52 protein-coding genes (1 of these 52 running past the window's edge) are annotated in these 57,671 nt (G+C 44.2%); 22 read left to right on the forward strand and 30 right to left on the reverse strand.

What is annotated here, in order from left to right:
• Positions 1-133: 133 nt before the first annotated feature.
• Positions 134-3,496, reverse strand: coding sequence for a helix-turn-helix domain-containing protein (locus AB6D58_RS16155; RefSeq protein WP_372157785.1), 3,363 nt, complete (start codon positions 3,494-3,496; stop codon positions 134-136).
• A 269-nt stretch (positions 3,497-3,765) separates the two neighbouring features.
• Positions 3,766-4,656: a zinc ABC transporter substrate-binding protein ZnuA gene (gene znuA, locus AB6D58_RS16160; RefSeq protein ID WP_065583830.1), complete on the reverse strand. Its 891-nt coding sequence runs from the start codon at positions 4,654-4,656 to the stop codon at positions 3,766-3,768.
• A gap of 83 nt (positions 4,657-4,739) precedes the next feature.
• Here znuA and znuC point away from each other — a divergent pair, with 83 nt between their 5' ends.
• Positions 4,740-5,519, forward strand: a complete 780-nt coding sequence (gene znuC / locus AB6D58_RS16165; RefSeq protein ID WP_017061943.1) for a zinc ABC transporter ATP-binding protein ZnuC — start codon at positions 4,740-4,742, stop codon at positions 5,517-5,519.
• Entirely contained in the window at positions 5,519-6,304 is a 786-nt protein-coding gene (znuB, locus tag AB6D58_RS16170) for a zinc ABC transporter permease subunit ZnuB (RefSeq protein ID WP_017061944.1), read from the forward strand. The genes znuC and znuB overlap by 1 nt, the downstream gene beginning before the upstream one ends.
• A 114-nt stretch (positions 6,305-6,418) precedes the next feature.
• Here znuB and sucD read toward each other — a convergent pair whose 3' ends face one another.
• From sucD to sdhC, 8 genes are all read right to left on the reverse strand, one after another.
• Positions 6,419-7,291, reverse strand: a complete 873-nt coding sequence (gene sucD / locus AB6D58_RS16175; RefSeq protein WP_017061945.1) for a succinate--CoA ligase subunit alpha — start codon at positions 7,289-7,291, stop codon at positions 6,419-6,421.
• Positions 7,291-8,457 (reverse strand): ADP-forming succinate--CoA ligase subunit beta, encoded by a 1,167-nt coding sequence (gene sucC, locus AB6D58_RS16180; protein WP_010436793.1) that lies wholly within the window; start codon positions 8,455-8,457, stop codon positions 7,291-7,293. Before sucC ends, sucD begins: the two co-directional genes overlap by 1 nt.
• A 206-nt stretch (positions 8,458-8,663) precedes the next feature.
• The gene (gene odhB / locus AB6D58_RS16185; RefSeq protein ID WP_009847318.1) at positions 8,664-9,872 is read right to left on the reverse strand and encodes a 2-oxoglutarate dehydrogenase complex dihydrolipoyllysine-residue succinyltransferase; all 1,209 of its coding nucleotides are present in this window, start codon (positions 9,870-9,872) and stop codon (positions 8,664-8,666) included.
• Between the two features lie 21 nt (positions 9,873-9,893).
• Positions 9,894-12,710 (reverse strand): 2-oxoglutarate dehydrogenase E1 component, encoded by a 2,817-nt coding sequence (sucA, locus tag AB6D58_RS16190; RefSeq protein ID WP_017061946.1) that lies wholly within the window; start codon positions 12,708-12,710, stop codon positions 9,894-9,896.
• Between the two features lie 97 nt (positions 12,711-12,807).
• Positions 12,808-13,521 (reverse strand): succinate dehydrogenase iron-sulfur subunit, encoded by a 714-nt coding sequence (locus AB6D58_RS16195; RefSeq protein ID WP_010436773.1) that lies wholly within the window; start codon positions 13,519-13,521, stop codon positions 12,808-12,810.
• A 12-nt stretch (positions 13,522-13,533) separates the two neighbouring features.
• Positions 13,534-15,300 carry a succinate dehydrogenase flavoprotein subunit gene (gene sdhA, locus AB6D58_RS16200; RefSeq protein WP_048606450.1) on the reverse strand — a complete coding sequence of 589 codons (1,767 nt, stop codon included), beginning with the start codon at positions 15,298-15,300 and terminating at the stop codon, positions 13,534-13,536.
• Positions 15,301-15,648 carry a succinate dehydrogenase, hydrophobic membrane anchor protein gene (sdhD, locus tag AB6D58_RS16205; protein ID WP_010436768.1) on the reverse strand — a complete coding sequence of 116 codons (348 nt, stop codon included), beginning with the start codon at positions 15,646-15,648 and terminating at the stop codon, positions 15,301-15,303.
• Positions 15,642-16,034, reverse strand: a complete 393-nt coding sequence (gene sdhC, locus AB6D58_RS16210; protein ID WP_017061948.1) for a succinate dehydrogenase cytochrome b556 subunit — start codon at positions 16,032-16,034, stop codon at positions 15,642-15,644. Before sdhC ends, sdhD begins: the two co-directional genes overlap by 7 nt.
• A gap of 417 nt (positions 16,035-16,451) precedes the next feature.
• Here sdhC and AB6D58_RS16215 point away from each other — a divergent pair, with 417 nt between their 5' ends.
• Positions 16,452-17,741, forward strand: coding sequence for a citrate synthase (locus AB6D58_RS16215; RefSeq protein WP_017061949.1), 1,290 nt, complete (start codon positions 16,452-16,454; stop codon positions 17,739-17,741).
• A gap of 248 nt (positions 17,742-17,989) precedes the next feature.
• On the opposite strand, the gene AB6D58_RS16220 is transcribed toward AB6D58_RS16215, so the two are convergent.
• Positions 17,990-18,748, reverse strand: a complete 759-nt coding sequence (locus tag AB6D58_RS16220) for a Nif3-like dinuclear metal center hexameric protein (RefSeq protein WP_017067382.1) — start codon at positions 18,746-18,748, stop codon at positions 17,990-17,992.
• 90 nt (positions 18,749-18,838) lie between these two features.
• Between AB6D58_RS16220 and AB6D58_RS16225 the strand changes: the two genes are divergently transcribed.
• A complete protein-coding gene (locus AB6D58_RS16225) occupies positions 18,839-19,597 on the forward strand; it encodes a DUF1853 family protein (protein WP_017061951.1) in 759 nt (252 codons plus the stop codon).
• A gap of 122 nt (positions 19,598-19,719) precedes the next feature.
• Here AB6D58_RS16225 and pgm read toward each other — a convergent pair whose 3' ends face one another.
• Both pgm and seqA read right to left on the reverse strand, forming a co-directional pair.
• Complete coding sequence (gene pgm / locus AB6D58_RS16230) at positions 19,720-21,366, reverse strand: phosphoglucomutase (alpha-D-glucose-1,6-bisphosphate-dependent) (protein WP_372157776.1); 1,647 nt, start codon at positions 21,364-21,366, stop codon at positions 19,720-19,722.
• A 92-nt stretch (positions 21,367-21,458) separates the two neighbouring features.
• Positions 21,459-21,998, reverse strand: a complete 540-nt coding sequence (gene seqA / locus AB6D58_RS16235) for a replication initiation negative regulator SeqA (RefSeq protein ID WP_017061953.1) — start codon at positions 21,996-21,998, stop codon at positions 21,459-21,461.
• Positions 21,999-22,091: 93 nt separating this feature from the next.
• Here seqA and AB6D58_RS16240 point away from each other — a divergent pair, with 93 nt between their 5' ends.
• The 3 genes from AB6D58_RS16240 (at position 22,092) to fldA (ending at position 23,772) form a co-directional block, all read left to right on the forward strand.
• Positions 22,092-22,853, forward strand: a complete 762-nt coding sequence (locus AB6D58_RS16240; protein ID WP_372157788.1) for an alpha/beta fold hydrolase — start codon at positions 22,092-22,094, stop codon at positions 22,851-22,853.
• A 108-nt stretch (positions 22,854-22,961) separates the two neighbouring features.
• A complete protein-coding gene (locus AB6D58_RS16245) occupies positions 22,962-23,180 on the forward strand; it encodes a DUF2788 domain-containing protein (RefSeq protein WP_004737900.1) in 219 nt (72 codons plus the stop codon).
• Between the two features lie 58 nt (positions 23,181-23,238).
• Positions 23,239-23,772 (forward strand): flavodoxin FldA, encoded by a 534-nt coding sequence (gene fldA, locus AB6D58_RS16250; protein ID WP_010436745.1) that lies wholly within the window; start codon positions 23,239-23,241, stop codon positions 23,770-23,772.
• A 96-nt stretch (positions 23,773-23,868) separates the two neighbouring features.
• On the opposite strand, the gene AB6D58_RS16255 is transcribed toward fldA, so the two are convergent.
• A complete protein-coding gene (locus AB6D58_RS16255) occupies positions 23,869-24,375 on the reverse strand; it encodes a DUF4442 domain-containing protein (protein WP_136978857.1) in 507 nt (168 codons plus the stop codon).
• 207 nt (positions 24,376-24,582) lie between these two features.
• Here AB6D58_RS16255 and fcrX point away from each other — a divergent pair, with 207 nt between their 5' ends.
• Complete coding sequence (gene fcrX, locus AB6D58_RS16260) at positions 24,583-25,029, forward strand: ferric iron uptake transcriptional regulator FcrX (RefSeq protein ID WP_017061956.1); 447 nt, start codon at positions 24,583-24,585, stop codon at positions 25,027-25,029.
• A 161-nt stretch (positions 25,030-25,190) separates the two neighbouring features.
• Here the strand turns inward: fcrX and glnS are convergent, their stop codons facing one another.
• Positions 25,191-26,858, reverse strand: coding sequence for a glutamine--tRNA ligase (gene glnS, locus AB6D58_RS16265; protein WP_017063407.1), 1,668 nt, complete (start codon positions 26,856-26,858; stop codon positions 25,191-25,193).
• Between the two features lie 299 nt (positions 26,859-27,157).
• The gene (nagE, locus tag AB6D58_RS16270; protein WP_032545860.1) at positions 27,158-28,708 is read right to left on the reverse strand and encodes an N-acetylglucosamine-specific PTS transporter subunit IIBC; all 1,551 of its coding nucleotides are present in this window, start codon (positions 28,706-28,708) and stop codon (positions 27,158-27,160) included.
• A 475-nt stretch (positions 28,709-29,183) separates the two neighbouring features.
• Here nagE and nagA point away from each other — a divergent pair, with 475 nt between their 5' ends.
• The 4 genes from nagA to asnB all read left to right on the forward strand — a co-directional run bounded on the left by nagA (position 29,184) and on the right by asnB (position 35,113).
• A complete protein-coding gene (gene nagA, locus AB6D58_RS16275; protein ID WP_017062193.1) occupies positions 29,184-30,320 on the forward strand; it encodes an N-acetylglucosamine-6-phosphate deacetylase in 1,137 nt (378 codons plus the stop codon).
• A gap of 2 nt (positions 30,321-30,322) precedes the next feature.
• The gene (locus AB6D58_RS16280; RefSeq protein WP_017062194.1) at positions 30,323-31,537 is read left to right on the forward strand and encodes an ROK family protein; all 1,215 of its coding nucleotides are present in this window, start codon (positions 30,323-30,325) and stop codon (positions 31,535-31,537) included.
• 83 nt (positions 31,538-31,620) lie between these two features.
• Positions 31,621-33,207 carry a cation:proton antiporter family protein gene (locus AB6D58_RS16285; protein WP_017062195.1) on the forward strand — a complete coding sequence of 529 codons (1,587 nt, stop codon included), beginning with the start codon at positions 31,621-31,623 and terminating at the stop codon, positions 33,205-33,207.
• A gap of 235 nt (positions 33,208-33,442) precedes the next feature.
• Positions 33,443-35,113: an asparagine synthase B gene (gene asnB, locus AB6D58_RS16290; protein WP_017062196.1), complete on the forward strand. Its 1,671-nt coding sequence runs from the start codon at positions 33,443-33,445 to the stop codon at positions 35,111-35,113.
• Between the two features lie 78 nt (positions 35,114-35,191).
• On the opposite strand, the gene rfaH is transcribed toward asnB, so the two are convergent.
• Complete coding sequence (gene rfaH / locus AB6D58_RS16295) at positions 35,192-35,698, reverse strand: transcription/translation regulatory transformer protein RfaH (protein WP_372083396.1); 507 nt, start codon at positions 35,696-35,698, stop codon at positions 35,192-35,194.
• Between the two features lie 501 nt (positions 35,699-36,199).
• Between rfaH and AB6D58_RS16300 the strand changes: the two genes are divergently transcribed.
• A complete protein-coding gene (locus AB6D58_RS16300) occupies positions 36,200-37,585 on the forward strand; it encodes a peptide MFS transporter (RefSeq protein ID WP_102393253.1) in 1,386 nt (461 codons plus the stop codon).
• A 90-nt stretch (positions 37,586-37,675) separates the two neighbouring features.
• Here the strand turns inward: AB6D58_RS16300 and hemH are convergent, their stop codons facing one another.
• The 3 genes from hemH to htpG form a co-directional block, all read right to left on the reverse strand.
• Complete coding sequence (hemH, locus tag AB6D58_RS16305) at positions 37,676-38,638, reverse strand: ferrochelatase (protein ID WP_137001204.1); 963 nt, start codon at positions 38,636-38,638, stop codon at positions 37,676-37,678.
• Between the two features lie 279 nt (positions 38,639-38,917).
• Positions 38,918-39,562 carry an adenylate kinase gene (gene adk / locus AB6D58_RS16310; RefSeq protein WP_048660860.1) on the reverse strand — a complete coding sequence of 215 codons (645 nt, stop codon included), beginning with the start codon at positions 39,560-39,562 and terminating at the stop codon, positions 38,918-38,920.
• A 389-nt stretch (positions 39,563-39,951) separates the two neighbouring features.
• On the reverse strand, positions 39,952-41,856 hold the full coding sequence (gene htpG / locus AB6D58_RS16315; RefSeq protein WP_017062201.1) for a molecular chaperone HtpG: 1,905 nt from the start codon (positions 41,854-41,856) through the stop codon (positions 39,952-39,954).
• A gap of 271 nt (positions 41,857-42,127) precedes the next feature.
• Between htpG and AB6D58_RS16320 the strand changes: the two genes are divergently transcribed.
• The 3 genes from AB6D58_RS16320 to AB6D58_RS16330 all read left to right on the forward strand — a co-directional run bounded on the left by AB6D58_RS16320 (position 42,128) and on the right by AB6D58_RS16330 (position 44,012).
• Positions 42,128-43,039, forward strand: coding sequence for a transcriptional regulator (locus AB6D58_RS16320; RefSeq protein ID WP_372136438.1), 912 nt, complete (start codon positions 42,128-42,130; stop codon positions 43,037-43,039).
• 1 nt (position 43,040) lies between these two features.
• A complete protein-coding gene (locus AB6D58_RS16325) occupies positions 43,041-43,556 on the forward strand; it encodes a regulatory protein ToxS (protein WP_102393250.1) in 516 nt (171 codons plus the stop codon).
• A gap of 135 nt (positions 43,557-43,691) precedes the next feature.
• On the forward strand, positions 43,692-44,012 hold the full coding sequence (locus AB6D58_RS16330) for a SelT/SelW/SelH family protein (RefSeq protein ID WP_017062204.1): 321 nt from the start codon (positions 43,692-43,694) through the stop codon (positions 44,010-44,012).
• A gap of 24 nt (positions 44,013-44,036) precedes the next feature.
• Here AB6D58_RS16330 and yfcE read toward each other — a convergent pair whose 3' ends face one another.
• From yfcE to AB6D58_RS16355, 5 genes are read right to left on the reverse strand one after another with little or no spacing between them, the layout of a single operon-like run.
• Positions 44,037-44,582 (reverse strand): phosphodiesterase, encoded by a 546-nt coding sequence (gene yfcE, locus AB6D58_RS16335; protein ID WP_017068995.1) that lies wholly within the window; start codon positions 44,580-44,582, stop codon positions 44,037-44,039.
• A 47-nt stretch (positions 44,583-44,629) separates the two neighbouring features.
• Positions 44,630-45,037: a CBS domain-containing protein gene (locus AB6D58_RS16340; protein WP_017062206.1), complete on the reverse strand. Its 408-nt coding sequence runs from the start codon at positions 45,035-45,037 to the stop codon at positions 44,630-44,632.
• Positions 45,034-45,384, reverse strand: coding sequence for a P-II family nitrogen regulator (locus AB6D58_RS16345; protein WP_229647134.1), 351 nt, complete (start codon positions 45,382-45,384; stop codon positions 45,034-45,036). The genes AB6D58_RS16340 and AB6D58_RS16345 overlap by 4 nt, the downstream gene beginning before the upstream one ends.
• A complete protein-coding gene (locus tag AB6D58_RS16350; protein WP_372136436.1) occupies positions 45,374-46,168 on the reverse strand; it encodes a DUF1538 domain-containing protein in 795 nt (264 codons plus the stop codon). The genes AB6D58_RS16345 and AB6D58_RS16350 overlap by 11 nt, the downstream gene beginning before the upstream one ends.
• Positions 46,165-46,899 (reverse strand): DUF1538 domain-containing protein, encoded by a 735-nt coding sequence (locus AB6D58_RS16355; protein WP_081230915.1) that lies wholly within the window; start codon positions 46,897-46,899, stop codon positions 46,165-46,167. Before AB6D58_RS16355 ends, AB6D58_RS16350 begins: the two co-directional genes overlap by 4 nt.
• 289 nt (positions 46,900-47,188) lie before the next feature.
• On the opposite strand from AB6D58_RS16355, the gene AB6D58_RS16360 reads away from it, so the two are divergent.
• The 6 genes from AB6D58_RS16360 to AB6D58_RS16385 all read left to right on the forward strand — a co-directional run bounded on the left by AB6D58_RS16360 (position 47,189) and on the right by AB6D58_RS16385 (position 52,304).
• The gene (locus tag AB6D58_RS16360) at positions 47,189-48,103 is read left to right on the forward strand and encodes a TIGR01777 family oxidoreductase (RefSeq protein WP_372157781.1); all 915 of its coding nucleotides are present in this window, start codon (positions 47,189-47,191) and stop codon (positions 48,101-48,103) included.
• A 43-nt stretch (positions 48,104-48,146) separates the two neighbouring features.
• A complete protein-coding gene (locus AB6D58_RS16365; protein WP_017061923.1) occupies positions 48,147-48,974 on the forward strand; it encodes an SDR family oxidoreductase in 828 nt (275 codons plus the stop codon).
• A 396-nt stretch (positions 48,975-49,370) separates the two neighbouring features.
• Positions 49,371-50,225 carry a co-chaperone YbbN gene (locus tag AB6D58_RS16370; protein ID WP_372136434.1) on the forward strand — a complete coding sequence of 285 codons (855 nt, stop codon included), beginning with the start codon at positions 49,371-49,373 and terminating at the stop codon, positions 50,223-50,225.
• 197 nt (positions 50,226-50,422) lie between these two features.
• Positions 50,423-51,352, forward strand: a complete 930-nt coding sequence (locus tag AB6D58_RS16375) for an SPFH domain-containing protein (RefSeq protein ID WP_017063395.1) — start codon at positions 50,423-50,425, stop codon at positions 51,350-51,352.
• A 3-nt stretch (positions 51,353-51,355) separates the two neighbouring features.
• Complete coding sequence (locus tag AB6D58_RS16380) at positions 51,356-51,805, forward strand: NfeD family protein (RefSeq protein ID WP_048660872.1); 450 nt, start codon at positions 51,356-51,358, stop codon at positions 51,803-51,805.
• Between the two features lie 319 nt (positions 51,806-52,124).
• Positions 52,125-52,304: a hypothetical protein gene (locus AB6D58_RS16385; RefSeq protein ID WP_017061927.1), complete on the forward strand. Its 180-nt coding sequence runs from the start codon at positions 52,125-52,127 to the stop codon at positions 52,302-52,304.
• 64 nt (positions 52,305-52,368) lie between these two features.
• Here AB6D58_RS16385 and cueR read toward each other — a convergent pair whose 3' ends face one another.
• The 5 genes from cueR to zipA all read right to left on the reverse strand — a co-directional run.
• Positions 52,369-52,761, reverse strand: coding sequence for a Cu(I)-responsive transcriptional regulator (cueR, locus tag AB6D58_RS16390; RefSeq protein WP_048660873.1), 393 nt, complete (start codon positions 52,759-52,761; stop codon positions 52,369-52,371).
• Between the two features lie 93 nt (positions 52,762-52,854).
• A complete protein-coding gene (locus AB6D58_RS16395; RefSeq protein WP_372136433.1) occupies positions 52,855-53,661 on the reverse strand; it encodes a DUF2057 domain-containing protein in 807 nt (268 codons plus the stop codon).
• Between the two features lie 98 nt (positions 53,662-53,759).
• Positions 53,760-54,899, reverse strand: a complete 1,140-nt coding sequence (locus tag AB6D58_RS16400) for a porin (protein ID WP_048660875.1) — start codon at positions 54,897-54,899, stop codon at positions 53,760-53,762.
• 525 nt (positions 54,900-55,424) lie between these two features.
• On the reverse strand, positions 55,425-57,437 hold the full coding sequence (ligA, locus tag AB6D58_RS16405; RefSeq protein WP_372100960.1) for an NAD-dependent DNA ligase LigA: 2,013 nt from the start codon (positions 57,435-57,437) through the stop codon (positions 55,425-55,427).
• 92 nt (positions 57,438-57,529) lie between these two features.
• Positions 57,530-57,671, reverse strand: the end of a protein-coding gene (zipA, locus tag AB6D58_RS16410; protein WP_372129877.1) for a cell division protein ZipA. Its footprint extends 902 nt past the window's final position; the window shows 142 of its 1,044 coding nt (coding positions 903-1,044); its start codon lies beyond the right edge, outside the window — the gene reads right to left on this strand; the stop codon is at positions 57,530-57,532.

Here is a 57,671-nt window from a genome sequence, read left to right on the forward strand (position 1 = left end):
CTCGTATCTCGTATCTCGTATCTCGTATCTCGTATCTCGTATCTCGTATCTCGTAGAAGCATAAGAAAGCCCCAACACGAATGTCGAGGCTAAAGTATCTTTATTTATGTTCTAGCTGAGTATCCGCTGCGTGCTACTCTTCGTTGTTTTCAGCAAACTTAGATGGTGACATGCCAAAGTGGTGCTTAAACCTTTGACTGAAATAGGAAGGGTCATTGAACCCCGAATCAAACGCCACATCAGAGATCTTCTCTCCAGCGAGTAAGCGCTCACACGCATGCTCTAGACGTACTTCATTCAAGTGCTCTTTGAAGGTCTTGTTGTAAGCCGATTTAAAGCGTCTCTGTAAGCTTCTCTCAGACATAAACAAATACTTAGCGGCAGTTGCAGTACTGAACTCGGCATCAGCGTAGTTTTCACTCACAAGCTGCGACACTCTGTTCTTCCACTCTTGTTCCGCTGTCAGTTTTTGTTGCTCTGGTGTTGAGGCGGCAAGCTTAATGGTTTCAATCTGTTCAATTGTGCTGGCTTCAAGATTGTCGAGTACTTGATACTCAATTGGCCACGAAAGCTGAACCTTATTTTGAGACTCCGAAACCAAGGCATTAAGCTCACCACCGCTCTGATTCATCAATAGCGGCAGCTTTTCGATGTTAAGGTCGGTCGACTTTCCGGTATTGTCACCCATGCTTGATGCCAGTTTAGGGAAAGGCATCCCATGATCTCGAATGGTCACAACAAGATGCTCCTTAACCTCTTCAACCAGAACCACCATACTCTGCGACTTAAAGTTTCTCTTGATGATGCTCGCAACCAAGCTATTGAAGATAATATCGAGATTAAAATACAGCAACGAGACATATCGTTGTTTTGTTTCGACTTTAATATCCAATTCAATACCGGCTTTGGTTAAGTCATCCTGCCAAGCTTTGAGTACCGCCTCTAAGATTAAAATTATATCGTAACAAACTTGCCCTTTCCCTTGGGGGGTATTGCTCAATTGCGCTAAGCCATTTTTCAAGGTTAGAATCGGCGACTTCCCGAGCTCGTCATTCCAATTCGGGAGCATCGCAGCAATATGATTCACTTCAGAAGAGAGTTCATTGGCAGTGTGAGACACAAGCGCATTCTTCACGGATAGCTGCTTTTTAAGCTGTTGATTAGTCGCGAGTAATATCCGGCTTTGGTGTCTCAATTGGTCTGTCTTCAGTGCAACTTGCGCTTTTAAGTGCCGGTTGGCAAAAGTGACATAACGCGAACGCCAAAAGACTAAGATAGTCACAACGCCAATCAGTAATATAAGAGAGCTTGCTGCAGCCCAATTGGTCAGATACCAAGGTTCTGCAATCGAAAAGCTTTGATTGGTTGACACAAAGCGATAATGGGAGTCCTTAACCGGCTTCACTTCAAGTGTGTAATCCCCAGGAAGAAGATGATCGAGCGTTAACAAGCCCCCTTCAAACTCACTCCATGGTTCATCGTCGCTCAGTCGGTATTCCATCGCAGGTGCGAACGTTGCTGGTAAGATGCCTAGCTTAAACCCCATCGATGAGCCATAAGGAATCTCATCCAGTTCGGCCGTTTTCCCGCCAAGTGACACCGTTTGTTGGTCGACACTTATCTTACTCAACAAGGCACGGCTATGAGGTGTAGTTGATACCAGTAACTCGTTAGATAACGCGCTGACTACACCATACTTTGAGCCGAAAACAAGCCTCGAAGGTTGGCTATCTTGACTGTAAAAAAGAGCACACGCTCCTGCCGCCAGTTCATTGGTGATCAAACCAAATGGCGAACCTATGTGTTTATGCAGTTGCCCATCCAATCCGTAATAACTGATGCCTTTCGAAGAGCCTAACCAAACACCATTGTCATCGCTTATCAGGCAGTTGGGGCTAATATTGTCTTCAACAAGAGTGATTTCTTGAATAATAGAGCTGTCATCCGGGATTCGATACACGCCATAACTGCTCGCAAACCACTGCGCTCCATCCTTCGCTTTTTCAATATCGACGACTTTGCCAAACCGTTCGCTGGAACGACTAAAGCTAATTCGTTTATCAATGAACGAGTAGAAGCCATGATCCGTTCCTATATAGATGCGACCTAGCAAGCCTACATTGAGAGCGGTGATCTTCGCAGGCAAGAACTTGTCGACTAACCAGTCAGTGCCATAACTCGTCAGTTTCATGGTTTCGATAGATAACGAATAGAGGTTTTGCCCAGAGGTCATCCAAAGAACGTTATCGGCTTGAAGCGCAAGGTTTTCAACACGCACTCCCTCAATTGGCCTTGGTAAATCAAGGGCTTCGGGTTGTAGTGTTTCCGTATTTAGACTGATGATACCTTGTTCGGTCGCCAACCAAATGGAAGAGCCAAAGATCTCAAAATCATTAACAGGGTTAGAGTAAACACGAATTGGGTTCTCTTCACTTTCAGAATCAACCAAGTAGAGCCCCATTGAAGACGCGACCCAAGATAACTGGTCACTGACAGGCAGTACTTTATTGATCACCACACTACTCGAATGCATGCCCATTCCAGTTAGGGGTGTTCTCGAGAAGGTTTTGCTGAACAGTGAGAAGTATCGGATACCGTTGTTTGTCGCAACCCACATACCACCAGCATGATCGTTTATCAACGAATATATTTTCTCACCCGGTAACGAGAAGTCTTGACTAGCGGCTTGTTCGAATCGAGTAATTTGTCCCGTAATAAAGTTGTAGCTAATAAGGCCGTGCTCTGTACCAATCCAATACTGGTCCGAAGTTTCGGCCAACGAGAGAACATGCGACCCTTTAACGATGGTCTCTTTGTCTGGGTTCGCGAGATCAACAATCACAGCACCATTTAAAGTACCGATCACTAACTCACGTCGAGCATTCGAAAAATAAACCGTCTCAATATGGTTTTTGTCTGATGCGGTGACATGGGTAAACTCTTGATTCTCTGAAAGGTAAACGCCAGAACTGGTCGCTAGCACCCACTTTGATAGTACCCACTCAGCGTCGTTAATCGCAATGTCACTGCTGTTATTGTATCGGTACAGTTTAAGTAGAGAGTAGGTGTTGAATTCTAAAGATTGAGTGTTGTAGGTATAGAAATTACTGCCGTCAGTAACCCAAATATAATCGCCTGATGCACCGATATTCGCTATTTCAGCGCCGGGACTTAGGCTAAACGCCAATTCGTTGCCAATTCCAGGGTTATGTCGATAGACCTCATTGTCGAAAAATGTCCAAAACTCATCGTTCAGAAAGGCGACTCTTTCCGAAGAAAATTGCAGTAAGCTTCCCTTGCGAGGGAATAGAGTTCGACCATCGTAAAAGAGTACTTTTCCATGCACATCATGAACCCAGAGCCCACCTCCGGCACCTAAATACAAGTTTTTAGCCGCAAGGAAATTCCCTTGCGCTTGAGCGGGCAAAGGATAGAAAACGGAGGGCGAGGTATTTACCGCTAGAACGCTAAATGAAATGCTCATTAACATGAACATTTTGAAGATAATTCGATACAACTCTTAATCCTGAACAGCAACAACACATGAAATTTTGGGTACCACAACGTCTTATCGTTGCTAAACCAAAAACTGAGTTTTTTTGTGCTTATTATTATCTTTCCATTTTAGCGGAAATTAGAAAAGGAGAAAGGAGGTTTGTTATTTGTTAGGAGGTTTTATCTTAGCGGTCACGAAAATGCCGCAAAAAGCGGCATGATTCATGAATTAACGAGAGCAAAGTAGAGTAAAGAATACTCGTTTATGACTTACTTCTCGTCTAAGCAACTTGTATAGCTATCTGTAAGTTGCTGAAGAAAATCGAAATAGCTTCCACTCTTCACTTCAACTGTTGAACCGATAGGGTCAAGCTGACCTTGTTTTGCGTTACTTCCGCGCGTCACTGATTCAATCACAGCAGGAGTGAATTGAGGCTCAGAAAACACACATTGAACGTTTTCACGTACTATCGTTTTCTTAATAGCGATCAGGCTTTTTGCACCCGGCTTACGCTCTGGGCTCACCGTAAAGTGACCTAAGTTATTTAGCTCAAACTCTTGCTCAAAGTAACCATACGCGTCATGAAAAACGTAGTAACCTTTGTCTTTCACGGGTGCAAGTTGATCTCGAATAGACTGTTGCTTCTCTTTCAATGCAATCAGGAATGAATCGAGATTCTCTTGGTACGCCATTGCGTTGTCTGGATCAGATTCAATCAACTTAGCTGAGATGTATTTTGCAGCTACTTCAACTTGCTCGATACCTAACCAAAAATGCGGGTCATGGCTACCGTGGTGGTGCCCTTCATGTGCATCGTGGTCATGCTCTTCGTGTCCAAACTCTCGCAAGTTGATTCCGGGAATATCACTGATCTTGATAACATTTTCTTTTGAACCAATCACCTTAGTCAGAAAGGCTTCTAGGTCAGGGCCGAACCAGATGACCATATCGGCACTATGAACTTTTTTGACATCCGATGGCTTAAGCGCATAATCATGCGGCGAAGCATTGCTGTTCATCAACACATCCGGCTCACTAACGCCTTGCGTTAATTCTGTCACAATCATTTGAATTGGTTTAAAGCTTGTTAGAATAGTATTGGCACTTGCGACACTTGGCGCTAAAAGCAAAGTAGCAAGTATAAAAGATGAACGTGACATAATCCCTCGATAATAGAAAAGTAGCTTAGGCTTGAGGTAAATGTTACATTATAACATTAGCGAATTGCAAATGAGTTCTATTCATGGATAACTTAATCCAACTAGATTCTGTGAGCGTCGAATTTGACGGTCGAAAAGTTCTAGACAACATCTCTCTAAATTTAGAGCGCGGCAGAATCACCACCCTGATTGGGCCAAACGGTGCAGGAAAGTCGACATTAGTAAAAGTGGTACTGGGTTTACAGACCAAATTTTCAGGCACAATAACAAAAGCTAAAAAACTGAAAATTGGCTATGTACCACAAAAATTAAAGCTCAATGATTCCCTACCGCTCAACGTAGAGCGTTTTCTAAAACTCACTGGCAATTTCAGTCAGCAAGAGATCCTTGAAGCATTGAAGCTCGTTGGTGCTGAACATCTGCAGAAGAGTAACATGCACCAGCTATCTGGCGGAGAAAACCAACGTGTGCTCATTGCTCGTTCATTGCTAAGAAGACCAGATCTACTGGTTCTCGATGAACCGGCTCAAGGCGTCGACGTTCAAGGGCAAATAGACCTGTATGACTTGATTGACACCATTCGCCACCGCTTTGGTTGTGCCGTATTTATGGTTTCACACGATCTGCATTTAGTGATGGCAAAAACAGACGATGTTATCTGTTTACACCACCACATCTGTTGCTCAGGCGCACCTGCAGACATCAAACACCATCCTTCGTATATTGCGCTCTTTGGCACCGCGACCCAAGAGACGCTAGCGTTTTATCATCACCAACACGAACATCACCATCATGATCTCGCAGGCCAGCCTGTCGAAGGCGACGTGCATGAATGTTCAAACCATAAACACGGACACCACTAATGCTTGAGTTTCTTCTTCCCTCTATTTTGGCGGGTTTGGGTATTGCACTAATTGCAGGCCCACTAGGTTCATTCGTGGTGTGGCGTAAGATGGCTTACTTTGGTGACACGCTTGCTCACGCTTCTTTGATGGGCTTAGCACTTGGCTTTCTGTTCAACATTAACTTGTATTTCGCGCTGCTGATTTGTTGTTTGATGCTGGCCGTGTTGCTAGTGACTTTACAAAAACAAAAGCTGGTCGCGACCGATACCCTACTCGGTATTTTGGCGCACAGTGCGCTATCACTTGGTTTGGTTGCTGTCAGTTTCTTAGATAACGTTCGTGTTGACCTAATGAGCTACCTATTTGGTGACTTGCTGGCAGTATCTCCAACGGATTTAGTGTTCATCTATGCGGGTGCTGCTGTGATTGGATTAGTACTTGCTATCTTTTGGCGACCACTACTATCAACGACGGTTAACGAAGATCTCGCGGCGGTTGATGGCATCAACATTGATTTAATGCGTCTGATTCTGATGCTATTGGTCGGTATCGTGATTGCTGTCGGTATGAAGTTTGTTGGTGCGTTAATCATGACATCGCTACTGATTATTCCTGCAGCAACGGCAAGGAAGTTCTCGAGCACACCTGAGCAGATGGCCTTCCTTGCATCAATTATTGGCTCTATCGCTGTATTCGGTGGATTAAGCTTGTCTTGGTTCTATGATACGCCTGCTGGCCCGTCTGTGGTTATCAGTGCGGCAGCAATGTTTATGCTATCTCAAATGGTTAGAAGTCGAGCTTAGCACTTAGCAGTACGATCTCGTATCTCGAAAACATAAAAAAAGGCTTGGTCAGTGACCAAGCCTTTTTAATATCGTTTCAATTAACTTCTATCTCAATCGATAAAAGCCAGCTGATTACCAACCCGTGATTTCACGTAGGCCTTTACCGATGTCAGCAAGAGACTTAACAGTCTTAACGCCTGCTGCTTCTAGTGCTGCGAATTTATCTTCAGCAGTACCTTTACCGCCAGAGATGATTGCGCCTGCGTGGCCCATACGTTTGCCCGGAGGAGCAGTAACACCAGCGATGTAAGATACAACTGGCTTAGTTACGTTTGCTTTGATGAAATCAGCCGCTTCTTCTTCCGCAGTACCACCAATTTCACCAATCATTACGATTGCTTCAGTTTCTGGGTCTTCTTGGAAAAGTTTCAAGATATCAATGAAGTTTGAACCTGGGATAGGGTCACCACCGATACCAACACATGTAGACTGACCAAAGCCTTCATCTGTTGTTTGCTTAACTGCTTCGTATGTCAGAGTACCGCTGCGAGATACGATACCTACTTTACCCTTCTTGTGGATGTGACCAGGCATGATACCAATCTTACACTCGTCTGGAGTGATAAGACCTGGACAGTTAGGACCGATCATGCGAACGCCAGTTTCTTCTAGCTTCACTTTAACGTCGATCATATCTGTTGTAGGGATACCTTCAGTGATCGTTACGATCAGTTCGATACCTGCATCAATCGCTTCTAGGATTGCATCTTTACAGAAAGGAGCTGGTACGTAGATAACTGTTGCTGTTGCGCCAGTTACTTCTACCGCTTCACGTACTGTGTTGAATACTGGAAGGCCTAGGTGAGTTTGACCACCTTTACCAGGTGAAACACCACCAACCATTTGCGTACCGTATGCGATAGCTTGGTCTGAGTGGAATGTACCTTGACCGCCAGTGAAACCCTGACAGATTACTTTAGTGTCTTTGTTAATTAATACAGACATTATTTAGCCTCCGCAGCAGCAACAACTTTCTGAGCAGCATCTGTTAGAGATTCAGCTGCAATGATATCAACATCAGAATTAGCAAGTACTTCGCGACCTAGGTCTGCGTTTGTACCTTCTAGACGAACAACTACAGGAACTGTTACGCCGACTTCTTTAACTGCACCGATAATACCTTCAGCGATCATGTCACAACGAACGATGCCACCGAAAATGTTTACGAGTACTGCTTTAACATTGTCATCAGAAAGGATGATCTTGAATGCTTCAGCTACACGTTCTTTTGTCGCGCCGCCGCCTACATCAAGGAAGTTTGCTGGCTTGCCGCCGTGTAGGTTTACGATATCCATCGTACCCATCGCAAGGCCTGCACCGTTAACCATACAGCCAACGTTACCATCTAGTGCTACGTAGTTCAGTTCCCACTGTGCTGCGTGTGCTTCGCGCTCATCTTCTTGAGATGGATCGTGCATTTCACGTAGTTTAGGCTGACGGTACATCGCGTTTGAGTCGATGTTGATCTTGCCGTCTAGACAAAGCAGGTTGCCTTCGCCAGTAATTACAAGCGGGTTGATTTCTAGTAGCGCTAGGTCGTACTGAGAGAACATTTGGCCAAGACCCATGAAGATCTTAACGAACTGTTTAATTTGATCGCCAACTAGACCAAGTTTGAACGCCAGTTCACGGCCTTGGTAAGCTTGAGGGCCCACTAGAGGATCGATCGCTGATTGGTGAATCAACTCTGGAGTTTCTTCAGCGATTTTCTCAATGTCCACACCGCCTTCAGTTGACGCCATGAATACAATTTTACGCGTTGCGCGGTCAACAACAGCACCTAGGTAAAGTTCGTTAGCAATGTTTGATGCTTCTTCAACTAGGATTTTTGTTACAGGCTGACCATTAGCGTCTGTTTGGTAAGTCACTAGGTTTTTACCTAGCCACTTTTGTGCAAACTCTTTAACGCCTTCTTTGGTGTCATGCAGCTCTACGCCGCCCGCTTTACCACGGCCACCAGCGTGTACTTGACACTTAACGACTTTCTTGGCTGTACTGATACGACCTGCAGCTTCGAAAGCTTCTTGTGCAGTATCACATGCGAAACCTTCTGGTACAGGCAAACCGAATTCTGCAAACAGCTGTTTGGCTTGGTATTCATGCAAATTCATTTTGATATTCCGTTTATTTTCCCTTAAGGGATTATTATTTCCATAACGACACAGTTTCCTGTGTTACGTCTGTAGGGTCTTCTCAAATCAACTGCTGTCCATTTTCTAATGGCTTTACAGTTCAAGTGAAGGCCAGACGTTGAGCAGCCTAGCCTTTGAAACTTTTTACGTCTAGCTAACGGGGTTAACTAGACGTTTTAGCGATACTAAACGTCTAACAGCAGACGTGCAGGATCTTCTAGAAGCTCTTTGATGGTCACTAGGAAACCAACTGATTCACGGCCATCGATTAGACGGTGGTCGTAAGAAAGCGCTAGGTACATCATTGGTAGAATCTCTACCTTGCCATCAACAGCCATTGGACGATCTTGGATTTTGTGCATACCCAGGATTGCCGCTTGAGGCGGGTTGATGATTGGCGTAGACATTAGAGAACCAAATACACCACCGTTTGTGATAGTGAAGTTACCGCCCATCAGCTCGTCAACAGTTAGCTTGCCGTCACGGCCTTTGATTGCTAGCTCTTTGATGCCTTTTTCGATATCAGCGAAACCTAGTGTGTCACAGTCTTTCAGTACTGGAGTCACTAGACCACGTGGCGTTGATACTGCCATGCTGATGTCGAAGTAGTTGTGGTAAACGATATCTGTACCATCAATAGAAGCGTTCACTTCTGGGAAACGTTTTAGCGCTTCTGTTACTGCTTTCACATAGAAAGACATGAAGCCCAGACGCGTGTCGTGACGCTTCTCGAATTGGTCTTTGTACTGCTTACGAAGGTCCATGATTGGCTTCATGTTCACTTCGTTGAAAGTAGTCAGCATTGCTGTGCTGTTCTTCGCTTCTAGAAGACGGTTTGCAACTGTCTTACGTAGGCGAGTCATAGGTACGCGTTTTTGGCTACGAGCTGCTGCTGGCGCTTCAACTGCTGGTGCAGATGCTGCTGCCGGAGCGGCTTTCGCTGCTGCTAGATGTGCGTCGATGTCTTCACGAGTAATACGACCACCAACACCAGTGCCTTTAACGTCAGCTGGTTGTAGGTTGTGCTCTGCAAGCAAGCGACGAACAGCTGGGCTTAGTGCGTCGTTGCTCTCTTCTGTAAGAGCCGCTTTGTGGCGCTTATCAGGAGAAGCTTCTGTATCTTCAGTCGTGTCTTTCGTTGGTTCACCAGCGACAGCACCAGGTTTAATTTTCGCCAGAAGCTGCTTAGAAAGTACCGTAGCACCCTCTTCTTCAATGATAGCTTCCAGAACACCCGCTTCAGGAGCCGGTACTTCTAGAACTACTTTATCTGTTTCGATATCTACAATGACTTCATCACGTGCAACCGCTTCGCCCGGTTTTTTGTGCCAAGTAGCAACTGTTGCATCAGCCACAGATTCAGGTAAATCTGGAACCAGAATTTCAATTGTCATGTGCGTATTTTCCTTTTACTTCTAGTTCTTAAGTAGGGTCAAAGCGTCGTCAACTAACGCTTTTTGTTGTTTCAAGTGTACTGACATATAGCCAACAGCTGGTGATGCTGATGCAGGACGACCTGCGTATTGAATATCAGCACCTACTGGGATAGCAGCTCGGAAATTATGTTGGCTACTGTACCAAGCACCTTGGTTTTGTGGCTCTTCTTGACACCAAACGTAATCGACTACATTTGTGTACTGTGCGATGGCAGCTCTCACGTCCTCATAAGGGAACGGGTAAAGTTGCTCAATACGTACAATAGCGACATCGTCTTGCTCGTTCTTACGCCTTTGGTCAAGCAGGTCAAAGTAAACCTTACCTGAACAGAACACGACGCGTTTTACGTTCTCAGGAGCCAGATCATCAATTTCTGCGATAGCTGGTTGGAACGTGCCTTCTGCCAAATCTTCAAGAGAAGAAGTACACAGAGGGTGACGAAGCAATGACTTAGGTGACATTACAATCAGTGGACGACGCATTGGTCGAACAACCTGACGGCGAATCATGTGGTAAACCTGAGCTGGTGTTGAAGGAACAACAACCTGCATGTTTTGTTCAGCACATAACTGAAGGTAACGCTCAAGACGTGCAGAAGAGTGCTCCGGGCCTTGGCCTTCATAACCGTGAGGAAGCAGCATAGTTAGACCACATAGACGTGCCCACTTTTGCTCACCTGATGAAATGAATTGGTCGATAACAACTTGTGCACCGTTTGCGAAGTCACCAAATTGAGCTTCCCAAAGGGTTAGACCGCTTGGCTCTGCTGTCGCGTAACCATACTCAAATGCGAGTACCGCTTCTTCAGATAACACAGAGTCAAACACTTGGAATGGCCCTTGTTTATCATGAATGTTCGCAAGAGGAACATACGTGCTTGCATCTGATTGATTGTGCAGTACTGAGTGACGGTGGAAGAACGTACCACGACCTGAATCTTGGCCTGAGATACGAATACGCTTACCGTCGTCAACAAGTGTTGCGTATGCCAGAGTTTCAGCCATACCCCAATCGACTTGTTTCTCACCATTCACCATGGCAGTACGATCGTTGTACAGTTTATTTACTCGGCTTTGCAGCTTGTGGCTGTCCGGGTATTGACAAAGTTTGGTACCAAGCTCTTTCAGGCGCTCGATATCAATCTTGTTATCCCACTCGATGTTCCAGTCGTGACCTAGGTAAGGAGACCAGTCTACTGAGTGAAGTGCCATTGGACGCCACTCTTTAACCACAACTTCACCGTGATCAAGTGCATCACGATATTCGTTAACTAGCTGAGTTGCTGTATCAATACCAAACTCACCGCGCTCCATTAGCACGTCAGCGTAAAGCTTACGTGGTGTTGGGTGCTTCTTGATTTTTTGGTACATCAAAGGCTGTGTTGCATTCGGCTCATCGGCTTCATTGTGACCGTGGCGACGGTAACAAACCAAATCAATAACAACATCACGCTTAAACGTATTACGGTAATCCAATGCAAGACGCGCAACAAACGCAACCGCTTCTGGATCATCAGAGTTAACGTGGAAAATCGGAGCCTGAACCATCTTCGCGATATCGGTACAGTACATCGTAGAGCGTGTATCGCGAGGGTTAGACGTTGTAAAACCAACTTGGTTGTTTACAACGATACGAACCGTACCACCTACACAGAAACCACGAGCTTGAGACATGTTAAACGTCTCTTGTACTACACCCTGACCAGCGATAGCTGAGTCACCGTGGATAGTAATTGGAAGTACACGGCTACCATCATTATCACCAAGGCGATCTTGACGTGCACGTACTGAACCGATAACTACCGGGTTTACGATTTCTAAGTGAGATGGGTTAAATGCTAGTGCTAAGTGAACGTTGCCGCCTGGCGTTGCGAAGTCCGCAGAGAAGCCTTGGTGGTATTTCACATCACCAGTACCCCACGTGTCATCGTGCTTGCCCGCAAACTCGTCAAACAGGTCTTGTGGCTTTTTACCAAGCACGTTGACCAACATGTTTAGACGACCACGGTGAGCCATACCAACAACAACTTCACGCATGCCTTGTCCGCCAGCATGACGAATAATTTCTTTCGTCATTGGGATAAGAGCATCACCACCTTCCAACGAGAAGCGTTTTGCGCCTGGGAATTTCGCACCAAGATAGCGCTCAAGACCTTCAGCAGCAGTTAGCTCTTCTAGGAAAGCTTGCTTTTCTTCTTTGTTGAAAGAGGGTTGACCAGATACAGACTCTAAACGTTGTTGGATCCAACGCTTTTGCTCTGTATTTGTCATGTGCATGTATTCAGCACCAATAGAGCCACAATACGTTTGCTTTAGAGATTTGTAGAGATCTTTAAGCACCATCGTCTCTTGGCCAATGGCGTAAGAGCCGACGTTGAACGTCTCATTGAGGTCATCTTCGGTAAGAGTGTGGAAAGAAGGGTCCAGTTCATCAACTGTCGCTCTTTTCCATAAACCTAGGGGGTCTAGATTTGCTGCTTGATGCCCTCGGAATCGATAGGCATTAATAAGTTGCAGAACCTTTACTTGTTTCGCATCGACATCTGGATCACTAACTTGGACACTGTAATGCTTTGTTTCTTGAGCGAGTCGACGGAAGTATTCACGAACACGAGAGTGTGGTTGTTCCACTGTCTCTGAAGCTTGCACAGGCAGTTCTTCAAAAACACTTCTCCATTCGTCACTTACCGAATCTGGGTCACTTAGATACAGTTCATAGAGTTCTTCTACGTACGTTGCATTGGCGCCAGCCAAGTGTGAAGACTCGAGCCATGCCTTCATCACGCCGTTGTGCATATTTTCCCTTAACCAGTAGTTTTCACGTTTGCTGCGGTCTATGCCGAGCTATTAAAAGGCCGCCCCAAAACTTCTAGGGCGGCAATTTTTATATAACTTAAACCGAACGATTCACTAGCATGGTCTTGATGTGACCAATAGCTTTCGTCGGATTTAATCCCTTAGGACAAACACTTACACAATTCATGATGCCATGGCAACGAAAAACGCTAAATGCATCATCAAGATCGGACAAACGTTCGTCTGTCGCTGTATCTCGGCTATCAATTAGCCAACGGTACGCTGCAAGCAGGCCTGCTGGTCCGATGAATTTGTCAGGGTTCCACCAGAATGATGGGCATGACGTTGTACAACATGCACACATGATACATTCGTACAATCCATCTAAATGAGCACGCTCATCAGGGCTTTGTAAGTTTTCACGAGCCGGTGGCACATTGCCATCAGACACTAAGAATGGCTTCACTTTTTCGTAGTTATCGTAGAACTGAGTCATGTCTACAATCAGGTCACGAACAACGGGTAAGCCAGGCAGTGGGCGAATCACAATCTTGTCTTGGCCCGAAAGCGCAGACAATGGCGTGATACACGCTAGGCCATTTTTACCGTTCATGTTCAAACCATCCGAGCCACATACACCTTCACGGCATGAGCGACGGAATGAGATTGTTGGATCTTGCTCTTTCAACAGAATAAGCGCATCCAAAAGCATCATGTCTGAACCTTCATCCACTTCTAGAGTGTATTCCTTCATATAAGGTTTCTGGTCGACATCTGGATTGTAACGATATAAAGAGAAATTCAGTTTCATGGTCATATCTCCTTAGTACGTACGTGCTTTTGGTGGGAACGCTTCACGATGGATAGGTTCCATGTTTACACCACGCTTAGTCATGCTCTCTGACTCTGGGTTGTAAAGTGAGTGGCATAGCCATTGCTCATCATCACGGTCAGGGAAATCGAATCGAGCGTGTGCGCCACGGCTCTCTGTACGGAAATTTGCAGCAACAGCCGTTGCGAATGCCGTTTCCATCAAGTTTTCAAGCTCTAGACACTCGATACGTTGAGTGTTGAACTCTGTAGACTTATCAGATAGGTGTGCATTTTTCAGACGCTCGCGAATCGCTTTTAGCTCTTCTAGGCCTTCAGCCATTGCTTTGCCTTCACGGAATACTGAGAAGTTGTTCTGCATACATTGCTGAAGATCTTTACGGATTTGCGCTGGATCTTCGCCGTCTGTGCTGTTTTCCCAACGGTTGTAACGCTCTAGTGAACGCTCAATGTCAGCTTCAGTTGCAGGTTTCGCTTCGTCTTGCTTCTTCAGTGTCTCACCTAGGTGTAGACCTGTCGCACGACCAAATACCACCAAATCAAGCAGTGAGTTACCACCTAGACGGTTGGCACCATGTACTGATACTGATGCGATTTCACCACAAGCAAATAGACCTTGGATTTCAACATCGCTGCCGTCTTCGGTTTGCTTAATAGCTTGACCAGAAACTTGTGTTGGAACACCACCCATCATGTAGTGACATGTCGGGATTACTGGGATTGGCTCTTTCACTGGATCAACGTGAGCAAAGGTACGAGAAAGTTCACATACACCAGGAAGACGAGATTCAAGCGTCTCTTTACCTAAGTGATCAAGCTTAAGCTTAATATGTGGACCCCAAGGGCCATCGCAACCACGACCTTCACGAATTTCAACCATCATTGAACGAGCAACAACATCACGACCCGCTAAGTCTTTAGCGTTTGGTGCGTAACGTTCCATGAAGCGTTCGCCGTCTTTATTGAGAAGGTAACCACCTTCACCACGACAACCTTCCGTTACCAATACACCTGCACCAGCGATACCCGTTGGGTGGAACTGCCACATTTCGATGTCTTGCATAGGAACGCCAGCACGAATCGCCATACCAACACCGTCACCAGTATTAATATGTGCATTGGTTGTTGATGCGTAGATACGACCAGCACCTCCGGTAGCAAGGATTGTTGCCTTCGCTTTGAAGTAGCAAACCTCACCGGTTTCCATGCAAAGCGCAGTAGTACCTAAGATTGCACCATCTTCGTTCTTAACAAGATCCAGTGCATACCACTCAGAGAAAACCGTCGTTTTGTGTTTAATGTTTTGTTGGTAAAGCGTGTGAAGCAGAGCGTGACCAGTACGGTCGGCTGCAGCTGCGGTACGAGCCGCTTGCTCACCACCAAAGTTTTTAGATTGACCACCGAAAGGACGCTGGTAAATAGTACCGTTCTCAAAACGAGAGAAAGGTAGGCCCATTTTTTCGAGTTCGATTACCGACTCAGGACCGTTTTTACACATGTATTCGATAGCGTCTTGGTCACCGATGTAATCAGAACCTTTTACTGTGTCATACATATGTTGTTCCCAATGGTCTTCATGCGCGTTACCAAGAGCAACAGTGATGCCGCCTTGCGCTGAAACCGTATGAGAACGAGTAGGGAAAACTTTAGAAAGCAATGCACAAGAAAGGCCTTGCTCAGAAATTTGCAGTGCGGCACGCATACCTGCACCACCAGCGCCGATAACTACGGCATCAAACTCACGAACAGGAATAGTCACTTACGCACCCCACAAAATAAACAGACCAGAGAAGAAATATCCAAGAAGAACTGCAACAACACCGACTTGAAGACCAACACGCAGTTTTGCGCATTTGATGTAGTCAGTTAGTACTTGCCATAGGCCGATCCACGCGTGAACCAAAACAGAAGTAAGCGCTAACATGGTGAAGACTTTAGTGAAGGTTCCACCAAAGAATTGCGTCCAAGATGCGTAAGAGATATCACCAGAGAAAGCACAGAAGCTAACTAGGTAGATAGTGTAAAGCGTCATAATGATGGCAGTAGCACGAATCAATAGATAATCGTGGACACCATTACGACCAAAAGTAGAAACGTTGTTTACCATACTAAGATCCCCGCTAGTAGAGACAATACCGCTGTTGCTGCGAATGCAACCTTAGCGCTCTTAGCGCCAGATTCCAGCTCTTCAAAGTGACCAAGGTCCATAAGAAGGTGACGAATACCACCAGCAATGTGGTAAGCCAAAGCGGTTAAAATGCCCCACAGAATAAACTTCACGAAGAAACCATCGACAATGTCGCTAGCTTCGGCAAAGCCTACTGGGGATGAGAGGGAAATGGATAGTAACCAAAGCAGAATTCCAATCGCGACAAAAGTTATCACCCCAGACACACGGTGTAGGATGGAAGCTATTGCTGTGATTGGAAAGTGGATGGTCTGTAAATCTAAATTAACAGGTCTTGTCTTTCTTTCTTTCACGGGCTTGCTCACTCAGCTCCATTGAGCATTATGGTCATTAAATAACCTTATGATATTGTTATGGACAAAATTTGATTGTAAACCTTCAAAATTTAACATTAACTTAACAAATAACTGAAGTTGAGCCTTAGATAATTGTAAAATAATTGTTAACTGCTCGATTAAGAAAGACACCTCACATTTCTTCTTAGCCTTGCATTTATAAGGTTTTAACCAAACTTTTCAGCGTCACTATACGACTGGCAACATTCTAATACAATTGATGTAACAAATAATGCTACACAGACCAGATTTTTAACGAATTTAATGTAAAAAACACTAACAAGTGCACACAAAGCTTCAGAAAAATTGACTTTCCCACGTAAGACCAGTAAAAAAATGGCACATAAACATCCTGGACGGATTAAATAATAAACAAAGGAGATTGTTATGGCGGATAAGAAAGCTACCCTTCACATTGAAGGTCAAGCGCCAATCGAGCTGCCGATTACAGAAGGTGTACTTGGTACTCCAGTGATCGATGTTCGTACACTAGGTTCTAATGGTTTTTTCACTTTTGACCCTGGTTTTCTTGCCACTGCATCCTGTGAGTCTCAAATCACTTTTATTGACGGTGGAAAAGGCATTCTTTTACATCGTGGTTATCCAATCGACCAACTTGCCAATAACGCTGATTACTTAGAAGTATGTTACATACTTCTTTACGGTGAAGCCCCATCTCGAGCTGAGTACGAAAAGTTCAAGACTACCGTGACACGTCACACTATGGTGCACGAGCAAATCGCTAGTTTCTTCCACGGCTTCCGTCGTGACGCTCACCCTATGGCTGTAATGTGTGGTGTTGTAGGCGCTCTAGCGGCGTTCTACCACGACTCACTTGATGTCAACAACGATACACACCGTGAAATTGCGGCATACCGCCTGATTTCAAAAATGCCAACACTGGCTGCAATGTGTTACAAATATTCAATCGGTCAGCCGTTTATCTACCCACGTAACGACCTAGGCTACGCAGAAAACTTCTTACACATGATGTTTGCAAACCCATGTGAAGAGTATGAAGTGAACCCTATCGTTGCTCGTGCAATGGATAAGATTTTCACTCTACATGCTGACCACGAACAGAACGCTTCTACGTCTACAGTGCGTCTTGCTGGTTCATCTGGTGCTAACCCGTTTGCGTGTATCGCAGCAGGTATCGCATCACTTTGGGGCCCAGCTCACGGCGGTGCAAACGAAGCTTGTCTTCGCATGCTTGAAGAGATCGGTAGCGTAGATAACATTGAAGAATACGTTGCGAAAGCAAAAGACAAAGATGACCCATTCCGTTTGATGGGCTTCGGTCACCGTGTTTACAAGAACTACGACCCACGTGCAACAGTAATGCGCGAAGCGTGTCACGAAGTGCTTAAAGAGCTAAACATCCAAGATCCACTACTAGACGTGGCGATGGAACTTGAGCGTATCGCTCTTTCTGATGAGTACTTTGTTTCTAAGAAGCTATACCCGAACGTAGATTTCTACTCAGGTATCATTCTGAAAGCAATCGGTATTCCAGTATCTATGTTTACAGTAATCTTCGCGATGTCTCGTACCATCGGTTGGATTGCTCACTGGAACGAAATGCACAGCGATCCGACGAACCGTATCGGTCGTCCTCGTCAGCTATATACTGGTGAAGAACAACGTGACTTTAAAGCACTTCACGAACGTGAATAGTTGCTATAAATCATAATGTTAAAAGGGGTTGATGTGAGAACATCAACCCCTTTTCTTTTGTACGCTCTCAACTTCGTCATTCTCAAGAATGCGAAGTGAACGAATAAAATAATATCGTCATCCCCAAGAACGAGGGACGAATGAGTTGGGGATCTCCTTAAGCGAGCAGATAAACTATACAGGTTACCTGATCAATTCTAGAGAACGACGCATACACTCGACTCGTACCCCTTATCTCGCATCTGCTCTTAAACTGGGTTATCGATATCAATAAACTCAACATCCAAGCCATGTTCTTCCGCTAACCATTCACCTAACGCTTTTACACCGTATCGCTCAGTCGCGTGGTGGCCAGCAGCAAAATAATGAATGTCTTGCTCGCGTGCTGAGTAAGTAGTGCGCTCAGAAATTTCACCAGAAATAAAAGCATCAATGCCTTGAGAAGCCGCTAGCTCAATGTAGTCTTGACCACCACCAGTACACCAACCGACGGTCGTTATCATTTTGTCTTGGTTTTCTGGAGCGATATGCAGTGGTTTACGATTTAGAGCTTGATCGATTTTTGCTGCGAATTCAGTACCTGTCATTGGTGTTTTTAATTTACCAAACATAGCAACCGATTGTGGGTGCCCTTCCAAACCGCCTTCGACTTCTATCTCAAGTAACTCCGCCAGTTTCGCGTTATTACCAAGCTCAGGGTGGATATCAAGCGGCAAGTGATAACCTAAAAGATTGATGTCATTTTTAATCAAGGTACGAATGCGCTTGCCCTTCATGCCACGAATCGCTTCTGACTCGCCTTTCCAGAAAAAGCCGTGATGGACTAACAAAGCGTCTGCGTTCAGTTCTACCGCTTTATCAATCAAGGCTTGAGAAGCTGTTACACCAGTAACGATTCGCTTCACTTCTGTCGCGCCTTCAACTTGAAGACCATTAGGACAGTAATCTTTAATCTGCTGTGGCTGCAGTTTTTCGTTAAGTAGCTTTTCTAATTGTAAGTTAATCATTTTTCTTTCCAGCTTACCTTTATAATAACGTCGTTATATCAATTTACGGGTAGAATGTCGAAAGCCCCACGATGAGTTTATGAGGAAGAGATGACAGCACTGCAACGTTTTTACCAATGGGTCATCGACTCACCGCCATTACTAGAAATCAAGCCACCGGTTTCGGATCTCAGTGCATTCTCTAGCAACCATGCCATCGACTCATCACATACTTATGAGGGTAATCCTAGATTAGGTTTCCTCTACCAATATCTATGCGAGCAAGTGATCGCTGCCTCACCGAATTACTCGATAAAGCACGACGAGATTCAGATCAATGTGGAAGGCAGAACTCTCGGTGCAATCGACTTTATTCTTAAAGAAGAGAGCAGCCAAAAGCTGGAACATTGGGAAGTGGCGATTAAGTTTTATCTGCTCCACGAACAAACATGGTTTGGACCCAACTCTCACGACCAATTGGATAAGAAACTCGACAGGATGCTCAGCCACCAACTCGAAATGTCCTCTTCTGCCGCCTTTGTTGAGCAATATCCAGAAATCGATGTCGACTCAAAACACTTACTGATGCAAGGTCGTCTATATACCAACCCTTTCTTAGAGCAAAACATACCGACAAAATGCTTGGGCTATGACATTAACCCAAGCCAAGTAAACGGCTTTTGGTGCTATCAAGATCAGGCTCATTTAATCAGTGAACCACTGTATCCACTCACCAAAGAGCAATGGGCAGCAGGGACGGATGATTTCAGCAGTCAGCCGATCACCGAGTTCGGTGATCGCTTCGTCCATGGGCAAACAAAGTCGGGGCAATTCTGGTTTGTGATGCCACAAAGTTGGCCACACGGTTAGTCGTCTGAGCTAACTCAGTTACCTTTTCCCGCTTATACGTAACTAACACAAACAAAAAGGGTTGATGCTTTCACATCAACCCTTCTTCTATTTACTTAGCAACTCTAGTAATCGAGATTCGATTATAGGCCAGCGGCTGCAAATACTTGGTTAACAATCTCTTGAGCTTCTGCTTCGATTGCTCTCAGGTGCTCTTCACCCTTAAAGCTTTCACAGTAGATCTTGTAGATGTCTTCAGTGCCTGATGGACGCGCAGCAAACCAGCCGTTCTCAGTTGTCACTTTCAAGCCACCAATCGCAGCACCGTTACCTGGAGCGTGTGTTAAGCGTGCAGTAATTGCATCACCAGCCAACGTCTCAGCAGAAACCATCTCTGGAGATAGTTTCTTCAGCACGTCTTTCTGTGCACCATTTGCTACCGCTTGAATACGGTTGTACTTAGATTCACCGTGTTTAGCGGCAAGTTCTTCGTAGTATTCTTGTGGGTTCTTACCTGTCACTGCTGTGATCTCAGCCGCAAGCAAGCAAAGAATCAGGCCGTCTTTATCTGTTGACCAAGGCGTACCGTCTTTACGTAGGAAAGAAGCACCTGCGCTCTCTTCGCCACCAAAACCAAACTGGCCGTTGTATAAGCCATCAACGAACCATTTGAAACCAACTGGCACTTCACAAAGTTCGCGACCTAAGTCAGAAACTACGCGATCGATTAATGCACTTGATACTAGTGTCTTACCAACAGCAACGTCTTTACCCCAACCTTCACGGTTACGGTATAGGTAATCAATACAAACCGCTAAGAAGTGGTTAGGATTCATCAAACCTTTAGGTGTCACGATACCGTGGCGATCGTAATCTGGGTCGTTACCAAATGCTAGAGCGTACTCGTCTTTAAGCGCCAGTAAGCCTGCCATTGCGTATGGAGAAGAACAGTCCATACGAACTACGCCATCTTTATCTAGAGACATGAATTGGAATGAAGGGTCAACCGCTTCACTTACCAGAGTAAGATCTAGATTGTACGCTTTACCAATTTGACGCCAGTAATCAATACCGCTGCCACCCAGTGGATCAACACCAATCTTGATGTTTGCTTTCTGGATCGCTTCCATATCCACGACGTTAACCAAATCAGCGACGTATGGCGCGACTAGGTCAACTTCTTTTACTAGCTCAGACTGTTTAGCCTGTGCGATAGGCGTACGCTTAACACCTTGCATTTGCTCAGCAATGATCACGTTCGCACGGTCTTCAATCGCTTGAGTCAGTTCAGCTTCAGCTGGGCCACCGTGTGTCGGGTTGTATTTAATACCGCCGTCTTGAGGTGGGTTATGTGAAGGCGTGATAACAATGCCGTCGGCTTTTTTGTCATTCACTAGGTTGTGCGTAAGAATCGCGTGCGAGATACCAGGTGTTGGAGTAAAGCCGTTGTTTTCTTGAATAATAACTTCAACACCGTTCGCTACAAGCACTTCGATAACCGTAGAGAACGCAGGCTCAGATAGAGCGTGAGTATCTTTACCTAAGAAAAGAGGGCCAGTTGTACCTTGCTCGGCACGAACTTCAGCAACCGCTTGTGCAATTGCTAGAATGTGGTTTTCGTTAAATGTTGATTTGTCTGCTGTACCGCGGTGACCTGAAGTACCGAAAAGTACTTTATGATCTGGGTTCGTAGCATCCGGTTGCTGTAAGAAATAGTTAGCAACTAAAGCCGGGATATTATGAAGATCTTCCTGCTGAGCTTTCTGCCCAGCACGAGGGTGCATAGCCATTTTTCGACATCCTTATATATAAAATTTTAAAACAAAAAAACCTCATAATATCTTCTTATCCATGGATATTATGAGGTTTAAATCAGATTTCGTTAAATTGAACCTGTTACTTTTTCTATCAATTCTGCTTGGAAATTCATGCGGCTCATAAGCTGCTCAACCATCTGTCTTTTTCGGCTTGTATTGTTATTAGTAATAACCCAAAAAGGACTTTGTGGAATAGCTTTAGGCTTAGTCGTGTTGCCGTTTGCTAGCAACGTCGCTTCGTTATCTGCAAAGTAAACGCGCTTACGGCCTTTTACTTGAGTTGCTTCTGAAAAGCTTAAAGGGTCGATTTTATGCAGTGTTGATAACACAAGCATGAAACGATCAATGGCTTTCTTTAGTGATGCAAACTCATCTGATATTAGTAGTGAGCGCATTTCTTTAACGCCATCGAACTTCTCTGGAGTAAAGCCTACCTCTTTGCTAACAACGATACCTTTTGGCTCAACGATCTCTTCGATCGGAGCCATGCCTTGGCTATCAACCTGTAACAAGCGGCGCAGAATATCTGAAGCGCTTTCGCCAATACGTTCTGTCTGACCCGCAATAAAACGGTATAGGTCCTCATCAACCTCAATTGTTTTCATTCGCTTTTCACAATCTCAATGTTTAAACTCTGGGGGATTATAGCGAGATCCGCGCGGATACTCTACGTCAAACCCACCATGAATAAGATAAAAATGTCAGTACAGCTCAACTATAAAATTGAAGGTGAGGGTCACACCATTGTTTTGATCCATGGATTATTCGGTAATCTGGACAACCTTGGCTTGCTCGCTAGGGATCTAAAAGCCGATCATCAGGTACTTAGTATCGATCTCCGCAACCACGGTCAATCCTTCCATAGTGACACTCATAACTATCAAGCGATGGCACAAGACGTGGCTCAACTGCTGCATGATCTTAAGTCAGAAGACGTCACTGTGATTGGTCACTCGATGGGTGGCAAAGTAGCGATGGCACTGACACAACATCTTGCGCTGCATAAATTGATTGTCTTGGATATGGCTCCGGTCGCGTACACTCAGAGTCGCCACGACAACGTATTCGCAGGCCTGCAAGCCGTGATAGAAGAAGAGCCGACTTCACGCTCAGATGCACTCAAGGTTCTCGCAAAACATATCGAGATCGATGGCGTTCGCCAGTTTTTAACCAAATCTTTGTTCAAAACAGAGCAAGGCATCATGGAATGGCGCTTCAATGTTGCTTCGTTATTGAGCAACTACCCACATATTATTGGTTGGGAACCGATCGAGAAAACCTCGGTCAAAACCTTGCTCATTAAAGGTGGGGATTCAGATTACCTCACCGCAGAACATCAAGTAGCCGTTCAGCAGCAATTTTCTAACGCAAAAGCGCATGTCATTGCCAACACAGGTCACTGGCTGCATGCTGAAAAACCAGCAGAAATACTTAGAGCAATTAGAAAATTCATCGCTTAACTGCGCTTTTTCGTGCAGATAAATGAGAGCTGTGTAATTACTGCAGATTAACTTTATCTCACAACAGTGATATAGTGCGCCCAAGCAAAATTGGTATATAAGGTTCCCATGCTTTACGACTACATGAACATCATCGAATCTGTTGGTTTAGATCTCCTGTTTGCCGCGATTTTCTTTTTAATCGGTATGGCAATTAAGGACGTTCTCAAGCAGGGAAATGTTCCTCCATTTGGTCGTCGCATCGTATGGTTAGTACTTTTCCTTGGCTGTGCGGGTTTTATCGCCAAAGGGATAATCCAACTAAGCTGGGAAGGAACTGGGATCTAACGATTCTCTTCCGAACTTTATTACACCGACAACAGACAAAATGAAAGGTAATGATTCTATGGCAAGTGTAGGTCTCTTCTTTGGTAGCGATACAGGTAACACTGAAGCTGTTGCTAAGATGATTCAAAAGCAATTGAGCAAACAGCTCGTTCACGTTCAAGACATTGCAAAAAGCAGCAAAGAAGATATCGATAACTTCGATCTACTGCTGCTTGGTATCCCTACGTGGTACTACGGCGAAGCACAATGTGATTGGGATGACTTTTTCCCAGAGCTAGAAGCTATTGATTTCTCAACTAAGCTTGTTGCTATCTTTGGTTGTGGCGACCAAGAAGATTACGCAGAATACTTCTGTGATGCTATGGGTACTATCCGTGACATCGTTGAAGCGAAAGGCGGTACTATCCTAGGTCACACATCAACTGAAGGCTACGAATTCGAAGCATCGAAAGGTTTAGTTGAAGGCGATGACAGCCAATTCGTTGGTCTATGTATCGATGAAGACCGTCAACCTGAGCTAACTGATGAGCGCGTATCTAACTGGGTTAAACAAATCCACGAAGAGATGTGCCTAGCAGAGCTAGAAGACTAATTCTCTAGTGGTTGTTAATTGTTACAGTTAATAACCATTATGTAGATATGAAAAAACCTCCTTATAGGAGGTTTTTTGCTATTTAAAATCTATTAATTAGCACTCAGCCTCTAATGCTGCATCATCATCTCTAAATTGCGGCTTCTTTCTTACATAGAGGGTGCGTTGAATTTCTGAAACCACATTACCCTGCTTATCTTTCACGTGAATAATAAATTCGGGGAAGCACTTTTCACCGAGTTGCGTCTGACGATAGATATCGTCAAGCTGCCCTTGCCTTATCTCAAAATCTGCATACAAGTCCGATTGCCCCGGCTTGATGAAGTTAATGCTCGCTTCTTTATCCCAAACATAATATCGTTCACCTAAAATTCCCATTAACATCAATGAGTAAACGGGATCGGTAAGAGAAAAGATACTGCCGCCATATTGAGTACGATTGGCGTTCTTATTCCACCAGCGTAGCTTAAGTACTGTCTTAACAACCCTAAAGTCAGTGCTAATGTGGGCTATTCGAATACCCGCTCCCCAAAAGGGAGGCCAAATATTAAGAGCAAATTTTACAATGTTGGGTTTATATATTTTTGCGAGTTGCTTATTCATAACAACATTCCATGTTCATATCAGAAACACCGTCACCTTGACTGGTCGTACCTCCACTATAAGTGAGATACTTCCAATTTACAAAACAGATTGTGATGTCAGTAAGTAACCCTTTGAAGTTCGTGGTTTATTGTTATGCCTGACTAAACTATAATGGTATTAATATTGAATTCTGTTAATTGCTGCAGATCATCAACAGGAAAGTATATGTCAGACAATAATCAAGCGCTAAAAGATGCAGGTCTTAAAGTGACCCTTCCACGGCTCAAAATTTTAGAAGTATTACAACAGCCAGACTGCCAACATATTAGTGCTGAAGATTTATATAAGAAGCTGATCGACCTAGGTGAAGAAATCGGTCTTGCAACCGTTTATCGAGTACTTAACCAATTCGATGACGCTGGCATTGTAACTCGTCACCACTTCGAAGGCGGCAAGTCTGTATTTGAACTTTCTACACAGCACCACCACGACCACCTTGTATGTTTAGATTGTGGCGAAGTGATCGAATTCTCTGATGACATCATCGAAGAAAGACAGAAAGAGATTGCTCAGCGTTACAACGTGCAACTAACAAACCACAGTTTGTACTTGTACGGCAAAAGCATTAACGGAGATTGCAAAGGCAATCCAGACGCGCATAAAGCGAAGTAGTAATACAGAACGCTGGCTTAGGCCGGCGTTTTTTATATGGTCACTACATAAGACGATTAATCGCAACTTATTCTATAATTGACGACTTTATTCAGATACAAAAAACCGGCTCTAAGCCGGTTTTTTATTGGGTCGTTTTTAACAAACTAAATACTCAAGCATTAAGCTTCAGTTTTACCCCATGTGTCACGTAGACCAACCGTGCGGTTGAAGACTAGTGCATCTGCTTTAGAGTCTTTCGAATCCACACAGAAGTAACCTGTACGTTCAAACTGGTACGCTTGCTCTGCCACACCTTCTGCTAAGCTAGGTTCAACAAAACCATTTAGCGTAACAAGAGATTCAGGGTTTAGCGTTGCAGCGAAGTCATCAGCAGCGGCTGGGTTTGGCACTGTGAATAGACGATCGTACAAACGAATCTCAGCAGGCAGTGCTTTATCAGCAGATACCCAGTGGATAACGCCTTTCACTTTGCGGCCATCTGCAGGGTTCTTACCCAATGTTTCATTGTCGTAAGAACAGAAGATAGTCGTAATGTTGCCTTCTGCATCTTTTTCGATACGTTCAGCTTTGATCACGTAAGCACCACGCAGGCGAACTTCTTTACCTAGAACCAAACGCTTGTACTTTTTGTTTGCTTCTTCACGGAAGTCGTCACGTTCGATCCAAACTTCGCGTGTAAATGGTACTTCACGAGTGCCCATTTCTGGCTTGTTTGGGTGATTTGCAACCGTTAACGTTTCTACTGTATCTGCTTCGTAGTTTTCGATAACGATCTTAACTGGATCCAGAACAGCCATTGCACGAGGTGCATTTTCGTTCAGATCATCACGGATGCAAGATTCAAGTGAACCGAACTCAATCATGTTCTCTTGCTTAGTTACACCAATACGCTTACAGAATTCACGAATCGAGCTTGAAGTAAAACCACGACGACGTAGGCCAGAAATAGTAGGCATGCGTGGGTCATCCCAACCTTGAACTAGGTTTTCAACCACAAGTTGGTTCAGCTTACGCTTAGACATCACTGTATATTCAAGATTCAGGCGGCTAAACTCGTACTGACGAGGTTGGCAGTCAATCGTGATGTTATCTAGAACCCAATCGTACAAACGACGGTTATCTTGGAATTCAAGCGTACAGATAGAGTGCGTAATACCTTCCAACGCATCAGAGATACAGTGAGTAAAGTCGTACATTGGGTAAATGCACCACTTGTCAGCCGTTTGATGGTGGTGAGCAAAACGAACACGGTAGATAACAGGATCGCGCATAACCATGAACGAAGAGCTCATGTCGATCTTAGCACGTAGACACGCTTTACCTTCTTCGAAGCCACCGTCACGCATTTTTTCAAACAACGCTAGGTTCTCTTCTGGGCTGCGGTCACGGTATGGGCTCGCTTTACCTGGCTCTTTTAGCGTGCCACGGTACTCACGGATTTGATCAGGACTTAGCTCGTCAACATACGCTAAGCCTTTATTAATTAATTCCACAGCATAAGCGTAAAGCGTATCGAAGTAGTTTGATGAGTAGCAAATATCACCAGACCATTCGAAGCCTAACCAGCTTACATCATTCTTAATTGACTCAACGTATTCAACGTCTTCTTTTTCAGGGTTTGTATCATCGAAACGAAGATTACATTGTCCCTGGTAGTCCTGAGCAATACCAAAGTTCAAGCAAATAGATTTAGCGTGACCAATGTGCAGGTAGCCATTTGGCTCCGGCGGGAAACGAGTATGCACGCTACTGTGTGTACCATCCGCTAAATCTTTATCAATAATTTGGCGAATGAAATTCGATGGACGAGCCTCAGCTTCACTCATCTATAGCACCTCTATGTATTTAGTATTGTCAGAGAAAGTTATCTTTCGTCCCCAAGAAAACGGTCGCTTATGGCGCCAGTCAAAGATAGAAAGATCATTGTTGCTAATCATCCACAATTCTTAGCCTTTGCACAATAAGAACCGTCCGTTAATTGCGATTATTTCTGCTATTCGATGAAGAATAGAACGAACCGTGTTCGCTGGTCTTAAACTGCAGGCACAAAAAAGCCTCCCGTGTGGGAGGCTTTCAATTTGACACTTACTTAAGAGTAACTTTACGTCTTAATTAAGTACTTCCCTTACTGTGGAAGTTTTACATCAGATAGGTCTTCGCCTGCACCAATAGCTTTCATTTCGCCAGCTACGATTTCAGCTAGTGGGCCTAGGATAACCTGTAGGTTGTTTTCACCTAGTTTAACCACACCTTTAGCACCAAGTTTCTTAAGAACAACTTCATCTGCAACAGAGCGGTCTTTAAGAGTTAGACGTAGACGAGTGATACAAGCGTCGATTGAAGTTAGGTTGTCGTGACCACCTAGAGCTTTCAGGTATTGACGTGCAAGGTCGCCCTTTGGTGCTTCGCCAGCAGGAGCTGCAACAGCTTCGTCATCATCTTCACGACCTGGCGATTTCAAGTTGAAAGCGCGGATTGCGAAAGAGAAAGTGAAGAAGTATAGAGCACCGAAGCCAAGACCGATTAGTAGTAGTACGAATGGTTTAGTTGCTAGACCCCAGTTCAATACGAAGTCGATAAGACCAGCAGAGAAACCGAAACCGTGCAGAGTACCAAACATGTTAGCAACTACTAGAGACAAACCTGTAAATACTGCGTGCATTGCGTATAGAGCAGGAGCTAGGAATACGAACATGAATTCTAGCGGCTCTGTGATACCTGTTAGGAATGAACAGAATGCAACTGAGAATAGTGCGCCACCAACTTGGCTACGTTTTTCAGCAGGAGCAGCTAGGTACATTGCAAGTGCAGCACCTGGTAGACCGAACATCATTACTGGGAAGAAACCGTTCATGAATACGCCAGCGCCTTTATCGCCGCCGAAGAAACGGTGTAGGTCGCCAGATTTAACTGTTTCAGTTACTTCTTTAACAGTTGCAACAATTTCTGGGTTAACTGAGTTAGCAAATTCAAATGTGTACTCTTGACCAACAACTAAAGTTTTAGCTAGTGCAGGGTCAACACAAAGTTGAGAGAAGCCTTCTGCAGCAACTACGATCTCTTGACAAGAGCCCATACCGAACCAGAAGTACGAGTTCAGTACATGGTGTAGACCTACTGGGATAAGTGCACGGTTAAGAGTACCGTAAACAAATTGACCGATAGCGCCAGACGTTGAAACTGCGTGAGCAAGTGCATCTAGACCAGATTGAACAGCAGGCCATACAACACCAAAGATTGCGCCAGCAACTAGAGCAAATAGACCAGCCATAATAGGAACTAGACGTTTGCCAGAGAAGAATGCTAGCCACTCTGGAAGACGAGTCGCGTGGAATGCATTGTAAGAGTGACCTGCGATGATACCTGCAAAGATACCGCCGAAGAATGACATATTTACACTAGCATCGATGTTTGTTGCGGTTGCTGTCAGAACAAAGTAAGCAACTGCACCAGCAAGACCTGCTGCGCCGTTACCGTCTTTAGAAAGACCAATAGCTATACCCAAACCAAACAATAATGGTAGTTGACTGAAGATTGCGTTACCAGCAGATGCCATGAATGCGATATCGAGTAAGTCTGGTTGACCCAGACGTAGCAGCAATGCCGCAATCGGAAGCGTTGCGATTGGTAGCATTAACGCCTTACCAAGCTTCTGCGCATATCCTAGAATATTCACCAGTTGTTTCCCCCTATAGGATTTTTTAGAATTCGTTTGAGAAACTTATTTTAGTCGCTCAATTTAGTCCTATTCAGTGTATTCAATTAATTTTGCTCCGCAAATTAAAACCTTACCATTTGTGATCCTAATCACCAGTTTTTACCAAATCCAGAGGTTTTTGCTAGCGAGATCATAAAACTTATTTTATCATTAAAAAAAACGAACATTTATGGATAAAATCCAAATCTAATCATTAGGCAAAAAGATGGTAACTCCGGGCTTATAGAGCACCGTGAATAATCATTATTGATGGACCTAAATGTATAATAAAAATCAATTATTCATATTTTTTTCAACAACTTAAATCGCTTCTCATTTTGAAGCCGTTTGCCCATAAAAGATAAATCGTTACGTAAATGATGCTCGCAAACTAAGTCCGCATTTAGGTAACGAACGAATTTAAAAGATCTCACGAAATAAGGATTAGCTGACTATGTACGCGCTAAGTAACTGTAAAATTTACACTGGTAGTGATGTTCTAACCGATCATGCTGTTGTAATCGAAAACGAACTGATCAAAAAAGTCTGTCCTATCTCTGAATTGCCAGAAGGAATCGAGCTTCGCGACCTAGACGGAGCAAACCTAAGCCCAGGTTTCATTGACCTACAACTGAATGGTTGTGGCGGTGTAATGCTTAACGATGAGATCACTGCAGAAACCATGCAGATCATGCACAAAGCAAACCTGAAATCTGGCTGTACTAGCTTCCTACCAACGCTTATCACCTCTTCAGACGAAGATATGCGTGCGGTTATTACGGCAGCTCGTGAATACCATAACCAGTACCAAAACCAATCTTTAGGTCTGCACCTTGAAGGCCCTTACCTAAACGTTGCGAAAAAAGGCATCCATAGCGTCGATCACATTCGTAAATCTGACAACGAAATGATTGAGCTTATCTGTGAGAACCGTGACCTTGTTGCAAAAGTAACATTGGCTCCAGAGCTTAACGACCCTGAACACATCGAACGCCTGCACAAAGCTGGCGTTGTCGTTTCTATCGGCCACACCAACGCAACTTACGCAGAAGCGCGTCAAGGTTTCGAATCTGGTATCACGTTCGCCACTCACCTGTTCAATGCAATGACGCCGATGGTTGGTCGTGAGCCTGGCGTTGTTGGCGCGATTTACGATACTCCTGAGGTTTACGCTGGCATTATTGCCGACGGCTTCCACGTTGATTACGCAAACATCAGAATTGCGCATAAAATCAAGGGAGAAAAGTTGGTATTAGTGACGGATGCCACAGCTCCTGCAGGTGCTGACATGGAATACTTTATTTTTGTCGGTAAGAAAGTATATTACCGTGATGGTAAGTGTGTTGATGAAAACGGCACACTGGGCGGCTCAGCTCTGACTATGATTGAAGCAGTTCAGAATACAGTTGAGCACGCTGGTATCGCTTTAGACGAAGCTCTTCGCATGGCTACGCTATACCCAGCTACGGCTATCGGTGTAGAAAGCAAGCTAGGTCGAATCAAAAAAGGCATGGTTGCAAACCTAGCTGTATTTGACCGAGACTTTAACGTTAAAGCGACTGTTGTTAACGGACAATACGAGCACAATTAAGTATGAATGGCGGACAAATAGGTAACGTAGACTTAGTTAAACAACTAAACAGTGCGGCGGTATACCGACTTATAGACCAACAGGGGCCTATCAGTCGTATACAAGTGGCTGATGTAAGCCAACTCGCACCGGCAAGTGTTACAAAAATTACCCGCCAACTTTTAGAGCGCGGCCTAATTAAAGAGGTTGCGCAGCAAGCGTCTACTGGCGGTAGACGCGCTATCTCCCTAACCACAGAAGTAGAGCCTTTTCATTCTGTTGCTGTGCGTTTGGGTCGAGACTACATTCAAATAAGCCTGCATGACCTTGGTGGTCGTGAATTGGCTTTCCAACAGCAAGACCTGAATTATTCAGACCAATCAGACCTTACCCAAGGCTTGGTCAATAACCTCAAAGCTTTCATTGCTGAGCATCAACCAAAGATCGATCAACTGATTGCTATTGGTGTCACGCTTCCAGGCTTGGTTAACCCAACGACCGGTGTTGTTGAGTACATGCCGAATACCGACATCGATAACCTCGCATTAAGCGACATTATTCGCGATACATTCCATGTTGCTTGTTTTGTTGGTAACGATGTTCGTGGAATGGCGCTTGCTGAGCACTACTTCGGTGCAAGTAAAGATAGCCAAGATTCTATTTTGGTCAGTGTTCACCGTGGTACAGGTGCAGGTATTATCGTTAATGGTCAGGTTTTCCTAGGTCATAACCGTAATGTGGGTGAAATTGGTCATATCCAAATTGATCCGCTAGGCGAGCAATGCCAATGTGGTAACTTCGGCTGTCTTGAAACAGTAGCGGCAAACCCAGCTATCGTTGAACGCGTGCAGAAGCTGATTAAACAAGGCTATGAGTCTTCTTTAACAGAGCTTGAGCATATTACGATTCAAGACGTTTGTGACCACGCGATTAATGGTGATGAGCTAGCCAAGCAAAGCTTAGTTCGAGTAGGAAACCAGTTAGGTAAGGCTATCGCGATGACGATTAACTTATTTAACCCTCAAAAAGTTATCATTGCTGGTGATATTACCAAGGCACAAGAGATTGTTTTTCCTGCAATTAAGCGCAATGTAGAGAATCAGTCGTTAACGACTTTCCATAGCGGCTTGCCTATTGTAGCATCACAGATCGATAAACATCCTACGATGGGAGCTTTTGCTATGATTAAGCGCGCCATGCTTAACGGCGTGTTACTGCAGAAGCTTCTCGAAGACTAGAGAAAACAATTCTGATTTTCCGCGGGCCGTGTTTGTATAAACACGGCCCGTTTTTTTAAGCTAGGGAACTACAACAACAAGTTATGGAACTTATATTAATATCCACTGCGTTTATCGCAGGATTTATTGCTTTAAAGTGTCACCTTCCCCCATTAGTTGGTTTTTTGGTTGCAGGCTTTGGGCTTTTTGCCTTTGGCTTTGAAACCAATGACACCATCATTACTTTAGCTGACCTTGGTGTCACGCTGCTTCTATTTACTATCGGCTTAAAGCTCGATATCAAAACCCTACTCTCTAAAGAGATCTGGGCTGGCGCGACAATCCACAACCTTTTGTCCACTCTGTTTTTCGCCGTCGCCCTGTTTGGCTTTAAGTTCTTAGGTATTTCATCGCTAGCTGCCATGTCGGTAGAACAGATCGTTCTGCTCGGTTTTGCTCTTTCATTCTCTAGTACTGTATTTGCGGTTAAGACTCTGCAAGAGAAAGGCGAAATGAATGCGACCTACGGAACGTTAGCGATTGGTATCTTGGTCATGCAGGATATCTTCGCCGTAGTATTCTTAACGGCTTCTACGGGCAAAATACCTGAGTGGTATGCAATTGCTCTGTTTGCCCTACCCTTATTACGCCCACTGTTCTACAAAGTGCTCGATTGGGTTGGTCACGGTGAGATGCTGGTTCTTTCCGGCATCTTCTTCGCATTAGTCGTCGGTGCTGGTTTATTCCATTTGGTTGGTGTGAAACCAGATTTGGGGGCTCTTGTTCTAGGTATGTTACTTGCTGGTCACCCAAAAGCCTCAGAATTATCAAAGTCGCTGTTTAACCTTAAAGAACTTTTCCTTGTCTGTTTCTTCTTGAATATTGGTCTGTCAGAGCAACCAACCATTCAAGGCTTTATGCTCGCAATCTTGTTCTTGCTGATGCTGCCTGTGAAAGGTGTTCTCTACTTCTTGGTACTCAACCGCTTCAAGTTCCGTGTTCGAACGTCTCTACTTGCCTCGCTATCACTGTTTAACTATAGCGAGTTTGGCCTCATCGTTGGTGGTCTCGCCTTCAAGATGGGGTGGATGTCGGGTGATATCTTAGTTGCCGTTGCCATTGCAGTTTCACTGTCTTTTCTAATCGCTGCTCCTTTAAACCGAGCTGGTCATAAGCTTTATCAGCAGTCAGGTAAATGGCTAAAAGAGCATGCGTCAGAAAAGCTTCACCGACGTGATAAGCGAATTGACCCTGGTCGTGCCCAAGTGCTTATTCTAGGTATGGGCCGAATTGGTACCGGTGCTTATGACGAATTACGTACTCGCTATGGCAAGGTCAGCCTAGGTGTAGAAGTGCGTGAAGAAGCCGCGCACAACCACAGAAGCCAAGGCAGAAACGTGATTTCTGGCGACGCGACTGACCCAGATTTCTGGGAGCGAATTCTAGATACAGCAAACGTAAAGCTGGTGATTTTGGCAATGCCTCACCACCAAGGTAATCAAACCGCTTTAGAACAATTAAAGTCACGTAACTTTAAAGGCCAAATTGCGGCTATTGCTGAATATCCCGATCAACTCGAAACACTGAAAGAGAATGGCGTTGATGCGGCATTTAACATTTACAGCGAGGCTGGTAGTGGTTTTGCTCGCCACGTTTGCGAACAGTTAAATCCAAATATCAATAAAATCTAGTATTAGACAGTGTTCAACTAAACCTCTCAAAACTGCCTATTTTTCGCACTTTTGAGAGGTTTTTGTTTAAAAAACCAACCGCAATTAAACATCACACACCAAAAGCACATAAAAATTAGATAATTTCTAACAGAACACCCTTTATATTATTTTTTTGCTCACATCCGGTTGCTTTTTTTAGCCAGAATGGCAAATTGAATGCAGTTGATTTGGAAATTATTTAAAAGGAAGTTCTATGTGTTCAGTATTTGGCATTCTCGACATTAAAAGTGATGCCGCAGCACTTCGCCCTATTGCTTTAGAAATGTCTAAGAAGCTTCGTCACCGTGGTCCAGACTGGTCTGGTATCTATGCTGGTGAAAAAGCAATCCTTGCTCATGAACGTCTTGCTATTGTTGGCTTGAACAGTGGTGCTCAACCACTATACAGTCAAGACAAAAAGCACATTCTTGCAGTAAACGGTGAAATTTATAACCACAAAGAACTTCGTGCACGCTATGAAGATAAGTACCAGTTCCAGACTGATTCTGACTGTGAAGTTATCCTAGCGCTATACCAAGAGATGGGTGCAGACCTTCTAGAAGAGCTTAACGGTATTTTCGCATTCGTTTTATACGACGAAGAGAAAGACGAGTACCTAGTGGGCCGCGACCATATTGGTATCATCCCGCTTTACCAAGGTTACGATGAGCACGGCAACTACTACGTGGCTTCAGAGATGAAAGCATTGGTTGAAGTATGTAAGACGATCAGTGAATTCCCTCCAGGTAGCTTCTACTCTTCGAAAGATGCTGAACCTCAACGCTACTACATCCGCGATTGGAACGAGTACGCTGCGGTACAAGGCAACAGCACAAGCAAAGAAGAACTGACTGAAGCGCTAGAAGCAGCCGTTAAACGTCAACTAATGACTGACGTTCCTTACGGTGTACTTCTATCTGGTGGCCTGGATTCATCAATTACTTCAGCAGTTGCAAAACGCTTTGCGGCAATGCGTATCGAAGATGATGAGCAATCTGAAGCTTGGTGGCCACAACTGCACTCGTTCGCTGTTGGTCTTGAAGGCGCACCAGACCTTATCGCTGCTCGTGAAGTTGCGGACAAGATCGGAACTGTGCACCATGAGATGACTTACACTATTCAGGAAGGCCTAGACGCAATCCGTGACGTTATCTACCATATCGAAACTTACGATGTAACGACGATTCGTGCATCAACGCCAATGTACTTGCTGGCTCGTAAGATCAAAGCGATGGGCATCAAGATGGTACTTTCAGGTGAAGGTGCTGATGAAATCTTTGGTGGTTACCTGTACTTCCATAAAGCGCCAAACGCGAAAGAGTTCCACGAAGAGACAGTACGTAAACTGCTTGCTCTAAGCATGTTCGACTGTGCTCGTGCAAACAAATCGCTAGCGGCATGGGGTGTTGAAGGCCGTGTACCATTCTTGGATAAAGAGTTCATCGATGTCGCAATGCGTCTGAACCCTGAAGATAAGATGTGCGGTAACGGTAAGATGGAGAAACACATCCTGCGTGAGTGTTTTGAAGACTACCTACCAGATTCAATCGCATGGCGTCAAAAAGAGCAGTTCTCTGATGGTGTTGGCTACGATTGGATTGATACATTGAAAGCAACGGCTGAAGCAAAAGTAACGGATCAACAAATGGAAGCTGCTAAGTTCCGTTTCCCTTACAACACGCCAACAACCAAAGAAGGTTATGCTTACCGTGAAATCTTTGAGGAGCTATTCCCTCTAGAATCTGCGGCAGAGTGTGTACCTGGTGGTCCTTCAGTTGCTTGTTCATCAGCGAAAGCGATTGAGTGGGATGAGTCATTCAAAAACTGTGTCGACCCATCAGGCCGTGCAGTACAAGCCGTTCACAACGATGCTTACAACGCTTAGAGCGTTTTGAACAAATCCTAAAGACTAAAAAAGGCGCATTATGCGCCTTTTGTTTTAAGCCTATTTTTATTACTGCAGTTATGCGCGAGCTTGTAGTGCTTCGTTCTCAATACTGATTGGAATGACTTGGCTGATCATTTTCACCAGCATAATCGATCGAGCCTCACCGTCTTTCTGATCGAAAATAGCTTCAACCCCAGCAAATTGGCCACTCTGAATCTTAACTACCTGTCCAGATTCAAACTCAACACAACAATCTTCCACTTCGTTACTGCAGCACTTCTCAAACTCTTTAAGTTCAAACACCAAGTCTCCTTGGACCTCGTGCGGCAGTGAACCGAACTTAATAAAGTCCACAACGCCACGTGTTGAACGAACGGTCGTGAAGCTAGGACCTTGCTCATAGTCGAAGCGAACAAAGATGTAAGACGGAAACAGCGGTTCTTTGACCTGCTTTTCTTTCCCTCTCACCACCTTTTCGACTTCTATTTGAGGGTAAAAGCACTCTACCCCCTGATTCTCTAAGTGCTGCTGAGCGCGTTTTTGATCACCACGCTTACAGTAAAGCAAATACCAACGTTTCATTTGACTAGCCATTTTATATTTTTAGATATTTTACCACATGCCTAAAACGGTTAAATCACCATTAATAAAATGAATCGTTGCTAACGAAAAATAATGCGTAGCAGACCAATTTATCAACAAAAAGTTATAGGTGTCGGAGTGGTTAAGCATTGTACAGAGATCATTTAGAGATCAAAAGACTCATTGTTGTAAGCATATGTATGCCCCACCTAATGCGCATGCCACTCCCTTAAAACTCAAAATGATACACCAGAGCAATATATCTAAAGATTTTAATTCAACACAACTTTAATGAAGGTTATTAACCAACCAACTCAAATCTGGAAAATTAGTTTGCAGCACATCTAAAATGGGCAACATTAAAAATAAAGATATTTAATATCAACATCTTAGTTAAACCAAGTTGTCGTGACCATAAAATAAGTCTATTGCAGACTTTTATCCCACTGTGTATACATGAATGACTATAAAATCTTTTAATACCTAAAATTAGTAAAACTTATGCCAAGCAACCACAACATCTTTGGCCACCCTAGAGGCCTATTTCTACTTTTTAGCACAGAGCTATGGGAACGTTTCTCTTACTATGCGATGCGTGCCATCCTTGTCTTATTTTTGACTGACACTACCCTCAACGGTGGACTGGGTTGGTCAACGAAAGACGCACTCGATCTCTACGGTATTTACACCGGCTTAGTCTACATCACACCATTAATTGGTGGCTGGATTGCCGATAACTACCTAGGTCAGCGTAAATCAATTATGATTGGCGGTGTATTGATGGCACTTGGCCAATTTACAATGGCTCTACCTAACGGCTTCATCGGTTTAGACCAAGTGAACGCGCTGTACCTTGGTTTAGCTCTGCTAATCAGTGGTAACGGTATGTTTAAGCCGAACATCTCAACCATGGTTGGCGATCTGTACCAAGAAGGCGATAACCGCCGTGACGGTGCTTTCACCATTTTCTACATGGGCATCAACTTAGGTGCGCTGCTTGGTGGCTTAATTTCAGGTGCTGCTGTCGATTCATTCGGTTGGAAAGCAGGTTTCCTAGCCGCTGGTATTGGTATGGTTATTAGCTTGATCATGCAAGTGACAATGGCTCAGTCTTGGTTGGGCAACATCGGTTCTGTACCTGCTGCTGCAAGAGCGAAAGCACTAAACAAATCTAAAGAAAAAGCGCCACTGACCAAAGAAGAGTTCGACAGACTAAAAGTGATTCTTATCATGGGTCTGTTCGTGATTGTTTTCTGGGCGGGCTTTGAACAAGCTGGCGGCCTAATGAACATCTACACTCAACAATATACTGACCGTATGATTGGTGGCTTTGAAGTTCCTGCTGCGTGGTTCCAATCTTTGAACCCATTCTTCATCATTACACTTGCTCCAATCATTGCTGCGTTCTGGGTGAAACTGGGTAAGCGTGAACCCAACTCTCCTGTTAAGTTTGCAATGGCATTGTTCTTCTTAGCACTGGGCTTTGTGTGCATGATGGGCGCGGTAATGGAGCAAGGCGGTGACCTAACCGTGAAAACATCAATGCTATGGCTAGTCGGTGCTTTCTTCTTCCATACCCTTGGTGAGCTTTGTCTATCGCCTATTGGCCTGTCGTTGGTCACTAAGTTAGCTCCGCTTCGCCTAGCATCATTGATGATGGGTGCATGGTTTGGCTTCAATGCGGTGGCAAACTACGTGGCAGGCCTGGTCGGTTCTCACGTTGGTGAGCTTGGTGCTATGTCAATCTTCAGTGGTATTGCTATCACAGCAACGGTGAGTGCCATATTACTGCTGCTTTGTGCTGGTAAGCTTGTATCATGGATGCACGGTGTAGAAACCAACATGACGCTTGAAGCAGAACCAAAAGCAGAAACTTCGGTCGCTTAATAGCTAGATCGATTTCAAGAAGAAACATCAAGATCAAAAAGGGCTGCTCAATGAGCAGCCCTTTTGTTATCTATTCAATCGCCATATCAGTTAGCGATGAAGCGCCACTAGTTCAGCCATCATGTCGATGTGTGAGTCTCTGTCGTTCAGACACATAATGTAGCTAAAGTCTGAGCCACCAGCTTCGATGAAAGTCTCTTTACACTGGTCTGAAATCTCTTCCAATGTTTCCAAGCAATCCACCGAGAATGCAGGCGCCATGATATCGATCTTCTTGATGCCTTTGTTTGGCAGTGATTCAAGCGTCTCATCAGTGTATGGCTTCAACCACTCCTCTCGACCAAATCGAGATTGGTAGGTCATGGTGATGTCTTCTTCAGATAAACCTAGCTCTGCTGCAAGCAGTTTTGTCGTTGCTTCACAGTGCTGTGGATAGATATCGCCTTCATCAGCTAAGCGCTTCGGAATGCCGTGGAACGAACAAACCAAGTGATCAGCTCTGCCATTTTGATCCCAATGACTGCGAACGCTTTCAGCCAGTGCTTTGGCATAGCTCGGGTGTGAATAGTAATCGCGAATAAAGCGATAGCTTGGGATTACAGGCATCTGCTTAAAAGCTTTGGTTAAGCCATCAGAAACAGCCGCTGTCGTTGTACCTGAGTACTGAGGGTACAAAGGCAATACAATAACGTCTTCAACGCCCTGCTCCATCAGTTGTTCGATACCCGTCTTAAGGCTTGGGTTACCATAGGTCATTCCCAATGCAACCGGCATCTCTAATTTTTTCTCTAGCTTTTCCGCTTGTCTCTGCGAGTAAACGAGCAAAGGTGATCCATCATCCATCCAAACCGACTGATATAGCTTCGCAACCTTAGGTGAACGAATAGGAAGAATCACCCCATGCAGAATAGGACACCAAAGCCAACGAGTTAGGTTTACTACTCGCTTGTCGTGCAAGAACTCACTCAAAAATCGACGAACGCCAGCGGGGGTCGCAGAATCTGGCGTACCTAAATTCACCAGTAAAACGCCCTGCTTTTTATTATTTTCCATAGATACCTGAGACCAATATGTGATTTTCTGGAAAGTAATATACTAATCTGCATAAGTTTAAGATCATTGCTTCCCACTAAATGTCTGAATAATCATTCTTTAAACGGGATATCACAACATCTACTTTCGATTGTGAGCCACCTTCATCAAAAACGGTTTCGTCTTGAACGATGTGTAATCGAATTATCTAGATTGGTATCGTACTAAAAATTGAAACAAAAAAAGCGACCCTTAAGGTCGCTTCCAATATATCAAATTCTAAAACTGGCTGTTAGCCAATTATGCTAGTGCTTTCTCAAGTTCTGCACTAACTTCAGCAACTTGCTTAGTACCGTCAAACTTAAGGTACTGAGTGTTGCCTGCTTCAGCTTCTTTACCGTAGTAAGAGATTAGCGGAGCTGTTTGATCGTGGTATACACCTAGACGTGCACGAACTGTTTCTTCTTTGTCGTCATCACGTACAACTAGCTCTTCGCCAGTTACGTCATCTTTACCTTCTTCTTTAGGCGGGTTGTACACAGTGTGGTATGTACGGCCTGAAGGAAGGTGAGCACGACGACCAGCCATACGCTCAACAATCACATCGTCAGCTACGTCGAATTCAACAACGTAATCAACAGCGATGCCCATTTCTTTTAGGCCATCAGCTTGTGGGATTGTGCGTGGGAAACCGTCTAGTAGGAAACCTTTCTCACAGTCATCTTGAGCGATACGCTCTTTGATAAGACCAAGGATAATTTCATCAGAAACTAGCTGACCAGCGTCGATTACTGATTTTGCTTGCTTACCAAGCTCAGTACCCGCTTTGATAGCAGCACGTAGCATGTCACCAGTTGAAATTTGAGGGATACCAAATTTGTTCATGATGAAGTTAGCTTGAGTACCTTTACCCGCGCCAGGAGCACCTAGAAGAATGATGCGCATGTTTAATCCTCTTATAAAATTATGATTTATACCGAAGCTCACTATCCCTCCATTCTTGCTCATTTTTAGGATGAACAGAAAGCGTTAAGTAACCATTGAGGCTAAGCAAAACTGTGAACAGAAGCAAAACGGTAAGTTTCGGTATAACGTTTAAAAATCATACAACTGGAGATAGTAGCTTCCTAGCCCCAGCTGATTAGGTCGAGCATTCTATCACATTAATATTCAATTTGGCTGAATTTACGACTAAAGAATGCATCGACAACATTTGTTGTGACGATAACGGTGACGTCGACCACGTTAGGTCAATTTTCAACGACGTTCATAAAAAAAAGCCCGCATTTGCGAGCTTTTTATTGTAATTGTTGGCTTAACCTAAAGTCGAAAGACTAACGCTTTGTTAGTAGCTCGTTGATTGCACCCAAGAATTGTGACGGATCTTCCATTGAGCCCTTTTCAGCCAGCATCGCTTGACCAAGTAGCAACTCAACCCAACGACCAAACGCTTGCTCGTCTGCTTCGTCAGCCATCTGTTTAACCAGTGCGTGCTCAGGGTTAATCTCGAAGATGTACTTCACTTCCGGTGCCGCTTGACCCGCAGCTTCAAGAAGCTTCGCCATTTGCGTGCCCATTTCGAAGTCGTCAGTCACAACAACCGCAGGTGTCGTTGCTAGCTTGAAGGTCGTACGAACTTCTTTAACACGACCACCTAGGTAAGATTGAGTACGCTCAACAACAGATTTGAACTCTTCTTCTGTCTCTTTTTGCTTCTCTTTCTCTTCTTCACCTTCAAACTTGCTTAGGTCTAAGCCTGCTTTAGTGATCGATTGGAACTGTTTACCGTCGAAGTCAGTCAGGTAGTTCATTACGTACTCATCAATACGATCGTACATTAGAACCACTTCAATACCTTTAGCTTTGAACTGCTCCAAGTGCGGGCTGTTTTTAGCGGCAGCGTAGCTATCTGCTGTCAGGTAGTAAATCTTATCTTGGCCTTCTTTCATGCGCTCAACGTAAGATTCTAGGCTGATGGTTTGTTCAGCAGAATCCACTTCCGTTGACGAGAAACGAAGTAGACCAGCGATCTTCTCTTTGTTCGCCATATCTTCAGCCGGGCCTTCTTTCAATACTAGGCCGAACTCTTTCCAAAACTCTAGGTACTTATCATTGTCATTCTTCGCCATGCGCTCAAGCATAGTCAGTACACGCTTGGTACATGCGCCACGAAGAGACTGAGTTACCTTGTTGTCTTGCAGGATTTCACGAGACACGTTCAATGGCAGATCGTTTGAGTCAATCAAGCCACGAACGAAACGCATGTAAGATGGCATGAACTGCTCTGCGTCATCCATGATGAATACACGCTGCACGTAAAGTTTCAAGCCACTCTTGTGGTCACGGTTCATCATGTCCCAAGGTGCTTTCGCTGGGATGTAAAGCAGGCTTGTGTAATCGTTCTTACCTTCAACCTTGTTGTGGCTCCAGGTTAGTGGATCAGCAAAGTCGTGAGATACGTGTTTGTAAAACTCTTGGTACTCTTCTTTCTCGATATCAGACTTGTTACGAGTCCAAAGTGCTTGCGCCTTGTTGATCTGTTCCCAATGTTTCTCTTCGGTGTCTTTACCTTCGTCATCTTTCACTGCTGTGAAGATAGAAACAGGAATGCCGATGTGGTCAGAATATTTACCAATCACTTCACGCAGACGCCACTCATTTAAGAACTCTTTACCGTCTTCACGCATGTGCAGAACGATGTCAGTACCACGAGACTCTTTAGTGATGTCTTCGATTGTGTAATCGCCTTCACCTGCAGAGTGCCACTGAACAGCTTCATTGTTCGGCAGGCCAGCTGCACGTGTGCGAACCGTTACCGCGTCTGCGACGATGAATGCAGAATAGAAACCCACACCAAATTGACCAATCAGTTGAGAGTCTTTGCTTTGGTCTTCAGACAGCTTTGAGAAAAAATCTGCAGTGCCTGACTTAGCAATCGTACCTAAATGCTCAATAACGTTGTCGCGGCTCATACCGATACCGTTATCAGAAATGGTTAACGTGTTTGCTTCCGCGTTGAAAGAAAGTTTTACACCTAGATCTGCATCACCTTGGTAAAGGTCACCGTTCGATAGAGCTTGAAAACGAAGCTTATCAGCCGCGTCAGATGCGTTAGAGATCAGCTCACGTAGAAAGATTTCTTTATTTGAATACAGTGAGTGAATCATTAGATGAAGTAGTTGTTTTACTTCAGATTGAAAGCCACGAGTCTCTTTATTTTGCGTTGCCGTTTCGCTCATTTTTACTCCAAAACATCTATACTTTATGTTGAATAATCATAGGGGCGTAACACTTGATGCCACTCTTCTGTTCATTAACATGAGGATGACAAATGTAAATTCAAGGTCAAAAATCATAAAAACACTGTTTTTTTTATCTGTTTTTATTATCCTTGAGCCGGATAAATATAAAAGAACATAAAATAAGCCATGATTTGGTGAAGAATTAACGGAACTTCACCTGAGATTTGTCTATTTCTCCCCCCAAAACAATCCAAAATAGAAGAATTCAATGAGTAATATCGGCACAAAGTTTATTCTCGCACAACGGTTCGTATTCGACCCAAACAGCAATTCACTTGTCGATCAAATGAGCGACGGTGAAGTCGTACGTCTTGGTAGCAATGAAAGCCGCATTCTCTTGATGCTGTCAGAAAGGCCTAATGAAGTTATCACTCGTAATGAATTGCATGAGTATGTTTGGCGAGACCAAGGCTTTGAGGTGGATGACTCAAGCTTAACGCAAGCCGTATCGACTCTGAGAAAGATGCTCAAAGACTCAACCAAATCTCCTGAATTCGTAAAAACAGTACCTAAGCGCGGCTACCAATTTATTGCGACCGTTGAACGTTCTGCGCCACTGTCATCAAATGACCTGCCAGTAGCCGCTGAAATTGCAGAAAATGACGTTGAACCTATCCTAACGTTTGCAACGCCTGCAGCGACTGAACAAGCAATCACTGACACATTTGAACCTGAGCCAATTACAAAAGTTCAACAAACTAAGGTGGCAGTAGAACCAGCAACCGCTCCTGTTGTAGCTCCGGCTAAAAGCACCAATAAATGGTTAACATTTTGGTTACTGCTTGCCGCTTTCATCATGCCGATTTTCGTTTTAACGTTTACTACCTCGGTGGAGTCCGAGTTCACGGTTTTGACTGAAGTGGATGGTGTAAAGGTTCAATCACCGGTTAACCACCCAGACCTCAGCAGTTGGCTGCCAGCAATAGAAAAGTGTGTATTAAGTTACAACACGAGTCACACTGGTGTGCTAAAGCCGACAGAAGTGATCGCGACAGGTGGACAAACCAATAACCTTGCCCTCAACTACATTCACCCGCAAGATTACTCGAGCGAAAATGTAACCCTAAGAATTTACGCAAATCAGTCGGATGTAAACGACATTTGTAACGGTGGTAAGTAACATGAAATTAAAAGTATCGATTATCTTACTGGTTCTATCGGCATTTTTGAGTGGTTGGCTATATTGGAGCAGCAATGCAAAAGTAGAGCGCTTGCTCACTCAGCATGAATGGCAGTCGAGAATGGTGACGCTGATTAGCGATAACAAGCAAGCTGACTCAATAGGCCCACTTCGTAGAGTTGAACTATCATCGAATGCGAAATACCTACCAAATGGTACATATTTAAGAATGTCAGTGGTTAGACTTTACGGTAATCAAACTGAGCCTGCGAATGTCATCAACATCTCTGAAACGGGTCAGTGGGATATTAACGATAACTACTTACTGATTTCGCCAACGGAGTTTAAAGATGTGACCTCGGCTCAGCGCCAAGACTTTTCAGAAGAACAGCTAGAGCTGATCACTCAAGTCATTAAGATGGACGCAGAGCAAAGCCGCCGCATAGATATTGTTAACCCGAAGGCACTGCTACTGACTAGCTTAAATCATGGTTCTACCGTATTGTTTTCAAACTAAGATTGGATCGCTATTTACTGTTTATGAATAGCTGAATACCATGAAACGGTAAACCAATAGAAAAAAGGGGCATGAAGCCCCTTTTTTGTTAGCCGTTGGTATCAAATTACGGATGTAGCATTTTAAGGATTAACCATGAAAACGGAACAACCTAATCTGGCGCCAGCGAAAGAGACAGCAACAAAAGCCACAATCGCGATACACTATTGCCGTCAATGCAATTGGATGCTTCGCTCTAGTTGGTTATGCCAAGAGCTACTGCATACCTTCAGCGAAGAAATTGAACAAGTGAGCTTACACCCAGACACAGGAGGCAGGTTCGAAATCTTTTGTAATGGTGTGCAGATTTGGGAAAGAAAAGCAGATGACGGTTTTCCAGAGGCGAAAGTTCTGAAGCAAAGAGTACGAAACATCATTGCTCCAGACAGAGATCTCGGCCACGTGGACTCAAAATAAGCCTTTCACAGCCGATCCAATGATTTAAAGCTGACCACTCACGAGAACATCACCTTCAAGGCTAATGACTTTGAAGGTATTGTTTTCATAGATGCCATAGCTTGCCGCGTGTCCCTCTCGTGGGAATGTCACCGAGCTAGGGTTAAAGATAAAGATGTCATCTTGGTATTCGGCGACAGGAATATGGGTATGACCGTGTGCAATGATATCGCCCGCCTTCAACGCAGGGCGTTTATTGGTGTTGTACAAATGGCCATGCGTTAGGAAGATACGCTGGCCTGATTCTAATAGCACCCACGAGTAATCCATCATCATTGGAAAAGACAACAACATCTGATCCACTTCGCTATCGCAGTTACCACGAACGGCAATGATCTCTTGAGAAAACGCATTCAACTTATCTGCAACCGCCGGCGGGTTGTATCCTTCTGGAATCGGATTTCTTGGTCCATGATTCAGAATGTCACCCAATAGAACTAAATATTGCGCACCAGATGCTTGGTAGAGTTCTAATACCTTTTCTGTTGCTGGCAGCGAACCGTGTAGGTCTGAAGCAAAAAATAATTTCACACGTACTTCTCCATAAAATTTATGAGCCTATTGTACGTATCTAAATGCTACACGTCATCTCTCGCCATACCATTGATCACGATATTATTGTAACTAACCATACCTACTATCTTGTTATCACGAACTACTGGCGCACGACTGATACCAAAGCGTTCAAACAGGCGAGCGCAATACTTTACGTTCATCTCAGCAGACACGCTTAGCGCTGGCTTGGTCATGATCTCATAAACATTGGTTCGCTTTGGAGATCGGTTCTTAGCCAGTACTTTCTTGGCAATGTCATTCATCAATACGATGCCGTATTCGTCATCTTCGTGGCGTTTATCGACAATGATTGCCTTCACTTTGTGCTTTTTAGCCATCTCTATCGCTTCTAACACCGTGGTTAGCCCATCGATAATCACATACGTATTGGCCATGACATCGCCTACTCGGATCTTTTCACTGGTACTCATAGCTCATCCTCCACAACCTTTGTTAACGTCTCGACTTGATGCGCAACCCCGACTGCGTCTTCAATATCGATCTGCACCGCTATACCTTGTCCTGACTCCTGGTCAAACTCGCCGACTTCGCCAATAGTTTCAAGAATATGCCTCGCTAAGTGTTCCTCAACCACAAACAGCAACACATCTTTTTGCACCTCTAACGTTAAGCCAAAGAAGGTAGTTTTTTGGTTTAAGCCCTGCCCTCTGGCATTATTAATCACGGTTGCTCCGGTTGCGCCCGCATCACGCGCGGCATCGAGCACACTGTCTGTCTTGCTCTCTTCTACAAACGCTAAGATAAGTTTAAAGCGCATCTTTGCTCTCCTTAGAGGTGTGTAAACGGTTTAACCATTGTGTTATTTGGGCATAGCTCATCACTGAAATAATCGGAAACAAGCTGGCAAAAGCGATCAATCCAAAACCATCAATGACAGGGTTTCTTCCTGGTACGGTTGAAGCAAGCCCAAGCCCGAGCGCTGTCACCAAAGGGACTGTCACCGTTGATGTGGTTACACCGCCCGAGTCATAGGCCAATGGAATAATGAGTTTTGGGGCGTAAAAGGTTTGAATGACCACGACGACATAACCAAAAATGATGTAGTAATGGATCGGGTCTCCAGCAACAATCCGATAGCTTCCAAGCGAGATACCAATAGCGACACCCAATGCCACGGCGATTCTCAGCCCATTAACACTGATACTGCCGCCCGAGACTTGATTCGCCTTAATTGCCACAGCAATCAACGAAGGCTCGGCTATCGTGGTGCTGAAACCAATACAAAACGCGAAAAGATAGACCCAGTAATAATCAAACCAAACCAAAGCAAGGCCAGAGCTGACCTTAAACTCAGTCAGGAAACTTGGCTCGGTCAGTTGCATGGCCATCGTCTCCCCTAAGGGAAACAGTGCAAGTTCCAATCCCATCAAGAAAAGAGACAAACCAAGGATGACGTAAAAGAAACCAATCAGCACCTTAGCTAAATTGTTCACAGGCTTACGTAATACCGCCAACTGAAAACCAAAGATGATCACCGCAATCGGAATTACATCCATCACGGTACCTAAAAAGGTGTCGATAAATTGCTGCACACTGATCATGTCACCACCATCCCATAAACCATGACAAACATCATCGGCAACAACGAAGCAAATGCAATCAATCCAAAGCCATCAATCATAGGATTTCGTCCTTTAATCGCCGAGGCTAACCCCACCCCCAGTGCTGTCACCAGTGGAACGGTGATCGTCGATGTTGTCACTCCACCAGAGTCATACGCAATCCCAATAATGTTTTCCGGAGCAAATGCAGTAAGCACCACAACTCCAATATAGCCACCGATGATCATGTACTGAATTGGCCAACCTTTTAAGATTCTCAGCACACCGAGTAAAATAGCGATACCGACTGACAGTGCCACTGTAAAGCGCAGGCCATCGGCATACTGCTCCATTTCATCTAACGTATTGGGGATTACACCTCCCTCAGCTGCCACTTCTGCGGCTTCGGCAGCGACTGCGGTTAACGCTGGCTCGGCTATGGTGGTACCAAAACCCAAACAAAAAGCGAAGATCAATAACCAGAACACACTCCCCTTTCTGGCAAATGCTTGAGCCATCGATTCGCCAATCGGAAATAACCCCATTTCAAGGCCAAAGATAAAGAAAGTAAGTCCAAAAACGACGAGCACTAAGCCGGTTAGAATAGATAAAAGATGAGGAAGTGGCTCTTGTAAGACAGCAAGCTGGAAGAAAGCGATTACCGCCACGATTGGCAATAGATCCCTCATGCTACCTAACATGGACCGAAACAAAGCAAGCACCGCCGTCATCGCAATTCCTTGTCGTTGGTTATGAATTAATAATAATCATGGCAAATCCTTATCATTGCTTATGTGACAAATATTACGCAGTTGGTAACATATCCGAGTAAAGTGCATAAGTGTGATAACGGTACACATCCTGACTTGATGAATTTAATTTCACTCCTTTGTAAATTGAAAAAGGCGTAATTTGGGCATCACACGATTGAAACCTTATGATCGTTATAGTGATTTTTTCGTATTGATTGGCGACTAAAAACGAGCCATGTCTATAATTATGTTTAATAGGGAGATTGGTATGAAGATATTGTTAACGGGTGGTACTGGATTTATTGGCTCTGAATTGGTCAAGAGTTGGAACACTGACGACGTGACATTGCTGACGCGGAGTCCTGAAAATGCGAAGCAAAACCTAAATCACCTCAACCAGAACAACCTTCATTACATTCAATCCCTTGATGAGCTCAGTGATCTCAATGACTTTGATGTGGTGGTCAACCTCGCGGGTGAGCCGATTGCCGATAAGCGTTGGAGTACAGAACAAAAAGAGAGGATCTGTAACAGCCGCTGGCACATCACTGAAAAGCTGGTCGAATTAATTCATGCCAGTAGCACCCCGCCACACGCTTTTATTAGCGGTTCAGCCGTGGGTTACTATGGCGATCAACAGCAGCACCCGTTTGACGAGTCACTGCAAGTAGAAGATGAAGGCTTTCCTCATAAAGTCTGTGCCCACTGGGAAGAGATAGCCAAGAGAGCACAATCAGAAAGCACACGCGTGATACTACTGCGAACAGGGGTTGTACTTGGCGAGAATGGCGGCGCACTCAAGAAGATGCTATTGCCTTATAAACTCGGCGTCGGTGGTCCAATAGGTTCAGGTGAGCAGTACATGCCATGGATTCACATTCTCGATATGGTGAGAGCCATCAATCACTTGTTGTCTATCCCTCACGCTCAAGGGGAATTCAATATGTGTGCCCCTCACCCTGTGACCAACAAACTGTTCAGCAGCACGTTAGCGAAACAATTAGGCCGACCGCATTTCTTATTCACGCCGAAATGGGCAATGTCGATTCTCATGGGGGAATCATCTTGTTTGCTATTTGACAGCATTCGCTCCAAGCCGAAGAAACTCACTGAGATGGGATTCATCTTTAGTTACTCAAGAATCGAGCCAGCACTAAAAAACTTGTTACAACATCAAGACTAATTCTTTACCCTAGAGCGATAGAGACTCTAATAAAGGATTAAGTGTGAACAAGTCGATTCTGATTACCGGTTGCTCAACAGGTATTGGCTATACATGTGCTCATGCACTTCAAAAGCGTGGTTTTCATGTCATTGCATCTTGTCGTGATCCACAAGATGTTCAACGCCTTCAAGATGAAGGCCTCACCTGTATTCAATTAGATCTTTCCAACCAAGAAAGTATTGAGCATGGCGCCAAGCTTGCTATTGATCTCGCACCTAATGGATTGTATGGATTATTCAATAACGGTGCTTACGGTCAAGCAGGTGCGCTAGAAGACTTACCGACCCAAGGACTCAGAGAACAATTCGAAACCAACTTCTTTGGTTGGCATCATCTCGTCTGTCAGATCCTTCCGCACATGCGCGAGCGTGGCGAAGGTCGAATCGTACAAAACAGTTCCGTATTAGGTTTTGCAGCCATGAAGTATCGTGGTGCTTATAATGCTTCTAAATTCGCGATTGAGGGTTGGACAGATACCTTACGATTAGAACTGCATGGCAGCGGTATACAGATCTCATTACTGCAACCAGGGCCAATTGAGACTCAATTTAGAACCAATGCCTTGAAAGCGTTCAATAAATGGATCAACATTTCTGGCAGCGCCCACCAAGACGCTTACCAACAACAAAAAGATCGACTCGAAAAAGAATCATCGAATAACGCTTTTGTCCTGCCTCCAGAAAGTTGTATTGAGCCGGTATTCCATGCTCTCACCGCCGACAAACCCAAGCTAAGATACCGAGTTACGACCCCGACTAAAGTGTTCGCGGTATTGAAAAGGATTCTACCGAGTCGCTTGCTAGACCCTATTTTGAGAAAAGCTGCATAAATTACTAACTTTGAATGCAGAGTCGCAAACTTTGATGTAACGATGTAATTTTTCCGTAACAATAAGATGTCATGATTATCCTATCCCATCAGTTATTCCCAATTGATGGTTCTACTCTGGAAATCTCATGACTTTAAACCGCCTTAATTGGGTAGGTGTGGGTCTGGCAATTACGCTGTTTATACTGTTTTGAGTATCTCACGCAACGCCTCACTGACTACCTCGATGATAACGCTATGCCTTCCATGTTGAGATAACAATTATATCAACATCGAAGCATAGCGTTTTTCTATTTTTGGTTCTTTTTATCCGAGATAACCGAGTTAGATCTTGAAGTTACCGACTAATCCCCCCATATTTGCAACGTATCCACAAAACAAACCTCAAGGAACGTAAATGCAATCTCCGCATATTGTTGAACTTAATGAGCAGAACTTTCGTCAAGTATTAGAAGGTTCGATGCAGACCCCTGTACTCATCCATTTTTGGGCACCAATGAGCCAAGAGAGCGCCCAAGTCATTCCTGAACTGCAAACTTTAACTCAGCAATACAACGGTGCCTTCACCTTAGCCCTGCTCAATTGCGAACAAGAGCAAGCTATTGCTAGCCAGTTTGGTGTTCAAACACTGCCTACTATTGCACTGTTTGTTAACGGTCAGCCAGTCGATGGGCTCGGTGGCCCTCAAAGCATAGAAGCTATCGTCGATATGCTCAGCAAGCACCTTCCTAGCCAAGATGAACTTGCTTTGCGTCAAGCTCTTGAGCAAATGCAAGCTGGCGAGCACACACAAGCACTAGCAGCAATGCAGCAACTCCCAGCAGAGCTGACGAATAAAGGTGAAGTAAAACTGGCGATCGCAGAGTGTTTGTTAGAAACGCAACAATTTGACCTTGCTGAAGCTCAGCTAGCAACCATCCCTCTTGAGTACCAAGACAACTATTACAAAGGCTTAGTCGCAAAACTTGAGCTTCACAAGCAGGCAGCCGACAGCCCTGAAATACAAGCATTAGAAGCCGCTCTTCAGCAAAACCCGAGCGACGCTAAAACGGCATCTGAATTAGCATTGCAATATCACCAAGTGAACCGCAGTGAAGAAGCTATGGATCTATTATGGTCTTTCCTAGCCAAAGATCTTAATGCTCTCGATGGTGACATGAGAAAAGAGTTCATGGACATCTTGAGTGCGCTTGGACAAGGTAACCCAGTTGCCAGTAAGTACCGTCGACAACTGTACTCTCTGCTTTACTAGTTAAACCTAAAAAGCGTTAGATTAAACATCGAAAATTGACAATTCAATCAATTAGTTCATCGCATAATAGAATGTAAAATGGGCCATAAAATCAATATTTTATGGCCCATTTCTCGTTTATAAATTTGCTCAGAATTTAAATATGAGCCAGTATCAATACTGAACTATCAAAAACTTAAACTTGCAAAGGACTTTGTATGCCTATTGATACCTTGATTACTATTGGCGTCTTTACTGCCGTCGCACTGTTATTTATCTTCGCTGGTGTAAAAACCGTTCCACAAGGCAACAACTGGACCGTTGAACGCTTCGGACGATACACACATACTCTCAAACCGGGTCTTAACTTAATCATTCCATTTATTGATAAAGTTGGACAGCGCATCAGCATGATGGAGCGTGTACTCGACATCCCAGCACAAGAAGTCATCTCTAAAGACAACGCGAACGTAGTTATTGATGCGGTGTGTTTTGTTCAGGTTATCGACGCCCCTAAAGCAGCTTATGAAGTAAATGACCTTGAGCACGCGATCCGTAACTTAACCCTCACCAATATCCGTACTGTACTTGGCTCAATGGAGCTGGATGAAATGCTCAGCCAGCGTGACATGATCAATACCAAATTGCTTAACATCGTCGATGAAGCAACTAATCCTTGGGGCGTAAAAGTTACGCGTATTGAGATTAAAGACGTACAACCACCAGCCGATCTTACCGCTGCAATGAATGCTCAGATGAAGGCAGAACGAAACAAACGTGCTGATATCTTAGAAGCAGAAGGCGTAAGACAAGCAGAGATCCTAAAAGCAGAAGGTCACAAGCAGTCAGAAATCCTGAAAGCGGAAGGTGAAAAACAAGCTGCAATACTTCAAGCCGAAGCTCGTGAACGTGCTGCAGAAGCAGAAGCGAAAGCGACAGAAATGGTATCGACGGCGATTGCTCAAGGCGACATGCAAGCTGTAAATTACTTTATAGCACAAGGCTACACCGACGCACTGAAATCAATTGGCCAAGCAGAAAACGGCAAGATCATCATGCTACCGCTTGAAGCAACAGGCCTAATGGGTTCTGTGGCTGGTATTGCAGAGATGTTTGCACATAAGAATGACAAAGGTAGTAAGGACTAACTTATGGTCGAATTACTAGAACAAGTAAACCACTGGCACTGGCTGGCATTTGGTCTAGCACTGCTTGCACTTGAACTGGTTGGAACCGCTGGTTACTTTTTATGGATAGGCATATCTGCCATGTTGGTCGGTGCACTTTTGGGTGCTCTACCAATTGGTTGGCAGATGCAATGGCTGTCCTTTGCAAGCTTCTCACTTATCACGACTTGGTTGTGGTGGAGAAGACAACTCTCGAATGACAAGCAATCGGATGCAGGGCGAGAGTTAAACCAAAGAGAAAAGCAACTGGTAGGTCAAACCGTTATTCTAAGTGAAGACGTAAAGAAAGGTAGCTGTCGAATTAAGTTCGGTGACTCTTCTTGGTCTGCAAAGGCGAGTCAAGATATTCCATCTGGCACCGAAATTAAGATTGTCGCTTTAGACGGAATAGTTCTAATAATAGAACCTTTATAATCAAGTGCTATATGGAGCCTGCATTTTCAATAAATGCAGGCTTTTTCTATTTTTGAACCTTAATAATATTCGAATTATCATTGCGATAGATTGAATTGAAAAAAAAATAAGTTCTTATTTCGTAAAGCTAAAAAGTTTGATTAAGCTAAAAAGGTATAAGAAAGCCAGATTTCTTGCCCAAGATATATATGAATAATTAGCCTGACTCTCGCTTAATTATAATTATTAAAAATGTTAAGTCCGTCCAATTTTTGAAATTTTCTTTCCCTTGTCCATACTTTCATTTATCTCAATCAGAGATAAACCTAATGGAGTTTGTATGAGACATTTTTTAATCATTCTAACGGCTATTTTCAGCTTATCATTCGGAAGTGCTCTCGCGAGCAGTCAGTCTCCTGGTAACGGAAACATGGGGCCAATTGTAAAATGCTCAGATGGTAATGCAGTCACTCACGTACCATTGCTGATCTGTAAACATTACGGCGGAAAAGTGCTGTGATAGGAGACTAAAGTCAGGCTAGTAATGTAATTGCGGCCTGACGATTCTTTTTAGCTGACATAACCTAACTGCGGCCAGATAAATTGTTTAAGATAGGACATTCCGTTGAAGCATCACCAGGGCAATCATGAACCCAAGATTGCAGTTGAGCTTTCATCTTATTTAATTCAGCAAGCTTCAACTCTATTTCGTCTAACTTCTGCGTTGCCTTCTTTTTTACCTCGTAGCTTTCTCTATCGGGGTTCATTGCCAAATCAACTAGTGCTTTACACTCATCAAGGGTAAATCCAACCATTTTAGCTCTTAGTACAAACTCCAACTGTTCGATGTGAATCTCGCCGTATTGCCTATAGCCGTTTTCTGAACGATGTGGAGGACTCATCATGCCTTTACTTTCGTAAAAACGAATGGATTTCGCTGTTGTACCAACACGCTTCGCTACTTCACCAATATTCACAATCTTACCTGTAAGCCTAAAATGAAAAACCGCAGTACTGCTGTTATACAATACTGCGGTTGAAAAACATAGTTAGGGCGTAACGTTAAAGGCTTACTCTTGCTCTAACAACCAAATAATAGTTTGAGATTTTTCTTCACTATCTAGCTTGTTGAACCAGTATGAAACCATTTCGATCTCTTTTGAGCCTTCTAGTAATGCTGGGTTAGCGTTCTTACGGTTCTTGAATGCCCAATCTGTTACTGCAGATTGCTCTTCTTTGGTTGCTTCACCATACCAGTAATTCACCATCTCTTGTGCTTGTGATGCTTTTGGCTCTTCAGCAACTACTGCTGCTACTGGAACAGCCGCGACTGGAGCAACCGCGATAGCTGTATGATTATTTGCACCGTTATAAATTGTGTCGATATACGCCTTTGGTACGATAAAAGTCGTGCTCATGACTGAGTTTTGGCCTTCAAGCGTAAATTCTAAATTCTTTTGTCTTGCTTGCTGAATATCAGCGTCACTTAATGGAAACTTAATATATTGAGTCTTAGTACAGTGCTCGCTGCAGCTTTCTCTTGGTACTTGTCTATCTTCTAATTCTATCGTTTTACCAAAAAAACTAACCGTTTCGTACTCTTTGTAACTTTGGAAGTAACTCACGTCCATAGTAATTGAAGATTCTGGGGCAGTATTTGGTGTTACTTCTTTATTGTATGTAAAGTAAAGCGACGACTTGAGAATGTCTGCGCCTACATTTGCTCTATTTTCTGCTACGTAAGATTGACCGGTTACTTTAATGTAACCACCTTTGGGCTGCACATCAGCAACTGAGTCTGCAAAATTACTTTGTGAATCGAGTGAACTACAAGCTCCCAAAAATAATGATAATACAACTACACTAACTTTATTCATTATGACTAATTCCTTATGTTCACTATGGAAAAACGCTGGCAAACAAAATTTACCAGCGTTTTGATTTTTATCTAACTGTTTAAGCTAAAGATTCTAGCTTAGAAACCGTACTCAAGACCAACGCGAGTTACGATATCTGTATCAGCGTCACCAACAGTACGACCCGCTACACGTAGGTAAGGTACGAAACCGTTATGAACAGCCATTAGCTGACCAGAGATAGTGTTGCTGTCTGAGTTAGCATCTTTAGAACCATTTGTTTCAGACTCAAGGTTAGCTGCGTAACCTAGTTTGAAACCGATTGGACCATTCCAGTATTGACCAATGATTGAGTAAGAATCTTGAGTCACTTTACGGATTCCGTTATCTAGCTCTTCGCCTTTATATGCTGCTGCGATACCGAAACCAGCTGGTAGACTAGCTTCAAAACCTACGATGTATGCGAATGTATCGTCATCGTAACCAGCTACAGTATCAGTTAGGTAAATTTCACCTTTAGGCGTAGTTACGTTGCCGTTTGCATCTTTAATGTCTTCTTGAGCTACAACATACTCACCACCAGTCTCCGCTACTACACGAGTACCAGATTCAACCGCACCCATGAATGTTACTTTTTCGAAGCTGTACTTAGCACTTGCACCAACAAAGTTTGCATCACGAGTCGCTGCACCGCCACCGTTGTCGTTATCATCACGACCAACAGAAGCTGCAAAAGAGAAACCACCAAATTTAGCTGAATCGTAACGTACTTGGTTAGATTGACGATCGTAGTGACCGTTGATGCCGCCCCAATCGAATACAGAACCTAAACCAGGGTTAGAGAATGGCCAGTCGACGATTTCGTATAGTGGTGTAAGAACACGACCCACACGAAGGTTACCCCAAGAGCCAGAAGCACCAACGAACGTATCACGGAAACCTAGAACACCACCTGAAACGCCACCGTGAGACCAGTCTGTGCTATCTACGTAGCCAGATTCGATCTGCATTGTGATAGTAACGTCTTCAAACATATCTTTGTGAGCACGGAAGCCGATACGAGATTCGTTCTCTACTGCGTAACCAGAGCTAGAGTCATTGTTGTCAGTTGTGTTGTAGTTCACTAGAGAGATAGCTGCAACACCGTAAACGTCAACGTTGAAGTCAGAGTTGATACCAACTTCTTTCGCCATTACGCCTGTCGATAAAAGTGCAACAGATGCACCTAGTAGAGTACGTTTGAAAATTTTGTTTTCCATGGAATAAAACTCCTAAAAATGGATATAGCTGTTTGAATATTCCCCGCCTAAAGTTGGCCGCCGTAGAGAGAAATACCTTTTCTTGTTTGAGAACCCTAAACTCTGAATTCTCTATTTCCTTTCTGGTTATACACATCATGTGCATCCATGGCATTAAGACTAACTTCGCCCTCAAAAAGATCAATGAGAACTTAATTTTCATCTAAAAAAATATGAGTTGGTGCAAATTTAATAGGTACTTAGTGATCCAGATCGATAAATAGAAAAATCCTCACCAAAACAAAATCAACACCAATAAATTCAATAACTTGAGGTAATCATCACTTTGTAAAAATAGATATGACTCGCATTTTTTATACAACTACAATGGTATTTCATTAATATTGAGCAGCGTCACTGTCCTGATTTTAGAGTTCGTATAGGAACAAAATTCTCAACAATTAAAAAGCCCACATTTTTATATCAGAAACAAAAAAGGCACTCCCTTGAAATGAGTGCCTTTGAGCTTTTTTTATCTGTATTTACTTACGAAATAAGGGCTATTAGATCTTCTTCTGTTCTTATTTCGATACCTAAATCTTGTGCTTTAGTTAATTTAGAACCCGCAGCTTCACCGGCAAACAAGATGTCCGTTTTCTTCGATACGCTACCCGTCACTTTCGCACCTAATGCTTGTAACGCAGCTTTAGCTTCACTTCGACCTAATTGCGACAATGAGCCTGTTAACACAACGACTTTACCTTCTAATGGTAGCTCTTGGTCATCGGCAGCTTCTTCGATGATTGGCCAATTCACACCTAGCTCTATCAGCTGATCGACGACCGCTCTGTTTTTCTCTTGTGAGAAGAAGCTGGTGATATGGCTAGCAACGATGTCACCAATATCTGACACTTCAACTAATTGTTCATGAGTAGCTGCTTGAACCAGTTCCAACGTCTTAAAGTGTTGCGCTAAGTTCATCGCAGTCGCCTCACCGACTTCACGAATACCGAGTGAATAGAGGAAACGCGCTAACGTCGTGTCTTTAGCTTTATTCAACGCACTCACGACGTTCTGTGCCGATTTAGGCCCCATTCGGTCAAGAACAGTAATCACGCCAGCACTTAGCTTAAATAAATCAGCAGGTGTTTCGACCATTTCACGGTCCACAAGCTGCTCAATAACTTTCACGCCCAGTCCATCAACGTCTAGCGCCTTTCTAGAAACAAAGTGTTTAAGTGCTTCTTTACGCTGCGCCTGACAGACTAAACCGCCAGTACAACGCGCTACAGCTTCACCTTCTACACGCTCAACCGCAGAACTACATACTGGGCAAGCATCAGGGAAAACAATGTCTCTAGCCGTTTCAGGGCGACGATCTAGTACAACAGCCACTATTTGTGGAATAACGTCACCTGCACGGCGAATAATAACGCTGTCGCCTACCTTCACGCCTAAACGCGCAATCTCATCGGCATTGTGTAAAGTGGCATTGCTGACCGTCACGCCACCAACGAAGATAGGTTCAAGTTTAGCAACCGGCGTAATAGCGCCAGTACGGCCCACCTGAAATTCAACGTCATTGAGCAGTGTAATCTCTTCTTGAGCTGGGAACTTATAAGCAATTGCCCAACGTGGCGCTCGTGCAACAAAACCAAGCACTTCTTGAGCCGCGATATCGTCGACTTTGATAACAACGCCATCAATCTCGTAAGCCAGAGCATCACGACGAGTCATAATATCTTGGTAATAGGCTTTCACGTCTTCGAGAGAGCTCAGTTGCTTAGTCTCGGGGCACATAGGTAAGCCCCAACCTTTAAGCTGTAAAAAGCGTTGGTAGTGACTATTTGATAGCTCAGCGCCTTGTACAACACCGACACTGTATGCGTAGAAAGCTAGCGGACGTTTCGCAGTAATACGGGAATCAAGCTGACGCAGGCTACCTGCGGCGGCATTACGTGGGTTAACAAATACTTTCTCGCCTTTCTTCAACGCCATCTCATTCAACTTATCGAAACCCGCTTTTGGCATAAACACTTCGCCACGAACTTCAATACGCTGCGGCCAGCCTTCACCTTGTAACTTAAGTGGGATAGAGCTGATCGTACGCACGTTTTCAGTGATGTTTTCACCCGTCGCACCGTCACCACGTGTCGCAGCCTGAACTAAAATACCATTCACATAGAGTAGGCTAACTGCAAGGCCATCAAGCTTAGGTTCACAACAGAAAGTCTTGAGGTTAGCGGTTGGCGCTCTATCAGACATTCGCTTATTGAACGCATCCAAATCTTCATCAGAGAAAGCATTGTCCAGAGAAAGCATTGGGATCTCATGAGTCACTTGAGTGAAACCATCGAGAGGCTGACCACCAACACGTTGGCTCGGAGAATCTACCGTCACTAGTTCCGGGTTCTCTTCTTCGATCTTTAGCAATTGCTGCATTAATCGATCGTACTCGACATCAGGGATCTCAGGGCTATCTTCTACGTAATAACGAACGGCGTGATAATGCAGAGTTTCTCTTAACTGCTCTAAGGTAACTTGAATCGATTCTTTCATATCATTCTCTATCGTGATTGAAATATCAAAAAGGGCTCCCTTAGGAGCCCTTTTCTATAAATATAGATTATTTACAAGGCTAAACAATACGGCTAGGTATTCGATGCCGTCATAAAGTCTCTGATTTGCTTGCGGTAGTCAGATAAACGGTTTGGTGTCATTAAGTTGCGTGACTCATCCAACACGTTTCCGCCCATATCGTCGGCAATTTTCTGCGCCGTACTCAGCATCACA

Source organism: Vibrio sp. 10N.239.312.D08, from assembly GCF_041466145.1.
Taxonomy (GTDB): Bacteria; Pseudomonadota; Gammaproteobacteria; order Enterobacterales; family Vibrionaceae; genus Vibrio; species Vibrio crassostreae_C.

What these genes read in the sequence shown, in the direction of transcription:
- AB6D58_RS16155 (WP_372157785.1), bottom strand. Translation starts at nt 3,496, where the DNA reads ATGTTCATGTTAATGAGCATTTCATTTAGCGTTCTAGCGGTAAATACC.
- znuA (WP_065583830.1), bottom strand. Translation starts at nt 4,656, where the DNA reads ATGTCACGTTCATCTTTTATACTTGCTACTTTGCTTTTAGCGCCAAGT.
- znuC (WP_017061943.1), top strand. Translation starts at nt 4,740, where the DNA reads ATGGATAACTTAATCCAACTAGATTCTGTGAGCGTCGAATTTGACGGT.
- znuB (WP_017061944.1), top strand. Translation starts at nt 5,519, where the DNA reads ATGCTTGAGTTTCTTCTTCCCTCTATTTTGGCGGGTTTGGGTATTGCA.
- sucD (WP_017061945.1), bottom strand. Translation starts at nt 7,291, where the DNA reads ATGTCTGTATTAATTAACAAAGACACTAAAGTAATCTGTCAGGGTTTC.
- sucC (WP_010436793.1), bottom strand. Translation starts at nt 8,457, where the DNA reads ATGAATTTGCATGAATACCAAGCCAAACAGCTGTTTGCAGAATTCGGT.
- odhB (WP_009847318.1), bottom strand. Translation starts at nt 9,872, where the DNA reads ATGACAATTGAAATTCTGGTTCCAGATTTACCTGAATCTGTGGCTGAT.
- sucA (WP_017061946.1), bottom strand. Translation starts at nt 12,710, where the DNA reads ATGCACAACGGCGTGATGAAGGCATGGCTCGAGTCTTCACACTTGGCT.
- AB6D58_RS16195 (WP_010436773.1), bottom strand. Translation starts at nt 13,521, where the DNA reads ATGAAACTGAATTTCTCTTTATATCGTTACAATCCAGATGTCGACCAG.
- sdhD (WP_010436768.1), bottom strand. Translation starts at nt 15,648, where the DNA reads ATGGTAAACAACGTTTCTACTTTTGGTCGTAATGGTGTCCACGATTAT.
- AB6D58_RS16215 (WP_017061949.1), top strand. Translation starts at nt 16,452, where the DNA reads ATGGCGGATAAGAAAGCTACCCTTCACATTGAAGGTCAAGCGCCAATC.
- AB6D58_RS16220 (WP_017067382.1), bottom strand. Translation starts at nt 18,748, where the DNA reads ATGATTAACTTACAATTAGAAAAGCTACTTAACGAAAAACTGCAGCCA.
- AB6D58_RS16225 (WP_017061951.1), top strand. Translation starts at nt 18,839, where the DNA reads ATGACAGCACTGCAACGTTTTTACCAATGGGTCATCGACTCACCGCCA.
- pgm (WP_372157776.1), bottom strand. Translation starts at nt 21,366, where the DNA reads ATGGCTATGCACCCTCGTGCTGGGCAGAAAGCTCAGCAGGAAGATCTT.
- seqA (WP_017061953.1), bottom strand. Translation starts at nt 21,998, where the DNA reads ATGAAAACAATTGAGGTTGATGAGGACCTATACCGTTTTATTGCGGGT.
- AB6D58_RS16240 (WP_372157788.1), top strand. Translation starts at nt 22,092, where the DNA reads ATGTCAGTACAGCTCAACTATAAAATTGAAGGTGAGGGTCACACCATT.
- AB6D58_RS16245 (WP_004737900.1), top strand. Translation starts at nt 22,962, where the DNA reads ATGCTTTACGACTACATGAACATCATCGAATCTGTTGGTTTAGATCTC.
- fldA (WP_010436745.1), top strand. Translation starts at nt 23,239, where the DNA reads ATGGCAAGTGTAGGTCTCTTCTTTGGTAGCGATACAGGTAACACTGAA.
- AB6D58_RS16255 (WP_136978857.1), bottom strand. Translation starts at nt 24,375, where the DNA reads ATGAATAAGCAACTCGCAAAAATATATAAACCCAACATTGTAAAATTT.
- fcrX (WP_017061956.1), top strand. Translation starts at nt 24,583, where the DNA reads ATGTCAGACAATAATCAAGCGCTAAAAGATGCAGGTCTTAAAGTGACC.
- glnS (WP_017063407.1), bottom strand. Translation starts at nt 26,858, where the DNA reads ATGAGTGAAGCTGAGGCTCGTCCATCGAATTTCATTCGCCAAATTATT.
- nagA (WP_017062193.1), top strand. Translation starts at nt 29,184, where the DNA reads ATGTACGCGCTAAGTAACTGTAAAATTTACACTGGTAGTGATGTTCTA.
- AB6D58_RS16280 (WP_017062194.1), top strand. Translation starts at nt 30,323, where the DNA reads ATGAATGGCGGACAAATAGGTAACGTAGACTTAGTTAAACAACTAAAC.
- AB6D58_RS16285 (WP_017062195.1), top strand. Translation starts at nt 31,621, where the DNA reads ATGGAACTTATATTAATATCCACTGCGTTTATCGCAGGATTTATTGCT.
- asnB (WP_017062196.1), top strand. Translation starts at nt 33,443, where the DNA reads ATGTGTTCAGTATTTGGCATTCTCGACATTAAAAGTGATGCCGCAGCA.
- rfaH (WP_372083396.1), bottom strand. Translation starts at nt 35,698, where the DNA reads ATGAAACGTTGGTATTTGCTTTACTGTAAGCGTGGTGATCAAAAACGC.
- AB6D58_RS16300 (WP_102393253.1), top strand. Translation starts at nt 36,200, where the DNA reads ATGCCAAGCAACCACAACATCTTTGGCCACCCTAGAGGCCTATTTCTA.
- hemH (WP_137001204.1), bottom strand. Translation starts at nt 38,638, where the DNA reads ATGGAAAATAATAAAAAGCAGGGCGTTTTACTGGTGAATTTAGGTACG.
- adk (WP_048660860.1), bottom strand. Translation starts at nt 39,562, where the DNA reads ATGCGCATCATTCTTCTAGGTGCTCCTGGCGCGGGTAAAGGTACTCAA.
- htpG (WP_017062201.1), bottom strand. Translation starts at nt 41,856, where the DNA reads ATGAGCGAAACGGCAACGCAAAATAAAGAGACTCGTGGCTTTCAATCT.
- AB6D58_RS16320 (WP_372136438.1), top strand. Translation starts at nt 42,128, where the DNA reads ATGAGTAATATCGGCACAAAGTTTATTCTCGCACAACGGTTCGTATTC.
- AB6D58_RS16325 (WP_102393250.1), top strand. Translation starts at nt 43,041, where the DNA reads ATGAAATTAAAAGTATCGATTATCTTACTGGTTCTATCGGCATTTTTG.
- AB6D58_RS16330 (WP_017062204.1), top strand. Translation starts at nt 43,692, where the DNA reads ATGAAAACGGAACAACCTAATCTGGCGCCAGCGAAAGAGACAGCAACA.
- AB6D58_RS16340 (WP_017062206.1), bottom strand. Translation starts at nt 45,037, where the DNA reads ATGAGTACCAGTGAAAAGATCCGAGTAGGCGATGTCATGGCCAATACG.
- AB6D58_RS16345 (WP_229647134.1), bottom strand. Translation starts at nt 45,384, where the DNA reads ATGCGCTTTAAACTTATCTTAGCGTTTGTAGAAGAGAGCAAGACAGAC.
- AB6D58_RS16350 (WP_372136436.1), bottom strand. Translation starts at nt 46,168, where the DNA reads ATGATCAGTGTGCAGCAATTTATCGACACCTTTTTAGGTACCGTGATG.
- AB6D58_RS16355 (WP_081230915.1), bottom strand. Translation starts at nt 46,899, where the DNA reads ATGACGGCGGTGCTTGCTTTGTTTCGGTCCATGTTAGGTAGCATGAGG.
- AB6D58_RS16360 (WP_372157781.1), top strand. Translation starts at nt 47,189, where the DNA reads ATGAAGATATTGTTAACGGGTGGTACTGGATTTATTGGCTCTGAATTG.
- AB6D58_RS16370 (WP_372136434.1), top strand. Translation starts at nt 49,371, where the DNA reads ATGCAATCTCCGCATATTGTTGAACTTAATGAGCAGAACTTTCGTCAA.
- AB6D58_RS16375 (WP_017063395.1), top strand. Translation starts at nt 50,423, where the DNA reads ATGCCTATTGATACCTTGATTACTATTGGCGTCTTTACTGCCGTCGCA.
- AB6D58_RS16380 (WP_048660872.1), top strand. Translation starts at nt 51,356, where the DNA reads ATGGTCGAATTACTAGAACAAGTAAACCACTGGCACTGGCTGGCATTT.
- AB6D58_RS16385 (WP_017061927.1), top strand. Translation starts at nt 52,125, where the DNA reads ATGAGACATTTTTTAATCATTCTAACGGCTATTTTCAGCTTATCATTC.
- AB6D58_RS16395 (WP_372136433.1), bottom strand. Translation starts at nt 53,661, where the DNA reads ATGAATAAAGTTAGTGTAGTTGTATTATCATTATTTTTGGGAGCTTGT.
- AB6D58_RS16400 (WP_048660875.1), bottom strand. Translation starts at nt 54,899, where the DNA reads ATGGAAAACAAAATTTTCAAACGTACTCTACTAGGTGCATCTGTTGCA.
- ligA (WP_372100960.1), bottom strand. Translation starts at nt 57,437, where the DNA reads ATGAAAGAATCGATTCAAGTTACCTTAGAGCAGTTAAGAGAAACTCTG.